Annotated in this window: 55 protein-coding genes and 1 tRNA gene (2 of these 56 cut by a window edge); 38 read left to right on the top strand and 18 right to left on the bottom strand. The window is 70.7% G+C overall.

Features of this window, described 5'->3' with window-relative positions:
- The 15 genes from CFW40_RS17650 to CFW40_RS17580 all read left to right on the top strand — a co-directional run.
- Nucleotides 1–466, top strand: partial view of a diiron oxygenase gene (locus CFW40_RS17650; RefSeq protein ID WP_088798810.1) — the final stretch only. The gene continues 572 nt to the left of window position 1, outside the view; 466 of the gene's 1,038 nt are visible here — the last part of the coding sequence; the start codon falls outside the window, past its left edge; the stop codon is at nt 464–466.
- A gap of 18 nt (nt 467–484) precedes the next feature.
- Complete coding sequence (locus tag CFW40_RS17645; protein WP_088798809.1) at nt 485–1,600, top strand: hypothetical protein; 1,116 nt, start codon at nt 485–487, stop codon at nt 1,598–1,600.
- Nucleotides 1,601–1,669: 69 nt separating this feature from the next.
- Nucleotides 1,670–2,347 carry a hypothetical protein gene (locus CFW40_RS17640; protein WP_088798808.1) on the top strand — a complete coding sequence of 226 codons (678 nt, stop codon included), beginning with the start codon at nt 1,670–1,672 and terminating at the stop codon, nt 2,345–2,347.
- Complete coding sequence (locus CFW40_RS17635) at nt 2,347–3,027, top strand: hypothetical protein (RefSeq protein WP_088798807.1); 681 nt, start codon at nt 2,347–2,349, stop codon at nt 3,025–3,027. Before CFW40_RS17640 ends, CFW40_RS17635 begins: the two co-directional genes overlap by 1 nt.
- Entirely contained in the window at nt 3,024–3,767 is a 744-nt protein-coding gene (locus CFW40_RS17630) for an alpha/beta hydrolase (protein ID WP_088798806.1), read from the top strand. Before CFW40_RS17635 ends, CFW40_RS17630 begins: the two co-directional genes overlap by 4 nt.
- Nucleotides 3,764–4,600, top strand: coding sequence for a methionyl-tRNA formyltransferase (locus CFW40_RS17625; RefSeq protein ID WP_088798805.1), 837 nt, complete (start codon nt 3,764–3,766; stop codon nt 4,598–4,600). The genes CFW40_RS17630 and CFW40_RS17625 overlap by 4 nt, the downstream gene beginning before the upstream one ends.
- Nucleotides 4,584–5,588: a nucleoside-diphosphate kinase gene (locus CFW40_RS17620; RefSeq protein WP_088798804.1), complete on the top strand. Its 1,005-nt coding sequence runs from the start codon at nt 4,584–4,586 to the stop codon at nt 5,586–5,588. Before CFW40_RS17625 ends, CFW40_RS17620 begins: the two co-directional genes overlap by 17 nt.
- Complete coding sequence (locus CFW40_RS17615) at nt 5,576–6,940, top strand: aminotransferase class III-fold pyridoxal phosphate-dependent enzyme (protein WP_176956471.1); 1,365 nt, start codon at nt 5,576–5,578, stop codon at nt 6,938–6,940. Before CFW40_RS17620 ends, CFW40_RS17615 begins: the two co-directional genes overlap by 13 nt.
- Nucleotides 6,937–7,119 carry a (2Fe-2S)-binding protein gene (locus tag CFW40_RS17610; RefSeq protein WP_088798802.1) on the top strand — a complete coding sequence of 61 codons (183 nt, stop codon included), beginning with the start codon at nt 6,937–6,939 and terminating at the stop codon, nt 7,117–7,119. The genes CFW40_RS17615 and CFW40_RS17610 overlap by 4 nt, the downstream gene beginning before the upstream one ends.
- 72 nt (nt 7,120–7,191) lie before the next feature.
- A complete protein-coding gene (locus CFW40_RS17605; RefSeq protein ID WP_176956472.1) occupies nt 7,192–8,151 on the top strand; it encodes an ornithine carbamoyltransferase in 960 nt (319 codons plus the stop codon).
- A 94-nt stretch (nt 8,152–8,245) separates the two neighbouring features.
- On the top strand, nt 8,246–8,851 hold the full coding sequence (locus CFW40_RS17600) for a LysE family translocator (RefSeq protein ID WP_088798801.1): 606 nt from the start codon (nt 8,246–8,248) through the stop codon (nt 8,849–8,851).
- 85 nt (nt 8,852–8,936) lie between these two features.
- The gene (locus CFW40_RS17595) at nt 8,937–9,854 is read left to right on the top strand and encodes a diiron oxygenase (protein WP_088798800.1); all 918 of its coding nucleotides are present in this window, start codon (nt 8,937–8,939) and stop codon (nt 9,852–9,854) included.
- 204 nt (nt 9,855–10,058) lie between these two features.
- Complete coding sequence (gene sbnA / locus CFW40_RS17590) at nt 10,059–11,039, top strand: 2,3-diaminopropionate biosynthesis protein SbnA (RefSeq protein WP_088798799.1); 981 nt, start codon at nt 10,059–10,061, stop codon at nt 11,037–11,039.
- Between the two features lie 5 nt (nt 11,040–11,044).
- Nucleotides 11,045–12,055 (top strand): 2,3-diaminopropionate biosynthesis protein SbnB, encoded by a 1,011-nt coding sequence (gene sbnB, locus CFW40_RS17585; protein ID WP_088798798.1) that lies wholly within the window; start codon nt 11,045–11,047, stop codon nt 12,053–12,055.
- Nucleotides 12,056–12,246: 191 nt separating this feature from the next.
- On the top strand, nt 12,247–13,530 hold the full coding sequence (locus CFW40_RS17580; protein WP_088798797.1) for an MFS transporter: 1,284 nt from the start codon (nt 12,247–12,249) through the stop codon (nt 13,528–13,530).
- Nucleotides 13,531–13,662: 132 nt separating this feature from the next.
- On the opposite strand, the gene CFW40_RS17575 is transcribed toward CFW40_RS17580, so the two are convergent.
- The gene (locus CFW40_RS17575; RefSeq protein ID WP_088798796.1) at nt 13,663–14,376 is read right to left on the bottom strand and encodes a DUF5324 family protein; all 714 of its coding nucleotides are present in this window, start codon (nt 14,374–14,376) and stop codon (nt 13,663–13,665) included.
- A 409-nt stretch (nt 14,377–14,785) separates the two neighbouring features.
- Here CFW40_RS17575 and CFW40_RS17570 point away from each other — a divergent pair, with 409 nt between their 5' ends.
- The gene (locus CFW40_RS17570; protein ID WP_088798795.1) at nt 14,786–15,313 is read left to right on the top strand and encodes a peptidylprolyl isomerase; all 528 of its coding nucleotides are present in this window, start codon (nt 14,786–14,788) and stop codon (nt 15,311–15,313) included.
- A 142-nt stretch (nt 15,314–15,455) separates the two neighbouring features.
- Complete coding sequence (locus tag CFW40_RS17565) at nt 15,456–16,373, top strand: rhomboid family intramembrane serine protease (protein WP_088798794.1); 918 nt, start codon at nt 15,456–15,458, stop codon at nt 16,371–16,373.
- A 235-nt stretch (nt 16,374–16,608) separates the two neighbouring features.
- Here the strand turns inward: CFW40_RS17565 and crgA are convergent, their stop codons facing one another.
- On the bottom strand, nt 16,609–16,866 hold the full coding sequence (gene crgA, locus CFW40_RS17560) for a cell division protein CrgA (RefSeq protein ID WP_088798793.1): 258 nt from the start codon (nt 16,864–16,866) through the stop codon (nt 16,609–16,611).
- 182 nt (nt 16,867–17,048) lie between these two features.
- On the opposite strand from crgA, the gene CFW40_RS17555 reads away from it, so the two are divergent.
- From CFW40_RS17555 to CFW40_RS17530, 6 genes are all read left to right on the top strand, one after another.
- Nucleotides 17,049–17,810, top strand: a complete 762-nt coding sequence (locus tag CFW40_RS17555) for a DUF881 domain-containing protein (RefSeq protein WP_088798792.1) — start codon at nt 17,049–17,051, stop codon at nt 17,808–17,810.
- A 39-nt stretch (nt 17,811–17,849) separates the two neighbouring features.
- Nucleotides 17,850–18,590 carry a class E sortase gene (locus CFW40_RS17550; RefSeq protein WP_088798791.1) on the top strand — a complete coding sequence of 247 codons (741 nt, stop codon included), beginning with the start codon at nt 17,850–17,852 and terminating at the stop codon, nt 18,588–18,590.
- Nucleotides 18,591–18,671: 81 nt separating this feature from the next.
- The gene (locus CFW40_RS37125) at nt 18,672–18,848 is read left to right on the top strand and encodes a hypothetical protein (protein ID WP_006604449.1); all 177 of its coding nucleotides are present in this window, start codon (nt 18,672–18,674) and stop codon (nt 18,846–18,848) included.
- Complete coding sequence (locus tag CFW40_RS17540) at nt 18,845–19,501, top strand: aminodeoxychorismate/anthranilate synthase component II (protein WP_088798790.1); 657 nt, start codon at nt 18,845–18,847, stop codon at nt 19,499–19,501. Before CFW40_RS37125 ends, CFW40_RS17540 begins: the two co-directional genes overlap by 4 nt.
- On the top strand, nt 19,498–21,030 hold the full coding sequence (locus CFW40_RS37120; protein ID WP_176956473.1) for a class E sortase: 1,533 nt from the start codon (nt 19,498–19,500) through the stop codon (nt 21,028–21,030). The genes CFW40_RS17540 and CFW40_RS37120 overlap by 4 nt, the downstream gene beginning before the upstream one ends.
- A gap of 25 nt (nt 21,031–21,055) precedes the next feature.
- On the top strand, nt 21,056–21,796 hold the full coding sequence (locus CFW40_RS17530; RefSeq protein ID WP_088798789.1) for a class E sortase: 741 nt from the start codon (nt 21,056–21,058) through the stop codon (nt 21,794–21,796).
- Nucleotides 21,797–21,944: 148 nt separating this feature from the next.
- Here CFW40_RS17530 and pknB read toward each other — a convergent pair whose 3' ends face one another.
- From pknB to CFW40_RS17495, 6 genes are all read right to left on the bottom strand, one after another.
- On the bottom strand, nt 21,945–23,939 hold the full coding sequence (pknB, locus tag CFW40_RS17525; RefSeq protein ID WP_088798788.1) for a Stk1 family PASTA domain-containing Ser/Thr kinase: 1,995 nt from the start codon (nt 23,937–23,939) through the stop codon (nt 21,945–21,947).
- Nucleotides 23,940–24,085: 146 nt separating this feature from the next.
- The gene (locus tag CFW40_RS17515; RefSeq protein ID WP_088798787.1) at nt 24,086–25,555 is read right to left on the bottom strand and encodes a penicillin-binding protein 2; all 1,470 of its coding nucleotides are present in this window, start codon (nt 25,553–25,555) and stop codon (nt 24,086–24,088) included.
- Nucleotides 25,552–26,937, bottom strand: coding sequence for an FtsW/RodA/SpoVE family cell cycle protein (locus tag CFW40_RS17510; RefSeq protein ID WP_088798786.1), 1,386 nt, complete (start codon nt 26,935–26,937; stop codon nt 25,552–25,554). Before CFW40_RS17510 ends, CFW40_RS17515 begins: the two co-directional genes overlap by 4 nt.
- A gap of 23 nt (nt 26,938–26,960) precedes the next feature.
- A complete protein-coding gene (locus CFW40_RS17505) occupies nt 26,961–28,541 on the bottom strand; it encodes a PP2C family serine/threonine-protein phosphatase (protein WP_088798785.1) in 1,581 nt (526 codons plus the stop codon).
- Between the two features lie 132 nt (nt 28,542–28,673).
- Entirely contained in the window at nt 28,674–29,198 is a 525-nt protein-coding gene (locus CFW40_RS17500; RefSeq protein WP_088798784.1) for an FHA domain-containing protein, read from the bottom strand.
- Between the two features lie 10 nt (nt 29,199–29,208).
- On the bottom strand, nt 29,209–30,039 hold the full coding sequence (locus tag CFW40_RS17495) for a DUF3662 and FHA domain-containing protein (RefSeq protein ID WP_088798783.1): 831 nt from the start codon (nt 30,037–30,039) through the stop codon (nt 29,209–29,211).
- A gap of 537 nt (nt 30,040–30,576) precedes the next feature.
- On the opposite strand from CFW40_RS17495, the gene CFW40_RS17490 reads away from it, so the two are divergent.
- Nucleotides 30,577–30,660 (top strand) — tRNA-Leu (locus tag CFW40_RS17490).
- Nucleotides 30,661–31,067: 407 nt separating this feature from the next.
- On the opposite strand, the gene CFW40_RS17485 is transcribed toward CFW40_RS17490, so the two are convergent.
- A complete protein-coding gene (locus CFW40_RS17485; protein ID WP_088798782.1) occupies nt 31,068–31,718 on the bottom strand; it encodes an FMN-dependent NADH-azoreductase in 651 nt (216 codons plus the stop codon).
- 125 nt (nt 31,719–31,843) lie between these two features.
- Between CFW40_RS17485 and CFW40_RS17480 the strand changes: the two genes are divergently transcribed.
- Nucleotides 31,844–32,206: a helix-turn-helix domain-containing protein gene (locus CFW40_RS17480; RefSeq protein WP_088798781.1), complete on the top strand. Its 363-nt coding sequence runs from the start codon at nt 31,844–31,846 to the stop codon at nt 32,204–32,206.
- Between the two features lie 177 nt (nt 32,207–32,383).
- Here CFW40_RS17480 and CFW40_RS17475 read toward each other — a convergent pair whose 3' ends face one another.
- Nucleotides 32,384–32,818 (bottom strand): MarR family winged helix-turn-helix transcriptional regulator, encoded by a 435-nt coding sequence (locus tag CFW40_RS17475; RefSeq protein WP_088798780.1) that lies wholly within the window; start codon nt 32,816–32,818, stop codon nt 32,384–32,386.
- Nucleotides 32,819–32,936: 118 nt separating this feature from the next.
- Between CFW40_RS17475 and CFW40_RS17470 the strand changes: the two genes are divergently transcribed.
- The 4 genes from CFW40_RS17470 to CFW40_RS17455 all read left to right on the top strand — a co-directional run bounded on the left by CFW40_RS17470 (nt 32,937) and on the right by CFW40_RS17455 (nt 38,235).
- Nucleotides 32,937–34,337 (top strand): hypothetical protein, encoded by a 1,401-nt coding sequence (locus CFW40_RS17470; protein WP_088798779.1) that lies wholly within the window; start codon nt 32,937–32,939, stop codon nt 34,335–34,337.
- A 443-nt stretch (nt 34,338–34,780) separates the two neighbouring features.
- On the top strand, nt 34,781–36,220 hold the full coding sequence (locus tag CFW40_RS17465; protein WP_088798778.1) for a DUF2252 domain-containing protein: 1,440 nt from the start codon (nt 34,781–34,783) through the stop codon (nt 36,218–36,220).
- A gap of 604 nt (nt 36,221–36,824) precedes the next feature.
- Entirely contained in the window at nt 36,825–37,880 is a 1,056-nt protein-coding gene (locus CFW40_RS17460) for a J domain-containing protein (RefSeq protein ID WP_088802182.1), read from the top strand.
- Nucleotides 37,881–37,890: 10 nt separating this feature from the next.
- The gene (locus CFW40_RS17455) at nt 37,891–38,235 is read left to right on the top strand and encodes a rhodanese-like domain-containing protein (protein WP_176956474.1); all 345 of its coding nucleotides are present in this window, start codon (nt 37,891–37,893) and stop codon (nt 38,233–38,235) included.
- A 263-nt stretch (nt 38,236–38,498) separates the two neighbouring features.
- Here CFW40_RS17455 and CFW40_RS17450 read toward each other — a convergent pair whose 3' ends face one another.
- The 6 genes from CFW40_RS17450 to paaA all read right to left on the bottom strand — a co-directional run bounded on the left by CFW40_RS17450 (nt 38,499) and on the right by paaA (nt 43,419).
- Nucleotides 38,499–39,632, bottom strand: a complete 1,134-nt coding sequence (locus tag CFW40_RS17450; RefSeq protein ID WP_088798776.1) for an acyl-CoA dehydrogenase family protein — start codon at nt 39,630–39,632, stop codon at nt 38,499–38,501.
- Nucleotides 39,633–39,883: 251 nt separating this feature from the next.
- The gene (gene paaE, locus CFW40_RS17445; RefSeq protein WP_088798775.1) at nt 39,884–40,927 is read right to left on the bottom strand and encodes a 1,2-phenylacetyl-CoA epoxidase subunit PaaE; all 1,044 of its coding nucleotides are present in this window, start codon (nt 40,925–40,927) and stop codon (nt 39,884–39,886) included.
- Entirely contained in the window at nt 40,927–41,424 is a 498-nt protein-coding gene (gene paaD / locus CFW40_RS17440; protein ID WP_088798774.1) for a 1,2-phenylacetyl-CoA epoxidase subunit PaaD, read from the bottom strand. Before paaD ends, paaE begins: the two co-directional genes overlap by 1 nt.
- Nucleotides 41,418–42,134 (bottom strand): 1,2-phenylacetyl-CoA epoxidase subunit PaaC, encoded by a 717-nt coding sequence (gene paaC / locus CFW40_RS17435; protein ID WP_088798773.1) that lies wholly within the window; start codon nt 42,132–42,134, stop codon nt 41,418–41,420. Before paaC ends, paaD begins: the two co-directional genes overlap by 7 nt.
- Nucleotides 42,134–42,472, bottom strand: a complete 339-nt coding sequence (gene paaB, locus CFW40_RS17430) for a 1,2-phenylacetyl-CoA epoxidase subunit PaaB (protein ID WP_256331424.1) — start codon at nt 42,470–42,472, stop codon at nt 42,134–42,136. The genes paaC and paaB overlap by 1 nt, the downstream gene beginning before the upstream one ends.
- Complete coding sequence (paaA, locus tag CFW40_RS17425; RefSeq protein ID WP_088798772.1) at nt 42,469–43,419, bottom strand: 1,2-phenylacetyl-CoA epoxidase subunit PaaA; 951 nt, start codon at nt 43,417–43,419, stop codon at nt 42,469–42,471. The genes paaB and paaA overlap by 4 nt, the downstream gene beginning before the upstream one ends.
- A 167-nt stretch (nt 43,420–43,586) precedes the next feature.
- Between paaA and CFW40_RS17420 the strand changes: the two genes are divergently transcribed.
- From CFW40_RS17420 to CFW40_RS17410, 3 genes are read left to right on the top strand one after another with little or no spacing between them, the layout of a single operon-like run.
- A complete protein-coding gene (locus CFW40_RS17420) occupies nt 43,587–44,258 on the top strand; it encodes a DUF5819 family protein (protein WP_088798771.1) in 672 nt (223 codons plus the stop codon).
- Nucleotides 44,255–45,664, top strand: coding sequence for an HTTM domain-containing protein (locus tag CFW40_RS17415; protein ID WP_371127289.1), 1,410 nt, complete (start codon nt 44,255–44,257; stop codon nt 45,662–45,664). The genes CFW40_RS17420 and CFW40_RS17415 overlap by 4 nt, the downstream gene beginning before the upstream one ends.
- Complete coding sequence (locus CFW40_RS17410) at nt 45,661–46,335, top strand: TrmH family RNA methyltransferase (protein ID WP_088798770.1); 675 nt, start codon at nt 45,661–45,663, stop codon at nt 46,333–46,335. Before CFW40_RS17415 ends, CFW40_RS17410 begins: the two co-directional genes overlap by 4 nt.
- A 134-nt stretch (nt 46,336–46,469) precedes the next feature.
- Here CFW40_RS17410 and paaN read toward each other — a convergent pair whose 3' ends face one another.
- Nucleotides 46,470–48,152 carry a phenylacetic acid degradation protein PaaN gene (gene paaN / locus CFW40_RS17405; protein WP_088798769.1) on the bottom strand — a complete coding sequence of 561 codons (1,683 nt, stop codon included), beginning with the start codon at nt 48,150–48,152 and terminating at the stop codon, nt 46,470–46,472.
- 147 nt (nt 48,153–48,299) lie between these two features.
- Between paaN and CFW40_RS17400 the strand changes: the two genes are divergently transcribed.
- Both CFW40_RS17400 and CFW40_RS17395 read left to right on the top strand, forming a co-directional pair.
- Nucleotides 48,300–49,811, top strand: coding sequence for a 3-hydroxyacyl-CoA dehydrogenase (locus tag CFW40_RS17400; protein WP_088798768.1), 1,512 nt, complete (start codon nt 48,300–48,302; stop codon nt 49,809–49,811).
- Between the two features lie 11 nt (nt 49,812–49,822).
- On the top strand, nt 49,823–50,413 hold the full coding sequence (locus CFW40_RS17395; protein WP_088798767.1) for a TetR/AcrR family transcriptional regulator: 591 nt from the start codon (nt 49,823–49,825) through the stop codon (nt 50,411–50,413).
- A 70-nt stretch (nt 50,414–50,483) separates the two neighbouring features.
- Here the strand turns inward: CFW40_RS17395 and CFW40_RS17390 are convergent, their stop codons facing one another.
- Nucleotides 50,484–51,056, bottom strand: coding sequence for an Lrp/AsnC family transcriptional regulator (locus tag CFW40_RS17390; protein WP_088798766.1), 573 nt, complete (start codon nt 51,054–51,056; stop codon nt 50,484–50,486).
- Nucleotides 51,057–51,280: 224 nt separating this feature from the next.
- On the opposite strand from CFW40_RS17390, the gene pdhA reads away from it, so the two are divergent.
- The 4 genes from pdhA to CFW40_RS17370 form a co-directional block, all read left to right on the top strand.
- On the top strand, nt 51,281–52,474 hold the full coding sequence (gene pdhA, locus CFW40_RS17385) for a pyruvate dehydrogenase (acetyl-transferring) E1 component subunit alpha (protein ID WP_088798765.1): 1,194 nt from the start codon (nt 51,281–51,283) through the stop codon (nt 52,472–52,474).
- A complete protein-coding gene (locus tag CFW40_RS17380) occupies nt 52,471–53,508 on the top strand; it encodes an alpha-ketoacid dehydrogenase subunit beta (protein WP_088798764.1) in 1,038 nt (345 codons plus the stop codon). The genes pdhA and CFW40_RS17380 overlap by 4 nt, the downstream gene beginning before the upstream one ends.
- Complete coding sequence (locus CFW40_RS17375; RefSeq protein WP_088798763.1) at nt 53,508–55,250, top strand: dihydrolipoamide acetyltransferase family protein; 1,743 nt, start codon at nt 53,508–53,510, stop codon at nt 55,248–55,250. Before CFW40_RS17380 ends, CFW40_RS17375 begins: the two co-directional genes overlap by 1 nt.
- Before the next feature lie 200 nt (nt 55,251–55,450).
- A protein-coding gene (locus tag CFW40_RS17370) for a DUF6457 domain-containing protein (RefSeq protein WP_088798762.1) crosses the window boundary here: on the top strand, nt 55,451–55,936 show its 5' portion. 492 nt of this gene lie beyond the right edge of the window; the window shows 486 of its 978 coding nt (coding positions 1–486); it begins with the start codon at nt 55,451–55,453; its stop codon lies beyond the right edge, outside the window.

The raw sequence follows: 55,936 nt of genomic DNA, 5'->3' as shown, positions 1-55,936 counted from the left end.
GGACGGCGCGCTGGCCGAGATCCTTTTCGTGGTGGTGTCGGAGACCCTGATCTCCGCGAGCCTGGCCGAGATCCCCGACACCTCCGAGGTGGTGACCGCGGTCTCCGGGACCGTACGCGACCACGCCGGTGACGAGGGGCGCCACCACGCGTACTTCGCCATGTTCCTGCGGCAAATGTGGGGCCAGCTCTCGCCGGCGGAGCGGCGTGCCGCGGCACGGCTGGTGCCCCGGCTCATCACGACGTTCCTCCACCCGGACCTGCCCGCGATCCGGGAGGAACTGATCCGCTACGGGCTGGGCGAGGACGACGCGCACCGCGTCGTGGCGGAGACCTACACGCCGGAGATCCTCAGCCAGCACCTTGCCGCCATGTCCCGGCAGACCGTGCGCTACTTCGAGTCCCTCGGCGCATTCGACGACGCGCGAGCGCTCGAGGAACTGCACGTCCACGGGATCAGGAAATGAAAGAGAGATGCACAGCCCATGAATGAGACGCCAGCCCTCCCGGTCGAGGTGCACTGCCACGGTTTCGGCGAGGTGGACTTCTCGGAGTTCTCCCAGTTGGATCTCGCGCTGCTCGACCGCAGATCGGCTGAGGAAGGCGTGGTGTGCATCCCCACGCTCTATCTCCACCGGTCCGCACTCGAGAAATTCGAGTGGTTCATGCAGCGGTACGCCGACCTGCGCCGCAACGGCAAGCTGCCGCACATCCCCGGCATCGCCCTGGAGGGGCCGCTGCTCGCCAGCCACGGCGGCACCCCCGAGGCGACCGTCTGGGCCCCCACCCGCCACGAGTGGGAGCGCCTGGCCAGGCTCGGCGACCTCGGGCTGGTCTACACCGTGATGTCGCCCGACGCGTTCACCACCGCCTCGGGCCTGTACGACAACCTCGACGACCGGCACCCGCGGCTCGACTGGATCGTCCCGCAGCTGCTGGCCCACGGGGTGCGGCCCGCGCTGGGGCACTTCACCCGGCACGACCCCGCCGCCGGCGCCGAGCTCGTCCGGGACATCGTCGACCTCGCCTGGCAGAGCGAGTGGACGGGCAGCGGTGCCCGGGTGATCACCGACCACCTGTTCAACGACATGCCGCTGAACATCAAGCACGCCTTCCGCACCTCGGCCGCGCGGGCCAAGCGGGAGAGCACCCTGGCCGCGTACGACCTGCCGAACTGGACGCTGGCCGACATGGACCAGATCGCCGGCCCGGTGCCCGCCGCGATCATGAATGAGGCGGCCGCCGGACGGATCGCGGCCTGCATCAACTTCGACGGCGAGCATGTCGACCTGGCCATCGCCGCCCGTGCCGCCGAGCTGATGGGCCACGCCAACACCATGCTGATGACCGACCGCTGCGACTCCGCGCGGATCGGCGGGCAGGCCCTGCACCAGACCGACGACAACGGGCTCTGGTACCAGGACGGCGGCATCGTCGCGGCCGGCTCGCAGCCCCTGGCCCGGCAGACCCGCAACGCCCAGGGGCAGGGAGTGACCGCCGATCCGCTGTGGCAGCTGGTCGGCGGTACGGCGCACCGCGCCTTCGGAACCCAGGCGGACGGACCGGGGCTGCGGCCCGCGGCCCTGTCCGCGCAGCAGTGAGCGCCCTGCCAGGCCGGGCGCCGGCGCTCCCTCGGCACAGCACCCTCACGGCGAACACAGGAGAAAGCGATGCTTGATGAACTGGACCGGCTGACCGTCGACTGGTCGGACCTGCACAAGGCGCGGGCCCAGACCCACGAGATCCTCACGGCCCTCGCCGAGGACAAGCAGACCATGACGCATCTGCTGGAGCGCGCCCGTGAGGAGGAGGACCTTTTCGACAAGTGCGAACACCACCGGCTGCTGGACAAACTGGTGGTCTACGACGCACTGGACCGCGGCTTCCGTATCCGGGTGCACGTCTCCACCGAGGACCACCGGGACCGCCCGCACGACCACCGTTTCACCTTCACCTCCCTCATCCTGCGCGGCCACTACCGCCACGTCCGCCACCAGCTGGTGGGCCGCCCCGAGGGGATCCCGGAGGACGCCCAGGACGACTTCGACGCCCAGGACTCCGACCTGCGGGTGATCCCCCGGTTCGTGACCAACGAGGTCGCCGGCAACTGCTACACGCTGCACCACTCCGAGATCCACACCACCTACACCACCCCCAACACCGTCTCCCTCTTCCTGCGCGGCCCCGCGGAGAAGGAGCGCTCGCTGATCACCGAGCGGGAGACCGGCCGGGTGTGGTGGCGCTTCGGCGAGGACAAGGAGAAGGCCGCCCGCAAGGGCAGCAAGCGCATCAGCAAGGCGTACTACGACGAACTCACCGCGCGGCTGCGGGGAATGGAGGTCCTGTGATGACCAGCGTGACGGCCGACCGCACCCAGGCCGCGGTCTCCCTGATGGAATCCCTGCCGACGGTGCGCTGGGACGACATCGAGTCCGCCGCCGAGGTCACCGAGCGGATCGCCCGCCGCCTCGGTGACGACCCCGAGCTGCTGGGCACCCTCGTCGAGCGGGTCCGGCGCACCCCGGAGCTGCGCGAGAAGTGTGAGTGCCACGCCCTGGACGACAAGATCGTCCTCTGGGACGACCAGGAGAAGGGCCTGCGCATCAGGCTGCGGCTGGCCAACACCGACCAGTACGAGCGGGTGCACAACCACCGCTACAGCTTCACCGCCTACATCCTGCGCGGCGCCTACCGGCACACGCTCTACGCCACCGACCAGCCGCTGGACGAGACGGCCGACGTCAACCGCTTCTGGCCGTACTTCGTGCGCGAGGAGCCCGAGGGCCGCTGCATCACGCTCGACCACGAGCAGCTGCACACCACCATCACCGAGCCCGAGACGATCTCGCTGATGATCCAGAGCCCCGCGCGCAAGGACCGGGCCTTCATGATCCGCCGCTCCGACGGTCAGGTGTGGTACCGGCTGGGCGCCGCCGAGGAGAGCGCACAGCGGCGCCGCGAGGTCCGCATGTCCGACGAGCGGTTCGAGCACTGGGCCGGGCGCCTGCGGGCGATGGGCGTCCTGTGACCGTCCAGGAAGGCGTGCTGCGCTACGGCGACTCGCCGTGGCAGCGGATCGACCTGTACACCCCCGTGCGGGAGCCGGTCCGCGGCGCGGCCGTGATCTTCCACGGCGGGTTCTGGCGGCACGACCGCATCGCCCGCGACCTGGAGCCGCTGGCCGTGGCGCTGGTGCGGCGCGGGTGCGCCACCGCGGCGGTGGAGTACCGCCCGGCCTGGGACGGCGGACAGTGGCCGGCGGCCGCCGAGGACGCCGTCCAGGCGCTGGAGCGGCTGGACGCCGTCGGTGCGCCCTGGCAGGACGCCACGCTGGTGGGGCACTCCGCCGGGGCGCACCTGGCGCTGGCCGCCGTCGCCGGGCGGGGCGCCGGCCGGCGCGCGGTCCTGCTGGCACCCGTCGTGGACCTGGCGCACACCCTCGCGACCGGGACCGGCGGGCCGGCCGTCGGCCACTTCCTCGCCGGACACCTGGCGGCCGGCGGCACCGCCGACGAGGCGACCCCCCGGCCCTCGCGGGCCGACCTGGCGTCGCTGACCGTCGTCGAGGCGGCCTGTGACCAGGCGGTACCCAGTGAACTGACGGAGTATCAGCTCAAGGGGTGGCGGGACGGCGGACTCGCCGTGGACCATCACACCGTTCCCGGCGCCCGCCATATGCACCTGGTCAACCCGGACCGGGACGGCTGCGCCGCGGTACTGGCGCTGCTGGCCGGTGACCCGGCGGCCGCCGAGGGGAGCGCGTCATGACCGGGGCGGCGCGCCGGGCGCGGGTGCTCGGCCCGTCCGGGCCCGGACGCCCGCTGCGGATCGGCGTGCTGGCCTCGGCGACCGGCGGGAACCTGCGCACGCTGCTGTCCCTGCAGCACACCGCGCCGGACCGCTTCCAGGTCTGCCTGGTCGCCTCCCACGGCACGCGGGTCGCGGCGCTGGACGTGGCGCGCGAGGCCGGTGTGGAGGCGTGGACCGGCGACTTCGACGCACACTGCGGCTCGGCGTCGCAGGCGGCCGCCGAGGGCCCGGACGCCGTACGCCGCTACCGCGAACGGGCCCGCTCCTGGCACGACGGGCTCAACTCCCGTATGGCGAGCTGGGAGGCGGACAACGGCCCGCTGGACCTGGTGGTCCTGGCGTACCACCGCTGGATCGAGGGGGCGCTGCTGGACCGCTACGCCCACCGGATGATCAACCAGCATCCGGGCGACCTGAGCGTGCTGGCGGACGACGGCAGCCGGGCGCTGACCGGCAAGGACCCGGTCCGGCTCGCCATGAGCCGGGGGCACCGCGCGACCCGGACGTCCTGCTTCCTCGTCGACGGGACCCACGACGGGGGCGCCGTGCTGTGCACGGGGCCGCCGGTGCCGGTCGGCGACCGCCGCCCCACCGCCGAGGACGCCTGGCAGCAGGAACTGCTCCAGAAACAACGGAGCGACCGCCCCTGCCTGGAGTGGACGGTGCGCGCCTTCGCCGCCGGGCGCCTGGCCGTGGACGGCGCCCGGCACGCCGACGGCAGCCGGGTGGTGCTGGTCGACGGGGAGGTCACCCCGCTCGGAGGAAAGAGACTCGATGACACTGACGACTGACGCGGTATGCCGCTCGGCGGTCGCGGCCGACGCGCTCGGCGCGCTGACGGCCGACCCCGACAAGCGCGAGCTGTACCGCTACGACACCTACGCCCGCGAGGGACTGGACTCCTTCGCCGCGATGGGGGCGCTGGAACGCTCCCGGGGCGTGACGTTCGTCGCGCTCAAGCCCGACGCGGTCGCCGGGCGGCGCTGCCGGCAGCTCCTGGACGTGCTGTACGAGGAGGGCTGGTTCCCGCTGGCGGCGACCACGGTGCGCTTTGATCCGCTGCTGACCCGGGAGCTGTGGCGCTACCAGTTCAACGCCGCCTCGCAGCAGCGCATCGCGGTCGTCGACCACCTGCTCGGCTCGGGCCCCGCCCTCCTGGTGCTGCTCGGCGACGCCCGGCGCCCCGCGTGGATGCCCGCCAGCGTCCGGCTGACGGCCGCCAAGGGCAGCGCGGACCCCGAGGCCGCGCGCGGCCGCGATCTGCGGACCCGCATCGGGCGGGTGAACGGCCTGTTCAACTTCATGCACACCGCGGACGACCCGGCCGACGTCGTCCGCGAGCTGCAGCTGTTCTCCTACCAGACCGGCTGGCAGTGGTGCCGCGAGGCGCTGACCTGTGATGTCCCCGGGCAGCCGCCCGAGCCCGGCAGCGGCCCCGCGCACGAGCTGCTGCCCCAGCTGGAGGCCGCCATCCCCCAGCACGACCTGGACCTGGCCCGGTCCCTGCGCCGCCTGGAGCGCGGCACCGACGCCTGGGCCGAACTGGCCACCACCGCCGCCGCACCCGAGCACATCGGCGCCTGGCTGGCGGAACTGGCCCGCACCCCGCTCCCGTACGGCAGCGCGCGCTGGGACGTGCTGTCGGTGGTCACCGGCTGGATCGACTGCAACGAACCGGGCGTGGCACCCCTGCTGCCCACGTCGTCGGCAGCCGCCTGGGAGCCCGCCGCACCCGGCGAGAACCCGACCGCGAAGGAGGCCGAACGGTGCCTGTCCTGAACACCGGCGCGCAGCGCACGCAGATACCGCCCTTCGCGGGCGCGGGCAACCTGATCTACCGCTCCGCGCAGGTCCCCCGCTTCGTTGGCGGCCAGGGCTGTTTCCTCACAGCGGCCGACGGACGGCGGTATCTGGACGCCGAGGCCGCCAACGGAACCCTCTCCTGGGGATACGACAACGAGCTGCTGCGCGAGGCGCTGAACCGCTGCATGGAGCTGCCGGCCCTCCCGTCGTTCTGCGAGTCGGAGCTGCGCCTGAGCGTCCTGGAGCGCATCGAGCGGCTGTGCTCCGAGGCCGTCGGGGCGCCGGGCCGGGTCGAGCTGGACCTGGGCGGCGCCCAGGGCATGGAGACCGCGCTGCGCATCGCCTTCAGCAACAACGGGCCCGGCACGGTCGTGGTCTTCGAGGGCGCCTTCCACGGCCGCTCCGGGGTGACCAGCATGCTCAGCAGCAGCCCGCGCTACCGCGAACTGCTCGCCGCCTGGGGCCTGGAGGTCGTACGGCTGCCCAGCCCCGACTGCCTGCGCTGCCCGCACGCCGGGCCCGCCGGCGGCTGCTCCGGCGGCTGCACGCAGGCCGTGGCCCGCTGGGGCTCGGAGCTCAGCGGGGTCGGCGGCCGCCACCACGGCCGCAAGGTCTCCGCCTTCGTCTTCGAATCCGTGCAGAACGTGGGCGGCATGGTGACGCCCGACCCCGCGCTGCTGCGCGCGGCCGTCGACCACGCCCGTGCCCAGGGCGCCGTGATCATCGCCGACGAGATCTTCACGGGCATGCACCGGGTCGGCCCCCGCTGGGGATTCCAGCGCGCGGGCGTCAGGCCGGACGTCATCGTGACGAGCAAGGCGCTCACCAACGGCGCGGCCGCGCTGAGCGCCGTGTGGGCCCGCGAACCGCTGGCCGACCCCGAGCACTACCCGCCGGGCAGCCACTCCTCCACCTTCGTCGGGATCCCGCACGCGCTCGCCGTGACGGAGACCGTGCTGGACCGCTGGGAGGCGTGGAAGGACGTGGACAAGGACGTCCTCGCCCTGGAGGACGGTCTGCGCACCCGGCTGCGGCAGCTCGCGGACCGGTACCCCCACCTCATCAGCCGGACCGATGCCATGGGAGCCACCGCGCGGATCGTGCTGAGCGGCCACCACGCCGCCCGCATCCGGGAGTTGGGTGCTCACGTCCACCCCGACTACGGCCTGCTCGTGGCCTCGACCGGGATGGCACCGGACGTCCTCAACATCCACCCGCCGCTGGTGACCGGCGAGGCCGAGCTCGACCTGCTCGCCGGGATCCTGGATCTGGCCTTCGGCGCGCTGGACCGGGAGACCGCTCACGGCCCGGGGAACGGCACGCCATGACCGACGAATCCGACCCCCTGATCTGTATGTGCGCCCATGTCAGGGAGAGCGAGATCCTCGCCGCGGCCGGCCGCGGCTGCCGCGACCTGGCGGCCGTGCGCGAGGAGACCTCGGCCAACACCGGCTGCGGGGACTGCGCCGAGGACGTCGAGGAACTTCTGGCGTACGCCGCGCCCTGACCCGCGCCCCGCACCGCTTCACCGGGGCCCACCCGGTCCCGCCGGACACCACCCTCCGAAGGAAGAGCACCGATGACTGAACTCATGACGGGACTGCCGCCCGTGACCCCGGAACAGGGCGTGTTCTCCCTGGGCGAGCTGTCCCGGGACGAGGTGCACCAACTGGTCCGCCGCGGTGCCGACTTCTACCGGGACATCGGCGCGCACCGCAGCCCGCTGAGCGGCCGGGTGGCCGGCATCCTCTTCACCAAGACCTCGACCCGCACCCGTACGGCGTTCACCACCGCCGCCCTCCGCCTGGGCGCCTCCCCGGTCACCTTCGGCCCCCACGACCTGCAGACCAACACCGGCGAGTCGATCACCGACACCGGCCGCATCCTGGGCAGCATGCTGGACCTGCTGGTCGCCAGGACGGCCGGCCCGCTGGACGAGCTGCGCGAGATCTCCCGGCACGGCGGCATCCCGGTGGTCAACGCGATGGCGGCGGAGGAGCACCCGACGCAGGGGATCTGCGATCTGGCGACGATCAGCATGTGCCGGGGCGGGGTGGACGGCGCGCGCATCGTCTACCTCGGCGAGGGCAACAACACCGCCACCGCCCTCGCGCAGGGCATCGCCCATTTCTCCGGCTGCCAGGTCACCTTCGCCACCCCCGAGGGGTACGGTCTGCCGGCCGCGGCCCTGGAGTCCGCCGCCAAGAGGGCGGCCCAGCACGGCACCACGCTCACCCAGGTGCACTCGACCGACGAACTCCCCGACGAGGCCGACTTCGTCTACACCACCCGCTGGCAGACCACGGGAACCGCCAAGCCGGACGCCGACTGGCGGGAGAAATTCCTGCCGTTCTACGTCGACGAGGCCCTGATGGACCGCTGGCCGCAGGCCCGGTTCCTGCACGACCTGCCCGCTCACCGCGGCGAGGAGGTGGCCGGCAGCGTGCTCGACGGCGACCGGTCCGTGGCCTGGGGGCAGGCCCGGATGAAGCTCACCAGCGCCATGTCCACGCTGGAATGGCTGGCGGACCGGCTCTGACCGGCGCCCGCCACCCGGCCGGCGCCTGTCACCCGGCGCCGGCCGCCCCGAGTACCACAGCACGTGAGCACAGAGAACAGGAAGAACCTCCCGGATGACCAACTTCATCGGATACATCGCCGTGGCCGGACTGATCGTCGTGTCCCCCGGCGCGGACACTCTGGTGGTCATCAGAAACGCCCTGCACGGCGGCGCCAGGGCCGCCGTGCAGACCGCCGCGGGGGTGTGCACCGGACTGGTCGCCTGGGCGGTGGCATCGGTGGCGGGGCTCTCGGCCGTGCTGGCCGCCTCGCCCGCCCTCTTCACCGCCATCAAGATCGCCGGAGCCGCCTACCTGGTCTTCCTGGGCATCCGCGCCATCGCCTCGGCCCGCAGACCGCTCGGCGACGTGGACACCCCCACCCGGCTGAACTGGCGTCAAGGGGCGGTCACCAGCCTGGGCAACCCCAAGGTCGGCGTCTTCTACACCTCGTTCCTGCCGCAGTTCATCCCGGCCGGAAACGGCTCCCTGCCCGTCTCCCTCACCCTGGCCGGCATCCACATCGCCCTCAGCTTCCTGTGTCTGTGCGGCTATGCGCTGCTGGTGCTGCGGCTCGGAAACATCTTCAAGCGGGACGGCTGGCGCCGCGCGCTGGAGACCGTGGGCGGCGGGGCACTGTGCGCCATCGGCACCTGGCTGGTGGTCTCGGCCATGGCCTAGTACCGCAGCAGCCCCTGGCCGCTGCCCCGGCCGGCGCGGCACCCACCCCTGACAGGAACGACCTGCAGGAACGAGAGGAACGTCCATGAAGTCCCCGCTGAACCAGTGGTACGAGAAGGCAGGGGTCCGAAGAGACCCGCGGCGCGTCATAGGCCAGGACCTGGAATCGGGAAAGACGCTCTTCCCGGAGGCGATGATCCCGTACCTGGACCATCCGCTGGTGCGGGCCCTGGGGCCCGACGAGCGCTTCCGCATCGTCGCCCGGCACCTCTACCAGTACCTCCACTTCACCATGCACTTCGAGACGAGCGTGGTGAACCGCGCCACCGAGCGCATCGCCAACGGCACCTCGGGCCTGGGGGTGACGACCGGGATGCGGCTGGACGCGTACAAGATCTACTGCGACGAGGCGTACCACGCCCTGTACAGCCTCGACATCATCGACCAGGTGCGCGGCGCCACCGATATCGACGTGCCCGCTTACGACTTCATGCCCTTCCTGAGCCAGCTGGACGGCATCGGCGCACAGGTCATGCCGGGCGAGCCCCTGCTGAGCCAGCTGCTGCAGGTCGTCGTCTTCGAAACGCTGGTCACCTCCATCCTCAAGGACGTCCCCAAGGACCCCCTGGTCGTGACCACCGTGCGGGACGTGGTGCGCGATCACGCCGAGGACGAGGGCAGGCACCACGCCTACTTCTCCGGGTTCTTCAAGGAGCTGTGGACCGACCTGGATCCGGCCCTGCGCGAGCGCTCCGCCCGCTGTCTGCCGGAACTGGTCCTGCGCAGTCTGGCTCCCGACCTGGCGCCGGTGCGCAACTCGCTGCGCCTGGCGGGCCTGGACAAGGACGGTGTGGAGCAGGTCGTCGCCGATGCGTACGCGCCCGTGCAGGTCCGCGAGCAGATCCGCCACTCGGCCCGGCACACCGTCCGGCTCTTCGAGTCGGTGGGCGTGCTGGAGATGCCGGGCGCCGAGGAGGCCTTCGCGGCGGCGGGCCTGGTCTGACCGGGTCAGGATCCCCCCACGAGGTCCGGAAGTGTGTGGTACCACCAAATCCATGTCGCACCACGGGAATTGCCGTGTCAGCGCCGCCCGCCCCGCCCCACCCGGGCCGGGTATCCGCCGCCGGGACACCGGTGAACCGACTGCCCCTGATCGCGTCCGGCCCGCGGTGTGCGAGCAGCCCACTTCGTGGAGCAGGAGTAATCCGTGATACTCGATCACGCTTATGAAGTCATCACCGATGACATCTTTCTACGCCTCGGTGATCTGGTGCCGGGCAGCGAAGTCTTCCTGAAACTGGAAGGGTTGAACCCTGCCGGGTCCATCAAACTGAAGGCGGCCGTCAGCATGGTCGAGGACGCCGAGGGCGCGGGAGAGGTGCTGCCGGGCGGCCGGCTCATCGAGTCCTCGTCCGGGAGCCTCGGGATCGCGCTGGCGCTGGTGGCCACCGCCAAGGGGTACTCCTTCACCTGCGTCACCGACCCGAACACCTCGCCCCACAGCACCGCTCTGATGCGCGCCCTGGGCGCGGAGGTGGTCCAGGTGAGCCACCGCGATGCCAACGGCGGATTCCTCGGGACGAGGATCGCCTACATCCGTGAACGGCTGGCCGCGGAGCCGGACCTGGTCTGGCTGAACCAGTACGCCAATCCCGCCAACCCCCGCGCCCACGAGACACACACCGCCACCGCGATCCTCAGCGAAATCGCCCGCGTGGACCATCTCTTCGTCGGCGCCGGTACCTCGGGGACCCTGATGGGATGCCTGGCGCACTTCCGCAAGCACTCTCCGGCCACGCAGATCATCGCCGTCGACTCCGAGGGCTCCGTGACCTTCGGCCATCCGGCGGGGCCCCGCCACATTCCCGGGCTGGGCACCAGCAGAAGGCCGGAGATCTGCCACCCTCAGGCGCCCGACAAGATCATTCTGGTGCCCGAGGCCGAGGCCGTACGCACCTGCCGTGCCTTCGCCCGGCGGGGGATCTTCGTCGGCGGCTCCACCGGTTCCGTGCTGGCCGCGGTGGCGCGCATGGCCCCGGACATCCCCGAGAACTCCCGGGTGGTGGCGCTCTCGCCGGACCTCGGGGACCGCTATGCACAGACCGTTTACAACGATGACTGGGTGGCCCGTACCTTCGGGCCCGAAGCACTATCGGCCGGCGAACTCGTCGGCCAGGCAGGGAGATGAGCCGAGTGTTCTCGTTCCACGTGGTGCCCGGTGCGGAGGCCCGCCGCATCATTGCCCGCTCCCGGACGGACATCATCCGTCAGGTGCGGGAGACCTACCTGACGCACCATGAAGGCCGGACGGTCAACCCGAACAGTTACTTCCTGCGGTTCCCGGAGAAGCCGAGCTCCCGGATCATCGCCCTGCCCGCTTACGTGGGCGGCGAGCAGCAAGTGGCAGGCATCAAGTGGATCTCCAGCTTCCCGGAGAACGTCTCCCGCAATGTGCCCCGGGCGTCCGCCGCGCTGCTGTTGAACGACTACGAGACCGGTTACCCCTTCGCCTGCCTCGAGGCGTCGCAGATCAGCGCCGCGCGGACGGCGGCCTCGGCCGTCATCGGCGCCGAGGCGCTGCAGGGCACCGCCGAGGCCGGGAAGATCGCCGTGGTGGGCGCCGGCATCATCGCCCGCAACATCGTCGAGTTCTTCCACGCCGCCGGCTGGAAGACCGGCTGGTTCGCCCTCCACGACGCGGTTGTGGAGTACGCCGCCAAGCTCGCCGGCTTCATCGGGGAACTCGGCGGGACGGCGTCCGTGGAGGAGGAGCTGGCCGCGGCGGTCGACGGCGCGGACCTCGTGGTCTTCGCGACCACCGCCGGGGAGCCCTACGTCCTCGAGGAGTCGGCCTTCGCGCCGGGTCAGAACGTGCTCAACATCTCGCTGCGCGACATCGGTCCGGACATCATCGCGGGCTCCCACAACATCCTGGACGACATCGACCACTGCCTCACCGCGAACACCTCTCCCCACCTGGCACAGCAGAAGTTCGGGCATCACGACTTCATCGACGGCACGCTCGCCGGTGTGCTGACCGGTGAGGTGCACCTCGGCCACGACAAGCCCAGGATCTTCTCGCCCTTCGGCCTCGGGGTGCTCGATCTCGCGGTCGGCATGCATGTGTACACGTCCGCGAAGGAAGCCTCTTCAGCAGTGGAGATCCCCGACTTCTTCGGTGAGACCGAACGGTGGTCCCGCTAGCCGCCGGCAGCCCGTCGGCGGCCCGTCGGCAGACGGCAGTCCGTCAGCAACTGCCGGCGGTCCGGTGGTCCGTCAGCAGTCCGTCCCGTTCAGCAGATCACGGACGTTCCCCCTCAGGAGGCAGAAGGAATGAGAGCGAACGAGGCCGGCGAACCGCGCCGCACGCCCCCCGCCACCACAGCGGGTATCCGATGACGGCGCAGCACGAGGACGCCGGGACGGACGCGGCAGCCCCGTCCGCGTCCACCGGCGCGCCCGCCGCCCGCCGCAGGGGCCTGTCCGTCTTCTGGCGCTACTGGACCGCGTCCACGGTCAGCCAGGCGGGTGACGCGGTCACCACCGTCGCCCTGCCGCTGCTGGCCGTGGGGGCGCTGCAGGCCTCGGCGTTCGAGGTGAGCCTGCTGCCGGCCGCCCAGTACGCCGCCTGGATCGCGATCGGCCTGCCGGCCGGCGTCATCGTGCAGCGCCTCCCGCTGCGCGGCACCCAGGTGGTGATGGACCTCCTCCGGGCGGCCGCCATCGCCTCGGTGCCGGTGGCCTACGCGCTGGGCGTCCTGCACCTGGCGCAGCTCGTCGTCGTCGCGCTGGTCATCGGCCTGGCGACGGTGGTCTTCGACGTCGGCAACTCGACGTTCCTCCCCACGATCGTCAGCAAGGACGAGCTGACCGCGCGCAACAGCCTCTCCTCCGCCTCCACTTCGGCGACCCAGCTCGGCGGTCCCTCGCTCGGCGGCGTGCTCGTGCAGTTCTGCGGTGCGGCCCTGAGCCTCGTCGTCGACGCCGTCAGCTACCTGGTCTCGGCCCTGCTCCTGTGGAGCCTGCCCAGGGCCGCCCCTCCCAAGGCGCCGGCGGAGCGTGAGTCGACCGTGGCGCTGATCAAGGAGGGCTGGCGTTTCGTGGCCCACCACACGGTGATCCGTCCCTGTGCGGCGGCCGCGACCCTGACCAATTTCATCCTCGGCGGCCTCATGGCGCTGACGCCCGTCTTCCTCGTGCGGACGCTGCACGCCCCCGCGAGCCTCGTCGGACTCCTGATCGCCGCCGAGGGCCTGGGCAGCCTGGTCGGGGCGACGCTCACCACCCGCCTCGTGAACCGGCTGGGCAGCGCCCGCACCCTGGTGTTCGGCACGTTCGCCGGCGCGGCGTGCGCCCTCCTGATGCCGCTGGCGCAGGCGGGCTGGGGCCTGCTCCTCTTCGCCCTGGGCAGCATGGGCTTCGGGGCCGCGGCGGTGGTCATGAGCATCCTCACCCGTACCCACCGGCAGACGGTGACCCCCCTCGAACTGCTGCCCCGTGTCATGGCCACCGTGCGCTTCATCTCCTGGGGAGCCATCCCCGTCGGCGCGCTGGTGGCCGGCGGCGCGGCCACCGCACTGGGCAACCGGGGCGCCGTCTGGGTGATGTGCGCGCTGGCCTTCCTGGCGCCGCTGGCCTTGTGGAGCAGCCCCATCCGGCGGATGCGCGACCTGGCCTGACGGCCCCGGCCGGAGCCGGACACCCGGTGCACGGCGTACGCCAACGGGCCGTGTCCCGCCGCCTGTACGGGGCGGGACACGGCCCGTTGAGGTGCCCGGTGAGGTGCCCGTGGCCGGTGGTCGGCCGGTGCGTCAGGCCGTGGTGCCGCCGCCGTGTTCGTCGGCCTCGGCCTGCTTGGCCTGGATCTCCGGGTCGAGCGAGGCGCCCTCGCTGCCGTCGACCGAGCTCAGCCGTTCGCGGTCGCTGACCTCGGTGGGGGCCGGCGGCTCGACCAGCCAGTCCGGGTTGGCCTGCTTGTCCCACCACTTCCAGGCGGCGACCGCGCCGCCGGCCAGGATGCCCAGCACGGTGAGGCGCTTGGCGAGCTTGCCGCACTTGGCCCGCCGGCTGTGTTTCTTCTGGAGCTTGGCGATCTCGGCCGCCGTCACCTGGCCGCGGAGGGCGGCGAGCGCGGCGGTGCCGCGGGCGAGGGCTTCGTCGCGTACCGGTTCGGCCGCGGCGCGCGCGTGGGTCACGGCGTTCTCCAGCCGGGGCGCCGTGTAATCGGCCGCCTGGCGGGCCGCCTTGCGGGTCCGGCAGGCCGCCCGGGTCGCCGCCGCGTCCACCTTGGGCGGCAGGCTGCCACGGGCGTGCTCGATACGCGGGTGCAGATGGGTGTCGTACTGCGTACGTGCCTGGTGGGCGGCCTCGGCCACCTTGGGAGCCGCTCGCGTCCGGGCCTCGTGAGCGAAGTGCACGGCGGCGTCCTTGGCCGTACCGGCATAAGGAGCTACCACCTCCGCGGCGTGCCGCACGCTGTCCTTGGCCGTACCGGTCGCGGCGCGCACGCTGTCCTTGCGGGTCACGGGATCCTCCTCCTCGGTGGCGTATCCGGGGCTTGGGGGCTGTTCCCCCGTGTCTGCTGTATCGCCTGTCCACCCGTTTGAAGATCATGCCCGCTCATGCGTCGTACGGCATGTGCGAGCGGGCATCCGGGTCATTGCAGACTTTCCGGAGCCTTGTGGACGACAATGCCACGATTTCCCGCTCCGGGCGGTGGAAATCCGTACGAAGAGCATCAGCGGCGGCGGCCACGCGGCGCGCACGCCGCGGCGCGAGGGGCGTGCAGGGGCGTGGCGGTGCCATGGCGGGGCCCGTGGCGGGGCGGGGGCGAAACGCGGCGCGGAGCTCGGCGAGCGGCCGCGGTCGGGCCCTGGGAGGGCCGGTCCGTGCGAGGATCGGGAACCGTCAGCGAAGACTTATGGAAGGTAGATCGTGGCTGAGCAGCTCTACGCCACCCTGAAGACCAACCAGGGCGACATCGAGATTCGGCTCCTGCCGAACCATGCCCCCAAAACGGTCAAGAACTTCGTCGAGCTCGCCAAGGGCGAGCGGGAGTGGACCCACCCGGCGACCGGCAAGAAGTCCACGGACCGGCTGTACGACGGCACCGTCTTCCACCGGGTGATCAGCGGTTTCATGATCCAGGGCGGCGACCCGCTGGGCAACGGCACCGGTGGCCCCGGTTACGAGTTCGGGGACGAGTTCCACCCCGACCTGGCCTTCAACAAGCCGTACCTGCTGGCCATGGCCAACGCCGGTCCGGGCACCAACGGCTCGCAGTTCTTCATCACCGTCGGCGCGACGGCGTGGCTGACCGGCAAGCACACCATCTTCGGTGAGGTCAGCAACGAGGCGAGCAAGAAGGTCGTCGACGCCATCGCCGGCACCCAGACCAACCCGAGCACCGACCGTCCCGTCAAGGACGTCGTCATCGAGTCGGTGGTCGTCGAGACCCGCTGAGCCGCGTTGCGCCCCGGCCGGGTCCGGGGAACCATTGCGCCCCGCCCGGTCGTACATCAGGCGGGGCGCGAGGCTCGTCCGGAACGGGGCCGGGCGGGGTGACGCGTGAACGCGCCCGGACGGAGAAGAGGACGAGGGACGGATGACCCAGGTGCCAGGCAGCCCGCACACGCCGCAGGACGCGCAGGGCGACGACGGCCTGCCCGGCTGCTCCCGCCACCCCGACCGCCCGACCGGCGTCCGCTGCACCCGCTGTGAGCAGCCGATATGCCCGGAGTGCATGGTCAGCGCCTCGGTCGGCTTCCAGTGCCCGTCCTGTGTCCGCACCGGCAGCGGCACCGGCCACCCGCCGGGGGCGACGGCTCCGCGCACCCTCGCGGGCAGCACCCTCGCGGCCGATCCGCGGCTGATCACCAAGATCCTGCTGGGCCTGAACGCCGCGGTCTTCCTCGCCGTCCTGCTGAACGGCGGCGAAACGGGCTGGCTGCTCAGCCGCCTCGACCTGGTGGGGCTCGCCGCCGACCCGGGGCAGTTCCGGCTGGTCGGGGTCGCGGAAGGCCAGTGGTACCGCCTGCTGACCGCGATGTTCCTGCACGCGCAGATCGCCCACTTCGCGTTCAACATGCTCTCGCTGTGGTGGCTGGGACCTCCGCTGGAGGCAGCGCTCGGCCGACTGCGGTTCACCGCGCTCTATCTGCTCGCCGGCCTGGGCGGCAGCGCCCTGTCGTATCTCCTCGCCGCGCAGAACCAGCCCTCGCTGGGTGCGTCCGGCGCGATCTTCGGGCTGCTCGGGGCGACCGCGGTGCTGCTGCGGCGGCTGAACTACGACATGAAGCCGGTGCTGATCCTGCTCGGCCTCAACCTGGCCTTCACGTTCCTGTGGCCGAACATCTCCTGGCAGGCCCATGTCGGCGGCCTGGTGGTGGGCGCCGCGGTGGCGTTCGGGATCGTGCACGCGCCGCGGCACCGCCGGACCCTGGTGCACCTCGCGACCTGCCTGGCCGCCCTGCTCGCGATCATCGCGGTGGTGTGGGTACGGACCCTTCAGCTGCTGGGCTGACGGGCCCGTCCCGGCACGTTGTCCACAGTGCGTGGCCGATCTTGTGCATGCTGTGCGAAATCCTTGTCCCGGTCCGCCTGACCTGCGTTTCCCCAGTAAGGATGCGGGGAGACGCAGGCCGGGGGAGGGTGCCGCCGATCACACCGGCGTCAACCCTCGGAAGGTTATCCACAGATCTTCTGAAGTTTTCCCCGGCTGTGGATAACCGTGTGGATGGCCTTGGGCAGGGCTTGCGCTACTTCCACTGCGTGGATACGCCGAAGCCCACCGCGATGAAGCCGAAGCCGCACACGATGTTCCAGTTGCCCATGGCGCCGATCGGCAGATCGCCCTCGGACACGTAGAACATCACGATCCACACCAGCCCGATGAGGAACATCGCCAGCATCAGTGGCGCCACCCAACCGCGCCCTGAGTTCATCTTCAGGTTGGTGGTCTTCGCCGGCGGCGGCGTGAAGTCGTCCTTCTTCTTGCGGATCCGTGACTTCGGCACGAGGAACTCTCCTGTCGATGCGCTGCTCCCCCGCTCTCTGCTTGGCGCCGGCGGGCGGTGCCCCCATCCGCGGGGAGGGTACGAGGGGTGCGCCGGGGCACGGACGCGGTGGGGAGCGGATTCCTTTTCCCGGGCGTCCGTTAGCGTAGTGCTTCCGCGGCGCCGTAAGGAGTAAGGGTACGTTGAGCAATTCCGCTGACTCCCCCCACCGCCCCCGCCTGCGGCCCGTGCGGTTCCTCACCCTCATCGTGTTCGCACTCGCCGGGCTGCTGTTCTGGCTGAGCTTCGACACCGCACGGGGCACCAACCTGCGCTCGGACGACTCGATGCTGCGGATGTCCGACCTGATCCAGGAGCGCAGCCACAAGAACGGCGCCCAGGACGACCGCAACGCCACCCTGCGCGAGGAGGTCGACGCCCTCGCCCGGCGCGACAACGGCAACTCCCGGGCCGAGGAGGCCAAGGTCAAGGCGCTGGAGAAGAACGCCGGCACCAAGCCGCTCAAGGGCCAGGGCGTGACGGTCACCCTGACCGACGCCCCGCCGAACGCCACCGCCAAGATCCCCGGGGTGCCCCAGCCGCAGCCCAACGACCTGGTCATCCACCAGCAGGACCTGCAGGCCGTGGTGAACGCCCTGTGGCAGGGCGGCGCCAAGGGCATCAGGGTCATGGACCAGCGGCTGATCTCCACCAGCGCGGTGCGCTGCGTCGGCAACACCCTGATCCTCCAGGGCCGCGTTTACTCCCCGCCGTACAAGGTCACCGCCATCGGCGACCGCGAAGCCCTCACCAACGCGCTGACCGCCTCCCCCGCCATCCAGAACTACCTCCAGTACGTGAACGCCTACGGCCTGGGCTGGAAAGTCGACCAGCACGACGCGGTGACTCTTCCCGGCTACTCCGGCACAGTGGATCTGCACTACGCACAGCCTGTGAAGCCGTAGCCCGCACGCCGCGGGGCGGCGGGAGGGGCGGGGGGCCGGATGACGCTGCGGGGCCGGACGGCGGTGCGGTGGATCGCGTGGACGCTCAGCGAAATCTGCGTCACCGCCGGCGCGCTGATCGTGCTGTTCGTGATCTACGTTCTCTTCTGGACCGGCGTACGGGCCGACAGCGCCATGGCCGGCGAGATCGGCAAGCTCCGGCACCAGTGGTCCACGGCCCCGGTCACCGGATCCGGCAGCACACCGGCTCCCGACGCGAAGCCGGCCCCTGGCGGCACCCCCGCCCCCGGCACGCGGCCCCGCCGCTACGCACCGGGCGCTTCCTTCGCCGTGATGTACCTCCCGCGCCTGGGCGCCGACTGGGCCAAGCCCGTCCTCGAAGGCACCGCGCCCGACGTCCTCCAGCGCGGCCTGGGACATTACGACCGCACCGCGCACCTCGGGGAGACCGGCAACTTCTCCGTCGCCGGCCACCGCCGCACGTACGGCGACCCTTTCAAGGACTTCCCCCGGCTGCGCCCCGGTGACGCCGTGGTGCTCACCGACGGCGCGACCTGGTACACCTACCGCATCGACCGCCGGCCCTATACGACGCTGCCCGGCGACATCGGGGTGATCGACCCCGTACCGCCGAAGTCCGGATTCCACGGCCCCGGCCGCTATCTCACGCTCACGACCTGCGAGCCGGAATGGGGCCACAGCCACCGGCTGATCGCCTGGGGACACCTCGATTCCACCCAACCCGTGGCACAGGGAAGGCCATCGGCTTTGACCGGCTGACCCACCTGTGCCCGCCCTCGCCCCTTACTCTGGTGTCGCAATCGTCATCGTCATCGGCATCGGCAAGGGGACAGCGACAGCATGTACGGCTGGATCTGGCGGCATCTGCCGGGCAACACCTGGGTGAAGGCACTGATTTCCCTGGTGCTCGCGCTGGCGGTCGTTTTCGTACTCTTCCAGTACGTCTTTCCGTGGGCGGAGCCGCTGCTCCCCTTCAATGACGTCACTGTCGACCAAGGGATGGCAGCCGTCCGATGACCGCACGGATTCTCGTCGTCGACAACTACGACAGCTTCGTCTTCAACCTCGTCCAGTACCTCTACCAACTGGGTGCCGAATGCGAGGTGCTGCGCAACGACGAGGTCGAGCCGCGGCATGCGCGGGACGGCTTCGACGGCGTGCTGCTGTCCCCCGGCCCCGGTACCCCCGAGCAGGCCGGCGTCTGCGTCGACATGGTCCGGCACTGCGCGGACACCGGCGTCCCGGTCTTCGGTGTGTGCCTGGGCATGCAGTCGATGGCGGTCGCGTACGGCGGTGTGGTGGACCGGGCGCCCGAGCTGCTGCACGGCAAGACCTCGCCCGTCCTCCACGAGGGCGCCGGGGTCTTCGCCGGCCTGCCCTCCCCGTTCACCGCCACCCGCTACCACTCCCTCGCCGTCGAGCCCGACACCATCCCCGAGGAACTGCTCGTCACCTCCTGGACGGAGGCCGAGGAGGTCCCCGGCGGGCGGATCGTGATGGGTCTGCGGCACCGTGAACTACCGGTCGAGGGCGTGCAGTTCCACCCCGAGTCGGTGCTGACGGAGTGGGGGCACCGGATGCTGGCCAACTGGCTCGTCGAATGCGGCGACGAGGGGGCGGTGGAGCGCTCCACGGGGCTGGCCCCGGTGGTCGGCAAGGCCGGCGCGTGACCGACCCACGCCCCGAGCGTGAAGGGAGGTCCTACGAGCCGGACGGTGCGCAGCGGCCGTACGGGCCGCAGCAGTCATACGGGCCGCAGGAACCGCAGGGATCACCGGATCCGTACGGGTACCCCGATGCGTTCGAGGCGGCGGTGGAGCAGCTCGACGACCCGCTGAACGATCCCCTGCCGGGCCAGGTGGCACCACCGGCTCCCGCGCCCGCTCCGTACGGACAGCCGGGCCGGGGGCGACGGCGGGGCAAGGCGGCTCAGGAGGGCGGGGGCCAGGGCTCACCGTGGTTCCGCCCGCACCTGGAGCCGGAGAGGCCGTCCCGGGCGGACGGGCAGGGCCACGGCGCCGAGACAGCCCCCTACGGCCAGGAAGCCGGCCCCGGCTACGCCGCCCGCCCCGCGGCGACCGACTCGATATCCCGGCCGTATGCCCCACCGGAGACTCCGGTACCGCCCGCTCCCGCGCCCGCGCCCGCCGCGCGGCCCGGCCCAGCCGTCAGCTCCACGCCGGCCGCGCGCCCCGCGACGGCCGCCGCCCCACCATGGCAGGGCGACAACGAGACCATGGCGCTGCGTCAGGCGGAGAAGCCCGGCGCGGGGTCCGTTTCACGTGAAACGGACACCGCGGTTTCACGTGAAACCGAGACCTCGGCATCCACCGTGGCGTCGACTCCGGCATCCGGCGGCCGGGCGGCCCGGCGGAAGGCCGCTCAGGAGGCCGCCAAGCGCGGAGGGCGGCGCGGGCGCCACAGCGGCGCGGCCGCCGCCACATCAGCCGCCGCGACCGCCTCTGAGGCGGCGCCCGCCGCCATGTCCCGGCTGGAGGCCCGGCAGGCCGCGCGCGCCGCCAAGGACAGCCCCAGCCTGATCGCCAGCCGCGCGCTGGGCGAAGTGTTCATCACCCTCGGCGTGCTGATGCTGCTGTTCGTCACCTATCAGCTCTGGTGGACGAATGTGAGGGCCGAAGAGGAGGCGGGCGGCGCCGCCACCAACCTGCAGCACGAGTGGGACAAGGGCGGCGGCGAGAAGAAGAATCTCGCGGACGGTGAGCGCTTCGGGATCATGTACATCCCGAAGCTGGATGTGAAGGCCCCGATAGCCGAGGGCATCGACAAGCACCGCGTGTTGGACCACGGCATGGTCGGTCACTACGACAAGAGCAGCGGGATCAAGACGGCGATGCCCTGGGACAAGAAGGGCAACTTCGCGGTGGCGGCGCATCGCAACACGCACGGCGAGCCGTTCCGCTACGTCAACAAGCTCACCAAGGGCGACAAGATCATCGTCGAGACGAAGAGCTCGTACTACACCTACGAGATGGAGAGCATCCTCCCGCAGACCTCTCCGAGCAACACCAGTGTGATCGGCCCCGTGCCGCCCGGGTCGGGATTCACCGGACCCGGCCGCTACATCACCCTGACGACCTGTACCCCGGAATTCACCAGTACCTATCGGATGATCGTCTGGGGCAAGATGGTCGACGAGCGGCCGCGGAGCAAGGGCAAACCGGATGCGCTCGCCGGCTGAGTGAACACAAGAGGGGTGCTGCGCGGTGACTGCAACCGGAACCGACGAGGATTGCCAGCGGTCCGCGCCACCACCCGAGCCGCGCCGGGTGCTCCGGGCCATCGCCGCCGTCGTCAGCGTCATCGGTGAGCTGCTGATCACGGCCGGGGTCATCCTGGGCCTCTTCGTCGCCTACTCGCTGTGGTGGACCAATGTCCTCGCCGACCGCGCCGCGCACCAGCAGGGCGACCAGGTCCGCAAGCACTGGGCGAGCAACGGCCCCAAGGGCCCGGGGAAGCTGGACACCAAGGACGGCATCGGCTTTCTGCACGTACCGGCGATGGACAACGGCGAGGTCCTGGTCAAGAAGGGCACCGACTCCGAAATCCTGAACGAGGGCGTGGCCGGTTACTACACCAAGCCGGTCAAGTCGGAGCTGCCGGAGGACAAGAAGGGCAACTTCACCCTCGCCGCGCACCGTGACGGCCACGGCGCGAAGTTCCACAACATCGACAAGCTCAAGGACGGCGACCCGATCGTCTTCGAGACGAAGGACACCTGGTACGTCTACAAGGTGTTCGCGACACTGCCCGAGACCTCGAAGTACAACGTGGACGTCCTCGACGACATCCCGAAGGAATCCGGCAAGCACAAGGCGGGCCGCTTCATCACCCTCACGACCTGCACCCCGGTCTACACCTCGAATTACCGCTTCATCGTCTGGGGCGAGCTGGAACGCACCGAGAAGGTCGACGCGGACCGCACACCCCCCAAGGAACTCCGCTAGCCGGGCCAGGGCAGGTCCGGCCCGGCCCCACGCGCCCGAGAACCCGCCCGACGCCCGCGCGGCACCCTGTGTGCGGTGCGGACAACGAAGAAGCCCCGGCACCCTTCCCAGGGTGCCGGGGCTCCGTGCTTCCTCGTCGCAGGGACCGCTAGTGGTTGCCTCCGAACGCTCCGCCGAAGATGCCGCCACCGCCGTCATCACCGCCGTTGCCGCCACCGCCGATGGTGGTCAGCGTCACGGTGGTGGTCTTGGGATCGGACGGCGTGTTGGCCGGCGGGTCCTGGCTGATGACGCGGGCGTTGTCGTCCTGCTGACTGCCGCCGGCGAGCGCGACGTTGGTGAAGCCGGCCTGCTGAAGCGCCTTCTTCGCATCCTTCAGCTTCTGGCCGACCACACCCGGAACCGGTGTCTGAGCACCCGCCTTGCCGACCGTGAGGGTCACGGTGGAGTTCACCTTGGCGTTGGTGTTGCCCGCCGGGCTCTGGTCGAGCACCTTGCCGACCTGGTTGGGGTCGGGGGTTTCCTGCTCGCTCTTGGCGACGTCGAAGCCCAGGTCCTGCAGCTGCTTCTGGGCCGCGGCGAAGTCCTGCCCCTTGACATCAGGGACCTGCTTCTTCGGGCTCTCCGTGGCGATGGACAGCGTGATCTTCGCGTTCTTGGTCCGCTGCGAGTTCGCCTTCGGGTCCTGATCCGCGACGATGCCGGGCTCACGGTCGGAGATCACGGGCTTGCTCTCGACCTTGGTGAAGCCCTTTTCCTCGAGCTCCTTGCGTGCCTGGTCCTCGGTCAGACCCGTGACGCTGGGCACCGAGATCTTCTCCTGGCCCGTGCACAGCGTGACGGTGACGGTTTCGTTCTTGTCGATCTCTTTGCCGGGCTTCGGACTCTGCTCGGTGACCTGGCCCTTCTTGACGTTGTCACAGGCCTTGCTGCCCCCCTCGGCGACCTTGAAGCTGCCGTTCCTGCCGAACGACTTGGCTTCCTGGAGGGTCTTGCCGACGAGGTTGGGCACCGGCGTCTTGCCGCCCGGGCTCTTGCCGGTGAACATCGCCTTGCCGATGAAGATCGCACCGACCAGGACGAGGACGGCCGCCAGCACCAGCAGGATCGTCGAGGTGTTGCTCTTCTTCTGGCCGCCACCACGGCGCCGGTCGCCGCGGTCGTCGTAGCCGTAGCCCCCGTCGTCCGGGTTCATCGGCGGCAGCATGGAGGTCTGGCCGGCCGGGTCCTGCGGCCGCAGCATGGTGGTCGGCTGGTCCTGGTCGTAGCCGCCCGCGCCCATGCCGGAGCTCGCCGCCACCGGCTGTCCGTCCAGCGCCGCCTCGATGTCGGCCCGCATCTCGTCGGCCGACTGGTAGCGGTAGTCGGGGTCCTTGACCAGCGCCTTCAGGACGATGGCGTCCATCTCCGGCGTGATCTCGGGGTCGAAGTTGCTGGGCTTCTGGGGCTCCTCGCGGACATGCTGGTAGGCCACCGCGACCGGTGAGTCACCGACGAACGGCGGCCGGACGGTCAGCAGCTCGTAGAGCAGACAGCCGGTGGAGTACAGGTCGGAGCGGGCGTCGACCTGCTCGCCCTTGGCCTGCTCGGGGGAGAGGTACTGCGCCGTGCCGATGACCGCCGCGGTCTGCGTCATCGTCATACCGGCATCGCCCATGGCCCGGGCGATGCCGAAGTCCATGACCTTGACCTGGCCGGTGCGCGTCAGCATGACGTTGGCCGGCTTGATGTCGCGGTGGACGATGCCGGCCCGGTGGGAGTACTCCAGCGCCTGGAGGACACCGGTGGTCATCTCCAGCGACCGCTCGGGCAGCAGCTTTCTTCCGGAGTGCAGAAGCTCACGCAGCGTGGAGCCGTCGACGTACTCCATGACGATGTACGGGATCGAGACACCGTCGACGTAGTCCTCGCCGGTGTCGTAGACCGCGACGATCGACGGGTGGTTCAGCGAGGCGGCCGACTGGGCCTCACGGCGGAACCGGGCCTGGAAGGACGGGTCACGGGCGAGGTCCACCCGCAGCGTCTTCACAGCTACGGTGCGGCCCAGGCGGGTGTCATGCGCGAGGTACACCTCGGCCATGCCACCGCGGCCGAGCACCGAGCCCAGCTCGTACCGGCCGCCGAGGCGACGCGGCTCTTCCATAAGCTTCTCCAGCCCTCTCCGTCAGTCCCGACCGCACCGGTGTGTGGTCCGGCGGTGTGCTGTCCGGGCATACCGTACCCGGCACGCCGTACCGGACCGGGCCGGTGCCGCAACCTGATACGTGACCGGTATTGGCATGACCCGCGTCACTTCTCGCCTTCGAGTACCGCCTGCATGACGCGCTTCGCGATCGGAGCGGCAAGCTTTCCGCCGGCGATGTCGCCGCGAAGAGTGTCGGATCCCTCAATGACGACCGCGACCGCGACGGGGGTGCCCTTGTCGGTCTTCGCGTAGGAAATGAACCAGGCGTACGGATTGTCCTTGTTGTTCTCGCCGTGCTGGGCGGTACCGGTCTTTCCGCCGACGATGACGCCCGGGATCTGGGCGTTGGTTCCCGTGCCCTGCTTGACCACGGTCTCCATGATGCTCTGCACCTTCTGGGCGTTCTCCGCGCTCAGCGGCCGGCTCATCTCCTGCGGCGTGTGCTTCTGGACCACATTGAGGTTCGGCGCGACCAGCTGGTCGACCATGTACGGCTTCATCAGCTTGCCGCCGTTGGCGACCGCCGAGGCGACCATGGCCATCTGCAGCGGGGTGGCGCGGTTGGAGGCCTGGCCGATGCCCGCCATGGCGTTCTGCGGCCGGTTGTCCGTGGGGTAGATGCTCTCCGAGGCGCGGACCGGAGTGTTGATCCCCGGGTCGTTGAAGCCGAACTTCTCCGCCTCGGCCTTCATCTTCTTGTTGCCGAGGTCCGCGCTGATCTTGCCGAACACCGTGTTGCAGGACCAGCGCAGCGCCTCCCGCAGGGTGGCGTTCTCGCAGGGGATGTTGCCCTCGTTCTTCAGCGGGAGGCCCGAGGTGTCGGGGAGCGTGTAGGGCAGCGGCGACCTGGTCTTGGTGTCGACGTCCGTGTAGAGGCCGTCCTGCAGCGCGGCCGAGGCCGTGACGACCTTGAAGGTGGAGCCGGGCGGGTAGGTCTGGCGCAGCGCCCGGTTGAGCATCGGCTCGTCGGGGTCGCTCTTCTTCTGCAGCGCGTTGTACGCCTCGGCGTCCTTGTTGCTCATCCCCGCGAAGGTGGACGGGTCGTACGACGGGGTACTGGCCAGCGCCAGGATCGCGCCGGTCTCCGGGTTGATCGCGGCGACCGCGCCCTTCTGCTTGCCCAGGCCGTCGTAGGCGGCCTTCTGGGCCTTGGCGTCGAGGGTGGTCACCACGTTGCCGCCCTTCTGCTTGCTGCCGGTGAACATGTCGACCGTGCGGCTGAAGAAGAGCCTGTCGTCGGTGCCGCTGAGGATGCCGTCGTTCAGCTTCTCGAGCTGGTTGGCGTCGAAGGCCTGCGAGGCGTAGCCGGTGACCGGCGCCCACATCTTGCCGTTCTTGTACGTGCGCTTGTACTTGAAGTCGCCGCTGTCGGTGGTCGTGGAGCCGGTGATCGCCTTGCCGTCGACGATGATGTTGCCGCGCGGCGTGCTGTAGCGCTCGATGGCGACCCGGCGGTTGTGCGGGTCGTTCTTGAGCGCGTCACCCTCGACGAACTGCACCCAGTTGACGCGGACGAGCAGAGCGAGGACGAGCAGGCCGCAGAAGATCGCGACCCGGCGCAGGGGCTTGTTCACGGGTGGACCACCTGGGTCATCTCGGCGTCGGTGGACGGGGCGGGAGCCGGCGCCGGACGGCGCGCGGTGTCGCTGATCCGGAGCAGGATCGCGACCAGTGCCCAGTTGGCGATCACGGACGAGCCACCCTGGGCGAGGAACGGCATCGTCATACCCGTCAGGGGGATCAGGCCGGTCACACCGCCGGCGACGACGAAGACCTGCAGCGCGAAGGCGCCGGACAGGCCGATCGACAGCAGCTTGCCGAACGGGTCGCGGGCCGCCAGCGCCGTGCGGATACCGCGCTCGATCAGCAGGCCGTACAGCAGCAGGATGGCCATCAGCCCGGCCAGGCCGACCTCCTCGCCGACCGTGGCGAGAATGTAGTCACTCTTCGGCGCGATTCCCAGGATGAGGCGGGAGTAGCCCTGTCCCAGACCGGAGCCGAGGATGCCGCCGGAGCCGAAGGAGTACATGGCCTGGGCGGTTTCGGTGACACCGCCGTTGGCCAGCTCCAGCGGGTTGAGCCAGTTGTGGACACGGGTCTGGACGTGCGACTCGAACGTCGCCACCGCGACCGCGCCGCCGGCGCTGAGCAGCAGACCGAACACGATCCAGCTGGTGCGCTCGGTGGCCACGTACAGCATCACGACGAACAGGCCGAAGAACAGCAGCGAGGTACCCAGGTCGGTCTCGAAGACCAGGATCATCAGGCTGAGCGCCCAGATGACGAGAATGGGGCCGAGGTCACGGCCGCGGGGGAGGTAGAGCCCCATGAAGCGGCGGCTGGCCAGCGCCAGCGCATCGCGCTTCACCATCAGGTAGCCGGCGAAGAAGATCGCAATGATGATCTTCGCGAACTCACCGGGCTGCAGCGAGCCGAGCCCCGGAATCGTGATCCAGATCTTCGCGCCGTTCACACCGGGGAAGAACACCGGCGCGACCAGCAGGACCAGCGCCACCACCATCGAGATGTAGGTGTAGCGCTGCAGGACACGGTGGTCCTTGAGGAAGATCAGGATGGCGAGGAAGAAGGCGACACCGAGCGTCGACCACATCAGCTGGTTGGGCGCCATCGCCTTGCCCAGCGAGGGCTCCTGGTCCAGCCGCCAGATGAAGATCAGTCCCAGCCCGTTGAGCAGGGTGGCGATGGGCAGCATCAGCGGGTCCGCGTACGGCGCCCACTTGCGGACGACGAGATGCGCGACGCCCGCCAGCAGGCCCAGGCCCAGGCTGTAGCCCAGCACGCCGGCCGGCACCGAACCGTCCTTCGCCAGACCGACGTTGACGTACGCGAACACCGGAATCAGCACCGCGAAGACGAGCATCGCCAGCTCGGTGTTGCGGCGGCTCGGGGCTCCGATGGTGCCGATGGTGGTGGTGTTGGTGGTGCTGCTGCTCATGAGATCTACGGCCCCCTAGGCCCTCACTGCTGGGTGCTGCAATTTTTTTCCAGCTGCTTCTGCTCCTCGGAGGGGGCGGCCTGGCTGGTGCTGGGTCCGGGCTTCGGAGTGACGGTCGCCGACAGCGTGCCGGCCGTGCCGGCGGTGCTGTCGTTGCCCGCCTTGCCGGTGGAACCGGGCTTGGCGCTCGGCGAACCGGACTGGGACGGGCTACCGGGCTTCGACGGTGTGCCGGCCTGGCCCTTCTTGCTCGGCTTCCGTGCCGCCTCGCGTTCGGCCGCCTCCCGCTGCTCCTTGATACGGCAGGCATTGGCCTGGTTGTTCAGTTCGGTGACTTTTTCGCCGGCCTGCGTGCGGCTGTCGACCGCGATCGTCTCCTTGACCTGGTTGCGCTGGTACAGCGGCAGGTACTTGAGTTCGATCTCGGGATGGTCCTCGTCCACGTCGTTGAGCTTTATCCACGCGAGGTCCTGGCTGATGCCCCGGTAGAGCGCGACGTGGTCGTCCTTGGCGCCCACGAAGTACTGGGTCTGCGTCCAGTTGTAGCCCGCGTAGCACCCGCCGCCCACGACGGCCAGCGCCAGCGCGATGAACAGCGACCGCTTCAGCCACCGGCCGCGCCGGCGCGGCTTGACGAAGTCCTCGTCCATGAACGCGCCGAACGAGCCCTGCGGCGGACCGCCGACCTCGTGCTCACCGCTGCCGGGCGGCCCGAAGGCACCGCCGGGCGCGGACGGCTGCCCGCCCGGCCGGCCGAGCTCGGCGGCCCGCGCCGCGGGGGTCTGCAGCGTGCTCGGGTCGCTGAGCTGGTGCTGGTTCTCCGCGACGGCGCCGACGATGACCGGGGTGTCGTTGAGCTGGCCGGCCATCGCGTCGTTGCCGTCCACGTCCAGGACGTCGGCGACGATGCAGGTGATGTTGTCGGGTCCGCCGCCGCGCAGCGCGAGCTGAATCAGCTCCTGCACGGTCTCGTGCGGCCCGTGGTAGCTGGCGAGGGTCTCCTCCAGCGTCTGGTGGCTGACGACCCCGGACAGTCCGTCCGAGCAGATCAGATACCGGTCGCCGGCCCGCACCTCGCGGATCGACAGATCGGGCTCGACATGATCGCCGCTGCCCAGCGCCCGCATCAGCAGCGACCGCTGCGGATGGGTGGTGGCTTCCTCTTCGGTGATCCGGCCCTCGTCGACCAGCCGCTGCACCCAGGTGTGGTCCTGGGTGATCTGGGTCAGCACGCCGTCGCGCAGCAGGTATGCCCGCGAGTCACCGACGTGGACGAGGCCGAGCCGCTGACCGGTCCACAGCAGGGCGGTCAGGGTCGTGCCCATGCCCTCCAGCTGGGGGTCCTCCTCGACCATCACCCGCAGCTGGTCATTGGCGCGGGTGACGGCCGTGCCCAGCGAGGTGAGGAGATCGGAGCCGGGGACGTCGTCGTCGAGCTGGACGAGCGTGGAGATCACCTCGGAGGAGGCGACCTCACCGGCGGCCTGGCCGCCCATGCCGTCGGCGATGGCGAGCAGCCGTGGCCCGGCATAGCCGGAATCCTCGTTGCCCTCGCGGATCATGCCCTTGTGCGATCCGGCGGCGAAGCGCAGTGACAAGCTCATGTGCACCTCACCCGTCGGCTCGGGGTACAGCCGGTCTCGTCGAGCCACACTGCCCACCCTCCGGTCGGGAGCACGCCCGGGTCCGCCGAGTGGACCGTCGCGGCTCGCTCGCTCCGCTCGCTCATTGTCGTACTACTTCCGCAGCTCGATGACGGTCTTGCCGATGCGGATCGGGGCTCCCAGCGGAATCGGTGTCGGGGTCGTCAGTCGGGTCCGGTCCAGGTACGTGCCGTTGGTGGAACCGAGATCCTCGACGATCCACTGGCCGTCACGGTCCGGGTAGATCCTGGCATGCCTGCTGGACGCGTAGTCGTCGTCCAGCACGATCGTGGAGTCGTGCGCACGGCCCAGGGAGATGGTCTGGCCTTGGAGGGCGACGGTGGTGCCGGTCAGCGAGCCCTCGGAGACCACCAGCTTGGTGGGTGCTCCGCGGCGCTGACGGTTGCTGCCGCGACCGCCTTCCTGGCGGCGCTGCTGCTGCGGTGGCGCAGCCTGCCGCTGCGTACGCGCTTCCTGCCCGCCGCGCCGGGCGGCACCGCGCTGTGTGACGCGCGTGCCGAACAGATCGCTGCGGATGACCTGAACGGCCACGATGACGAACAGCCACAGTACGGCGAGGAAACCCAACCGCATGACCGTGAGGGTCAGCTCTGACATTGCCCCCGCTTCACCCTTCGGCTTGCCGGTAAACGATGGTGGTACTGCCCACGACAATCCGCGAGCCGTCGCGGAGATTAGCGTGAGTGGTGTGCTGCCCGTCTACCACGATGCCGTTCGTGGAGCCCAGATCCTGGATCGTGGGGGGCGTTCCGACCCGGATCTCACAGTGACGCCGGGAGACACCCGGGTCGTCGATCCGTACGTCAGCGTCGGTGCTGCGGCCCAGCACGAGCGTCGGGCGCGAGATCTGGTGGCGGGTGCCGTTGATCTCGATCCAGCGCCGGGTCTGCGCGTGGGGCTGCGGTCCTGCACCGGGCGGTGCCGTACGAGGTACGGGCTGTGCGCCGCCGGGAGGCGGGGACGAAGGCATGGGGGGCGGGCTCACGTGGCCGCCGCCGGGACGGCCGCCGCGGGGAGCCGCGGAGCGCTGTGCGGCCGCCGGGCCGGGCTGCTCCTGGGACGAGCTGGAGGCGAGCGTACGGCTGCGGACGCGGTACAGGCCGGTGTCGAGATCGTCGGCCTTCTCCAGATGGACCTTGATCGAGCCCATGAAGGTGTAGCGCTGCTGCTTGGCGTAGTCGCGGACCATGCTCGAGAGCTCGTCGCCGAGCTGCCCGCTGTAGGGGCTCAGCCGCTCGTAGTCCGGGGTGCTCAGCTCGACGATGAAGTCGTTGGGGACGACCGTGCGGTCGCGGTTCCAGATGGTGGCGTTGTTGTCGCACTCGCGCTGCAGCGCGCCGGCGATCTCAACGGGCTGCACCTCGGACTTGAACACCTTGGCGAAGGTGCCGTTGACGAGACCTTCGAGACGCTGCTCGAAACGCTTCAGTACTCCCACGGGGCACCTCCTTCCTCAGTCTTCGTCGGGGTCGTCCTGATCGAGTCGTCCTGATACTGCTTACTGATCGTATCCACGCGTAGGGAAATCGGCTGGTTCCCCTTTCCCGCCTTGAGGACGAGTGTCGCCCCTCACAGGGTTGCCCGGTGCTTGCTTGCTCCTGCCCACTGCTCGTGCACTGCGATCGTAGATGTGCCCCGCAGACAGTGTCCCGCAACCGCCGGGCACTCCCGCCGGGCGGGTGCCGGAGTCGGACATGACGCATGCGCCGGCCCTGTCCCGGCCGGCGTGGAGGCGGGCCGGGTGGCCCGCGTTCCTGTTGCGGCTACCGCGAGTGTGAACCCTTGGGGCAGTGCCCGGCGAATGTCCGAGGCACGGCGGGGTGCGGCCCGGGGGTGCCGCAAGGCGGGGACCGGGGAAAAGGCGTGTGAAGGCACCCCCGACAGCGTGCTAGTGTTCTGGATGTCGGAAGGCGGTCGCACAAGACCCGGACGGAACAGCCCGGATCCTGTGAGAACATCGAACGGCAGCACCCATGCGCGGGTGGCGGAATAGGCAGACGCGCTGGATTCAGGTTCCAGTGCCCGAAAGGGCGTGGGGGTTCAACTCCCCCCTCGCGCACAGATGAGACCCCCGGTCTCCGGAGAAATCCGGAGACCGGGGGTCTTTCGTTGTGTTCGTCACGTTGTTGCGTATGTCACGGGGTGGGGGCTGGGTGGGGTCCCGGGCCGAGACGGGACGGGCCGGGTGGGGGCTGGAATGGGGGGGCTGAGCTGGGGCCTGGCGGCCGGGGTGGCTCGGGTGGCTTGAGGCGGCTCGGGGCGGCTTGAGGAGTGCGTCACATGTGGGGCTGGTGAGGCCCCTGTGGGTTGGCCCTGTGGCTCTTTGTGGCGCGGGTGTCACCTTTCGTGGCGGGATGCCCTGACTGTGCCGTGGGGCGTCACCCGGCGCCGGCCCGCTCTCCGTCCCCTTCGCTTCCCCTTCCTCTCCTGGCCCTCAGGTCCTCCGGTCCGTGCTCTTGGAAGGTCTCAGGCGGCGAAGCGGGCGACGAGGGCCTTGGCCTTGGCTGCCGCGTCCTCGTGGGCCTTGTCGCGGGAGGTCTCGTACAGCGGGATGAGCTCGGTCATCGCCGGGTTGTTGGGGGCCATGGTCAGCTCGGGGACGATGAAGTCGACGTCGAGTCCCAGCCCGCCGCTGAGTACGGCTTCCAGGTAGTTCTGGACGTACTCGAAGGGCTCGCGGGGCGTGCCCGGCGCGTACGAACCGCCGCGGCTGGCGACGACGGTGACCGGGGTGCCCTTGGCGGACGGCTGCTCGCCCGCGGTGCGGCCCATGATGATCACCTGGTCGAGCCACGCCTTGAGCGTGGAAGGAATCGTGAAGTTGTACATCGGAGCGCCGATGACGATCGCGTCGGCCTGCTCCAGCTCCTCGGCCAGCCGCACGCGCAGCGCGAAGGCCGCCTGCTGCTCGGGCGTGTGGCCGGCCGGGTCGGAGTAGCCGGCGGAGGCGCCGATGCCGTCGAGGTGCGGCAGCGGGTCGGCGGCCAGGTCGCGGTGGATCACCGTGCCGTCGGGGTGCTGCTCCTCCCATGCCTTGCGGAAGGCCGCGGTGACCGAGCGGGAAGCGGAGCCGCCCTCGGGGAACAGGGAGGAGTCGATGAGCAGAAGCGTGGCCATGGGGATCGGTCCTTCGCTGCGTGGCCGGGCGGCGCCCGACTCTGATTGAATTCCGTGCGTAACTATTAATAGCACAGCAGCTTACTTTTCTGCAGTAGCCAACGGGAGAGCGGTACCCTGGCCGTATGGCGGATCACGGCGAGGCGGTGTGCAGGCAGGTCGACGACGGTGTGACGCGCGTCTTCGAGCTGTTGGGGAAGCGCTGGACGGGGCTGATCGTCGCCACCCTGATGCCGGCGCCGGTGCACTTCGCCGATCTGCGGCGGGCCATCCCCGGCATCAGTGAGCGCATGCTCTCCGACCGCCTCGTGGAGCTGGCGGCGGCCGGCCTGCTCCTGCGCGAGGTGGATCCGGGCCCGCCGCTGCGCGTCTCCTACCGGCTGACCGAGGCCGGTCTCGCCATGGAGCCCGCGCTCAAGGAGCTGGGGCGCTGGGCGGAGACCTATCTCGCCGACGGCGGGCAGTGTCCGGAGCGGTTCCGGAAGTGAGCGGCCCGCGGTTCCGGGCCCGGGGGGGGGTCTGGGTGTAGAAGGTTCTGGGCGCAGGTGTTGACGGCCTGACGGCGAGTCTGCGGGTGAGTGCTTGTGGGTAGGGCTGGAGTGGGGCGCGGGTGGTCGCGTCCGTAGTTGCCCCAACCCCTCGTCTCGTCCCGGCCGTCGCTCCCCCTATCCCAGCCGTTCCTGTGCGGCGTTGTAGCGCAGCAGGTAGGCGGCGAAACGGTCGAGGTCGTCCTCGTCCCAGTCGGCGAGCCGTTCCCGGAAGGCCTTGCGGCGGCTGGCGGTGACGTTGGCGAGGACCTGGGCGCCCTTTTCGGTGGGGTGCAGCACCTGGACCCGGTGGTCCTCCGGGTCGACGCGGCGCTCGACGAAGTCCAGCTTCTCCAGTGCGGCGATCTGGCGGCTGACCGTGGACTTGTCCAGGAGGTAGTGCGCGGCGAGGTCCGTGGCGCGGCATCCGTGCTGGTCATCGAGGTGTGCCAGCAGGGTGTAGGAGACCAGTGACAGCTCGGGGTGCATCCGGGCGGCGGTCGCGCGGGCCCGGCGGGCGAACGCGGTCATCTCCTGCTGGATGGTTTCGACGGAGTCGTCGCGGTGGGTCACGAGTTGCCTTTCGCAGAGGTAGTTGTATAGTACAACGCATATGAGAGTTGTATTTGCCAACTACTGCCTTGCGCCAGTGGTGGCGACAGCTGATCCGACGAGCTGAGAAGGGCTGCCCATGAGCACGGTCCGGCCTCCCGACCATCGAAGCGAGCAGCACGGCAGCCACCGTTCCGCGCGCTCCTCCCACTCCGCCGGGCTGCGTCAGGTCCTGACGCACCTGATCACCCCGCTGCTGATGTGCGTCGGGATGGGGCTGGCGTACCTGGGCGCCTTCGCGAACCCCGCACCGCATCACCTTCCCGTCGCGGTCGTCGGATCGGGCCGGAGCGCACAGCTGCTCGCCCAGTCGATCAATGACAAGGTGGACGGCGACCTGGAGGTGCGGACCGTTGCTGACCGGGCTGCGGCGGTCGACGGGCTCAAGCGCCAGGAGATCTTCGGTGCGTATGTGATCCATGCGACGGGTGCGCCGAAGGCTTCGGTGACGGGTGCGACGAAGCCTTCGGTGAAGAGGGGAGTGGAGAAGGCTTCCTCGAAGGGGGCGCAGGAAGGGGCCGGGGCCGGTGACGGCGGGACGGCGGCGGCTTCGGCGAAGGCGGCGCCCGAGCTGTTGGTGGCGACCGCCGGATCCGACACCAGCGCTTCCGTCGTACAGAAGGTCTTCACCCCGGTCGCGGCGCAGCAAGGCGCTCCCCTGAAGGTCACGGATGTGGCGCCGACGGCCGAGGACGATCCGACCGGGCAGGGCATCTTCTTCCTGCTGGTCGCGATCAGCATCGGCTCGTACGCCTCGGTCGCGGTGATCGGTGGTGCCGGGGCCGTGCTGCCGGTCCGGTTGCGGACCGCGCTGGCGATCGGCACGTCCTTCGTCGTCAGCCTCATCGGGACGGCGTTCGCCGGCCCGGTCTTCCACCTGGCCGAGCACGGACTCAGGGGCCTGTGGGGCATGGCCTGGCTCTACTCCGCCGGCATTCTGCTGATCGGCACCGGCCTGCACACCTTCCTCAAGCGCTGGACCACGCTCGGCGTGATGGCCCTCTTCGTCATGCTCAACTTCACGTCCTCCGGCGGGATCTTCCGTCCAGAGATGCAGAACGGATTCTTCGCGGCGCTGCACTCCTTCTGGAATGGCGCGGGCTTCGTGGAGGGCACCCGCAGCCACGTCTACTTCAACAATTACGGCCTGTCAGGACACGTCTGGACGCTGGGGTGGTGGCTGGTCGTCGGCCTGCTGATGGTCGGGCTGGCGGCGGTGGCCGAGAAGCGGCGGCGCACTGCCGAGGCGGAGGTGGCGGCCAATGCCGCGGCGGTGGCGGCGGCCGCGGTGGCGGCAACGGTGCCGGAGCCGGAGCCGGAGCCGACGTGGAAGCGGGGGAGCCGGACGGTGCGGTCGGTAGAGGGAGCAGGGGCGGAAGCGGGCGCTGGGGGCGCGGATGCCGATGTGCCTGGGGCTGCTGGGGCTGGGGAGGCGAACGTGGATGTGGAGATGGAGATGGAGGAGGCGGTGGGGGTTTAGCGGTTGATTCGGGGTGGACGGGACGGGGACGGAGGGGAAGGGCGAGGCGGTGGATACCGCTCGAAGCACCCCAAGCGCCGGGAGTGCTTGGGGGCTTGGGGCGCTTGGGGTGCCTGGGGGTCGGACATTGTGAGTTCTGAGGCTCCGGCGTACCAGGAGTTCGGCGTTCGGTGTTCGGAGTTCGGAGTTCGGCGTTCCGAGGGTTCGACGTCCTCAGCCCCCGAGGTTCGGAGATTCCGGGGTCAGGGATTCTGTGGCTCAGGGATCCGCGGTTCGGGGCCCCGTGGTTCGGCGATCCGGAGAGTTATCCACAGGCTCTGCAGGGTGCGACCGGATCTCGGTAACGTCATTGCTCGTCGGCAGGCCGGGTTCGCTCGGCGGGCTGATGGACGCAGCGGACAAGGACACAAGAACGCAGGTCGTGAAGGGGGAGGTGGCCCGCTATGCCGCGTGTGCCGTACGTACCGGGGTTTGCGAAGGCGGACGAGCGGGGGGCCTCGCCCAAGGCCGCCGGGCGTGCCCTGCGGGAGCGCGTTCCGCGTGCCGAGCAGGCCGCGCTGTCGTTCACGGCCGGGCGGCCGGATGCGGTCGCGGCGGTGGAGCAGTCCAACGCCGGTCGGCTGCCCGACCTGACACCGATACGGGTCGGCCGGATGGCCGCGAGCCCCTTCGCCTTCCTCCGCGGCTCTGCGGGCCTGATGGCGTACGACCTGACGGGCAGCCCCGTGACCGGCATCGGCGCGCAGATCTGCGGGGACGCCCACGCCGCCAACTTCGGACTCTACGGCGACGCCCGCGGTCAGCTCGTCATCGATCTCAACGACTTCGACGAGACCTTGTACGGGCCGTGGGAGTGGGACGTGAAGCGGCTTGCGACGTCGATGGTGCTGGCCGGCCGGGAAGCGGGCGCCGGCGAGGACGACTGCCGCAAGGCGGCGCAGGACGCGGCGGGCGCGTACCGGCGCACGATGCGGTTGCTGGCGAAGCTGCCGGTGACCGAGGCGTGGAACGCCATCGCCGACGAGGCGCTGGTCTCGCACGCCGACGCAAAAGATCTCGTGGGGACACTGGAGCGGGTAGCGGACAAGGCGCGCAAGAACACCAGCGCGCGGTTCGCGGCCAAGGCGACGGAGGAGACGCCGGACGGTGGCCGCCGGTTCGTGGACGCTCAGCCGGTGTTGCGGCAGGTGCCGGATGCGGAAGCCGCCGCCGTGGCCGCATCTCTCAGCACCTATCTGGAGACGCTTCCCGAGGACCTGCTGCCCCTGATAGCACGGCACGCGGTACACGACGTGGCTTTCCGAGTGGTCGGCACGGGCAGTGTGGGGCTGCGGTCGTATGTGGTGCTGCTGTTGGACCACCGGGGCGAGCCGCTTGTCCTGCAGGTGAAGGAGGCCCGCGCTTCGGTGCTGGCGCCGTTCGTGGCGAAGGTCGGCTTCCCGGTGCCGCAGGTGGTGCATGAGGGACGCCGGGTGGTGCTCGGGCAGCGCCGGATGCAGGTGGTCAGCGACATATTGCTGGGCTGGACGACGGTTGAGGGCGCGCCGCCGCCGGGCGGTGGCGCGCCCGCGGGTAACGGCCGGTGGGAAGGAACGCCCTTTCAGGTCCGCCAGTTCAGAAACCGCAAGGGCAGCGTGGACCCGGCGCAGCTGTCCGGCGATCAGATGGACGACTACGCCCGTATGACGGGTGCTCTCCTGGCCCGAGCCCATGCGCACAGCGCGGATCCACGCCTTCTGGCCGGCTACTGCGGCAAGAACGAGGAGCTGGACGAGGCGATCGCAAGCTTCGCGGTCACGTACGCGGACCGCACGGAAGCAGACCACGCAGAGCTGGCCACAGCGGTGAAGAACGGTCGGATTGCGGCGGAGATGGGGGTGTAGGGGGGAGGCGTTCGGGCTTTCGGCCCGGTGGGGAGGTCGGCGCAGGGGCGTTTGGGGCGCGGCCGGGTTCGGGGGCCGGAGCGGTGGGGGCAGGAGCCCTGTCAGGGGAAAGGGGGCGCAGGCTGCTGAAGCGCGGGCTGCTGAGGGATCCGGTGGCTGGTTGCGGGGGCGCTGGGGATGCCGGGGCTTCCAGGCCCACCGGGGCTGCTGGGGCTGCCGGGGCCTGCTGGGGCTCCCCGGCCTGCCGGGGCTCTTGGGTTTGCTCGGGCCTGCCGGTGGGCGGGCCTGCCGGAGCTGCTGGGCTTGCTGGGCTTGCCCGGGCGTCCGGGAGCAACTGCGGTCTGTCGGGGCCTCCCGCCGGGGTTGGAGGCCGCTGAAGCCGTCGAGGGTAGCTGCAGCCGCCGGGGCTGTCGAGGACAGATGGGGCTTGTCAGGGCTTTCACGGGCTGCCGGGGCTGTTGGCGGAAGGGGCAGCTGAGGAGCCGGTCGGCTGAGGTGTGGGCGGGTGAGGGGGTGGGTGGGGCTGGGGGGGGAGGGGCCCCAGATAGGAGGCGAGCGAATGACCGTGGAGGGCCGGGCCCGGCGTGGGCCGTACGCTGACCGGGTGACGAACTCGCACGCGGAGAACACGCAGGACGGTCAGCACCGACCGGACGTACCGGGGACCCCGGACGCCACGGCCGCGCCGCAGGCACCGGATGCCCGCGGCGGCGGTCAGAGAGCCCAGGTCGGGCAGGACGGCGGCTCGGGAGACCGGTCCGGGGCCCCCGAGGCGGTGGACCCCGAGTCGGTGGGCGCCGGCCAAGGAGCTCAGGGCGATGCGCCAGGCGCTCAGGCCGGGGCGGGGGCCGAGCCTGGTGGCGCGCCGGATGAGCAGGCGGCGCAGGACGAGGCGACGCGGCGGCTGGCGAAGGCGGTCCTGGCCGCGGAGCAGGCGCTGATCGAGTTCGAGATCGCGGTGGAGACCTTCCGGGTGGAGGTGGAGAACTTCTCCCGCCTGCACCACCAGCGGCTCGGCCCCATGTACGCGCGGCTGGACGAGCTCGATGCGCAGATCGCCGAGGCGGTGGCGGCGCGTACGGGGGCTCCCGAGGATGTCCGTAAGGCGCAGGAGGCGCGTGCGTCGGTGCTGCCGATGCCGGAAGTCGAGGAGCTGTTCCACGGCTGGATGGGCTCGGACGGGCTGTTTTCCGAGGCGCAGGCGATGCTCACCGAGCAGCCGGTGCAGCCGCCGCAGAAGGTGCGGCCCAGCGAGGAGGCCCGCAAGGTCTACCGCGACCTGGTGCGCAAGGCCCATCCGGACCTGGCGCGGGACGATGCCGAGCGGGCGCGGCGCGACGAGTTCATCGCGCGGGTCAACGCAGCGTACGGCCGGGGTAACGAGGCCCTGCTGCGCGAGCTGGCGCAGGAATGGGAGGCCGGCCCCGCGCCGGCCGAGGAACGGCTCAGCGAGAGTGAGGAGCTGTACGCCCGGCTGGAGTGGCTGGCCGAGCGCAAGGAGCTGCTGGCCGCCGCGGCCTCCGAGCTGGAGGAGAGCGCGATCGGGGCGATGATCAAGATGGCGCCGGAGGACCCGGACGCGCTCCTGGACGAGATCGCCGAGAAGCTGCTCGCCGATGTTGCGGAACGCGAGACGTACCTCGCGCAGCTGGTCGGGTAGCGTCGGGACCATGCAATTTGGTTCTGTGCCCACGGTCGATGTCGACGCTCTCACGTCGGAGCACTTTCTCCTGGACGTGCGTGAGAACGACGAGTGGGAGGCGGGGCACGCCGAGGGTGCGCTGCACATCCCGATGAGCGACTTCGTCGCCCGCTACGGAGAGTTCACCGAGGCGGCCCCCGCGGACGGCAAGGTGTACGTGCTGTGCCGGGTCGGTGGGCGCTCGGCGCAGGTGACGCAGTACCTGGTTCAGCAGGGCGTCGACGCGGTGAATGTCGCGGGCGGCATGCAGGCCTGGGAGGCCGCCGGCCGCCCCGTGTCGGATGGCAAGGGCGGCGCCGGGGTGATCATCTAGCCGGGAGCCGGGAGCCGGGAGCCGGGAGCCGGGAGCCGGGAGCCGGGAGCCGGGAGCCGGGAGCCGGGAGCCGGGAGCCGGGAGCCGGGAGCCGGGAGCCGGGAGGCCGGCTGGGCTGCTCGGTGTCGGAGGGTTCATCGGGCGGTGGCTCGCGGTCGGCGTGCGGTGGCCGCCGAGTGGCACCCGAGACTCGGCGCTGCGCCGGCATCGGTGGCACGAGCCCCCCGCGGACGCTCGCTGTGCTCCGCCCTTCCTCTCCCGCGTCAGCTCAGCGGATGTGCTGCGAGCAGGTCGCCCAGGGCCTCCTCGTGGGCGGCGGCGGGGCCGAGGGAGAGCTCCAGCTGTTTGGCCCAGGCGTGGTAGCGGTGGAGCGCGTAGTCGGTGTCGGCGCCGAAGCCACCGTGAAGGTGCTGGGCGGTCTGGACTACGCGGCGTACACCCTCCGAGGCCCAGATCTTGGCGACCGCGACATCCCCGGCGGGCGGGAGCGGGCCGGCCGCGTCGGTGGTGATCCGCCAGGCGGCCTGCCAGAGGGTGGCCTCCATGGCGCGCAGGTCGATGAAACGGTCGGCGGCCTGGACGGCGACGGCCTGGAAGGTGGCCACCGGGAATCCGAACTGCTCGCGCTTGCTCGTGTAGTCGCCGGTCATGGCGAGGACGCGCTCGCCCAGGCCCAGGGCGAGTGCACAGGTGCCGGTGGTCAGAACGTTGCGCAGCAACTCCCAGGCGTCCGGGTCAGTGATCGTTTCCTGGCCGCTGAGACGTACGGAATCCAGCCGGACCTCGGCAAGGCGCTCTCCGGTGGTGGATATCTGGTCGTCGAGTGTGACGCCCGGGTGGATGCGGGGGACGAGCGCGAGTACGGCGTGGCCTTCGGGGGTGTGGGCGGGGAGCAGGATTCGGTCCGCGGTCCCGGCCCAGGGAACGGCGGTCTGGACCCCGTCGAAAACCCAGTCGGCACCCTCCTGGCGGGCGTCGACGGCGAGTTCGGCCGGTTCGTGCCCGGTGCGCCCGCTGCCGGCGACGGTCACGACGAGCTCCCCGGCAGCAATGCGGGGCAGGACGTGCGCACCCAGCTCGTCGGCCGCGTAACGCTGGAGGATGAGCGCGGCGGCGCCGGCCTCCAGCAGCGGCACTCGCGCCAGCACCTTGGCCGATTCGCGGAGTACGAGGCAGAGCGCGATCGGGTCGAGGCCCGCGCCGCCGTGCTCGGGCGCGATCGGCAGGCTCAGCAGGTCGGCGTCGGCGAGCTTGCGCCACAGGGCGCGGTCGAAGTCGTCGGCGACCGCACCTGGGGTGAGCGCCGGGCTGGGCACGCCGTCCGGTGCGACGCCCGCGAAGACGGCCCTGGCCGCTTCGGCGGCGGCCTGCTGCTCCTCGGTGAAGGTGAAGTCCATTGCACTGTCCTCCCACGCGCCGCCTCGAACTGACGAAGCGTCAAGGTAGAACATGTTCCAGGAATTGGGAATGGCGGAACCGTTGGAAGGGGCGAGAGGGACGGGTCCGGGAGAGCGGCGGAAGGGGCGGCAGAGGCGGGCGGGTGAGGCGGCGGAGGCGTCGGGGCGTCCGCGAGCGCTATGCGGTGGTGTCCGCACGGACCGGATTCATCAGGTTCATCAGGTTCATCGGGGTCATGGGGTCATGGGGGTCATCGGTCGAAGTCCAGCTCGACCTTCTCCGTGACCGGGTGGGACTGGCAGGCGAGGACGTACCCCGCGTCGACCTCGTCGGATTCCAGGGCGAAGTTGCGGTCCATGCGGATCTCGCCCGAGACGAGGAAGGCGCGGCAGGTGCCGCAGACGCCGCCCTTGCAGGCGTACGGGGCGTCCGCGCGGTTGCGCAGGACCGCCTCGAGCAGCGACTCGCTGTCGTGGACCGGCCAGGTGCCGGAGCGGCCGTCGAGGGTGGCGGTCACGGTGCTGTGCGCGGGGGTGGCGGCGGCGGGGGCGGTCGGGGCGCCGTTGTCGACGTGGAAGATCTCTTCGTGGATGCGGGTGCGGGGCACGTGGAGGGCGCGGAGGGCGCGTTCGGCGCCCTGGACCAGGCCGTAGGGGCCGCAGAGGTACCAGCCGTCCACGGAGTCGATCTTCAGGAGCGCCGGCAGGAGGGAGCGGAGCCGGGCCTCGTCCAGGCGGCCGGAGGGCAGGCCGGCTTGTTGCTCCTCGCGCGAGAGGGTGTGGATGAGCTGGAAGCGCTGGGGATAGCGGTCCTTGAGGTCGGCCACCTCCTCCAGGAACATCGTCGACGCCGCCGTGCGGTCGCTGCGGATGAGGCAGAAGTGGGCGTCCGGCTGCCGTTCGAGCAGGGTGGAGGCGATGGACAGCACGGGGGTGATGCCACTGCCGCCGACGATGGCGACGAAATGCCCGGGACGTGGTGCGAGGGTGAACCGGCCGGCCGGGGCCATTACCTCCACCGTGTCGCCGACGGCGAGTTCCTTGAGCGCGTACGTCGAGAAGATGCCGTCCTCGACGAGGCGGATGCCCACTCGCAGGACGGGCTGGTCGGTGGCCGGGGTGCAGATGGAGTACGTACGGCGGATCTCCTGGCCGTCGACCGTTCTGCGCAGGGCGATGTGCTGTCCGGGGGTGTGCCGGAAGGCCGTGCGCAGCTCGGGCGGGACCGCGAAGGTGACGGCCACCGCGTCGTCCGTGAGCCGCTCGATCTCCCGGACCTGGAGCGGGTGGAACATCACAACTCCTTGAAGTGGTCGAAGGGTTCGCGGCAGGACTCACAGCGTCGCAGTGCCTTGCATGCCGTGGAGGAGAACCGGCTCAGCAGGGTGGTGTCGGTCGATCCGCAGTGCGGGCAGCGAAGGGTGAGGTCGACGGCGACCGGGCCGCCGGCCGGTCCCGTGGGGCGCGGGGGTGCGATACCGAATTCCGCGAGCTTGCGGCGGCCCTCGGCGGTGATCGCGTCCGTGGTCCACGGCGGGCTGAGGACCGTGCGGACCTCGACCTCGGGTATCCCGTGGTCGTGCAGCACACGCTCGATGTCGGCCGACATCGTCTCGATGGCGGGGCAGCCGGTGTAGGTGGGGGTGAGACGCACCTCGACCCGGCCGGGGCCGGTCAGCTGTACCCCGCGCAGCACTCCCAGTTCGGCGAGGGTGAGCACCGGCAGCTCCGGGTCGGGAACGGAGCCGGCCAGGGCAAGCAGTTCCTCTTCGAGGGCGGTGGTGGTCACCATGCCGCCCCCGGGTGGCTGCGGTGGAGGTGCTGCATCTCGGCGAGCAGCCGTCCGAACGATTCGGTGTGCAGGCCCTGGCGGCCCGCGCCGGCGGTCCAGGCGCCGTGCCGGGGGCCTTCGGGGACGGTGAGGGTGGCTTGTTCCAGGGTGGCGGTGATGCGTGCGGTCCAGCTGTCGTGCAGGGCCGGCCAGGGCACTGTTTCCAGTCCTGCCACCGGCTCGAACAGTTCGCCGGTGAAGCGCCAGAGGGCGTCCAGGGCACGTTGCATCCGGGTGCGGCTCTCGGCGGTGCCGTCGCCCAGGCGCAGCGTCCACTGATGGGCGTGGTCGCGGTGGTAGGCGACCTCCTTGACGGCCTTCGCGGCCAGCGGCGCCAACTCGCTCTCTGCCGAAGCGAGATGGTCGAACAGCAGCTCCTGGTAGGTGGAGAAGTAGAGCTGGCGGGCGATGGTGTGGGCGAAGTCGCCGTTGGGCTGCTCGACGAGCTGGAGGTTGCGGAACTGCCGCTCCTCGCGCAGATAGGCCAGCTCGTCCTCATCGCCCACGAGGGAGAGCAGCACACGGGCCTGGCCGAGCAGGTCCAGCGCGATATTGGCCAGGGCGACCTCCTCCTCCAGGACCGGGGCGTGCCCCGCCCACTCGCCCAGGCGGTGGGAGAGGATCAGGGCGTCGTCCCCGAGGGGCAGGGCCGGGGTGGCGGTTGCGTTCATCAAAGGTGATGCACCCCGTCCGGGATCTCGTAGAAGGTCGGGTGGCGGTAGGGCTTGTCACCGGCCGGCTCGAAGAAGCTGTCCTTCTCGTCCGGCGAGGACGCGGTGACCTGCGCGGAGGGCACCACCCAGAGGGAGACGCCTTCCGAGCGGCGGGTGTAGAGGTCGCGGGCGTTGCGCAGCGCCATCTCCGCGTCCGGTGCGTGCAGGCTGCCGGCGTGGGTGTGGGAGAGTCCGCGGCGGCTGCGGACGAAGACCTCCCACAGGGGCCAGTCGGCGGACCGGGCGGCCGTCCCCGCGGTGGTCGCGGGGGCGTCGGCAGGGCGTGGTGTCGTCATCGGGTGACCTCCCCGTGCTTGGCCGCGTGTGCGGCGGCTGCCTCGCGCACCCAGGCGCCGTCCTCGTGAGCCTGCCGCCGGCGGCTTATCCGCTGCTCGTTGCAGGGGCCGTTGCCCTTGAGGACCTCGCGGAACTCGGCCCAGTCGATCGGGCCGAAGTCCCAGTGGCCGCGGTCGTCGTTCCACGTCAGTTCCGGGTCGGGGAGCGTGAGTCCGAGGGCTTCGGCCTGGGGGACGCAGATGTCCACGAAGCGCTGGCGCAGCTCGTCGTTGGAGTGCCGCTTGATCTTCCAGGCCATGGACTGCGCGGAGTGCGAGGACTCGTCGTCCGGGGGGCCGAACATCATCAGCGAGGGCCACCACCAGCGGTTCACCGCATCCTGCGCCATGGCGTGCTGTGCCTCGGTGCCGCGGCTGAGGGTCAGCAGGAGTTCGTAGCCCTGCCGCTGGTGGAAGGACTCCTCCTTGCAGATACGGACCATCGCGCGGGCGTAGGGGCCGTAGGAACAGCGGCAGAGCGGGACCTGGTTGGTGATCGCAGCGCCGTCCACCAGCCAGCCGACGGCTCCGACATCGGCCCAGGTCAGGGTCGGGTAGTTGAAGATCGAGGAGTACTTCTGGCGGCCGGAGTGCAGCTTGTCGAGCAGTTCGTCGCGGCTGGTGCCCAGAGTTTCGGCGGCGCTGTAGAGATACAGGCCGTGACCGGCCTCGTCCTGCACCTTGGCCATCAGGATCGCCTTGCGGCGCAGGGACGGCGCGCGGGTGATCCAGTTGCCCTCCGGCTGCATGCCGATGATCTCGGAGTGGGCGTGCTGCGCGATCTGGCGCACGAGTGTCGAGCGGTAGGCGTCCGGCATCCAGTCCCGTGGCTCGATGCGTTCGTCCGCGGCCACGGTGGCGTCGAATACGGCCTCGCGTGCCGTTTCCTCCGGCGCGATCGTCGTCATGTGGTGCCCCCTCGCTCCCGACCGACCGATCGTTCGGTTCAATGGTGAGCGGGCGGACCGCGGGTGTCAAGCCTGTGGATAACCCGGCCGAGGGTGTGCCCGGTGCGGCTGCGTAGGTACGGTTCCGGAGCGGAGTTGACCGCATGGATTCTGGGAACGGGGCGGGAATGCAGTCATACGGGGACGAAACGCGGCCATTGTCCGCGCTCTCGCTGCCCTCGCGGATCGTCATAGGGGTGGCGGCCTGCGCCCTCGCGGTCATCGTCGCGATTCATCTCGCCATGATGTTCCTGCACGTGGCGCCGTCGAACACGCTCAGCAAACAGCAGGGCGCCCTGATCAGCGACTACGTCTACCCCGAGTACGAACAGAACTGGAAGCTGTTCGCCCCCAATCCGCTGCAGCAGAACATCGCGGTACAGGTCCGTGCGCAACTGCGCACCGAGGACGGTTCCCCGCGGACCACCGGCTGGACCGATCTGACCGCCCGCGACGGCCAGGGCATCCTCCACAACCCGCTGCCCAGCCACACCCAGCAGAACCAACTCCGCCGTGGCTGGGAGCTCTTCGTCAACACCCACAACGCCCAGAGCCGCCCCGTCGGCCTGCGCGGTGAGCTCTCCGAGCGCTATATCCGGCGGCTCGTGATGCTCCGAATGGACGGCGAGTGGACCGAGGGCGGCGGCCGCGTCGAACAGGTCCAGGTCCGTTCGCAGACGACGGCGGTCCGCCCGCCGCCATGGAGCTCCGAGAAGATCAGCGAGAAGCCCGTGTACCGCGTGCTGCCCTGGTGGCAGGTCACCGCAGACGACCTGCCCAAGGGGGCGAACAGCCAGTGACGTCACCGACGCCCCACCAGCCTCAGCAGACGCCGAGCGACCAGCAGGCCCCGCAGACCACGGAGACGGCCGACGTGCCGCGGCAGGCCCAGGCACCGCAGACGTCCCCGGAGCCCGACGCCTACCGGGAGACCCGCATCGAGCGCGCCATCGGACGCGGCTTCGGGCTGGTCACCAGCCGTGCGCTGGCCCCGTACCAGACCGCCGTGATCCGGATCGGCTTCTCGGCGACGTGGCTGCTGTTCCTGCTGCGCGAGTGGCCGCACCGCGGGGTTCTCTACGGGCCCGACAGCCCCTGGAACCTGGACATGGCCCGCCGCCTTCTGGATGGCAACCACGCCTTCTCGGTCCTCCCCTGGTCCGACAGCCCCGGCTGGTTCGAGTGCGTCTACCTCATGGCCGTCGTGGCCGGCGCGCTGCTGATGCTGGGCTGGCGCACCCGCACCATGTCGGTGCTGTTCATGGTGGGCGTGATCTCGCTGCAGAACCGCAGCATCTTCATAGGCGACGGCGGCGACAACGTCATCCACCTGATGTCGATGTACCTCGTGCTGACCCGGTGCGGACAGGTCTGGTCGCTGGACGCACGCCGGGCGAAGCGGGCAGCGGCCGCCGCGCACGCCGCCGGTCGCGAGGAAGCCGCGCGCGCACCTGCCTCCCGCGATCTGCCCGGCGTCATCCTGTGGGCCGTGCTCGGCCTCGGTCTGGCCGCCGCCCAGCTCCAGGGCAGCTACGGCCTCAGCTGGTCCGAGGGCGGCCCGTTCCCGCACATCGGCTGGAGCCTGGCGCTGTGGGGCCTGTGGCTGGTACACGGTCTGTGGTGGGCGGTGCAGCGCTACGCACCCGGCGAGCCGCGCACCGTACTGGACACCCTCGCCAAGCTCGCCCACAACGGCGCGCTGCTGGTGATCGTGGTCGAGGTCTGCCTGATCTACGCCACGGCCGGCTGGTACAAGATCCAGGGCTCACGCTGGCAGGACGGCACCGCGGTCTACTACCCGATGCACCTGGACTACTTCTCCCCCTGGCCGGCGCTGTCCGAGCTGCTGGGCAGCAACGGCGTAATGGTCATGCTGATCACCTACGGGACGGTGATGGTGCAGGTCGCCTTCCCGTTCACGGTCTTCAACCGCCGGCTGAAGAATGTGCTGCTGGTCGCGATGATCTGCGAGCACCTTTCGATCGCGTTCCTGCTCGGGCTGCCGTTCTTCTCGCTCGCGATGATCACCGCGGACGCGGTCTTTCTGCCGACGAACTTCCTGACCTGGGTCTCCGCACGCCTCTCCGGCCTGCGCGAACGGCTCTTTTCGCGCGGCGCCGCGGCCCGCCCGGCCGACGGGCCCGGGGGCGGAGAGCCGGAGGCCCGTACGGGGCGCGGCGACGGTGGCCATACGCTCGTAGGGTGAGCAGCGAGAAAACCGCCCCCGCCGAGGCCCTTCAGTACGACGAGGGGTACGGGACCCAGATCGGCGTCGGACCGCATCCGGAGCCCTGGCCCCAGGACGACCGCCTGGACCCCGAGCTGCTTGCGCACGGTGACCGCCGCAATGTCGTCGACCACTACCGCTACTGGAGGCGCGAGGCGATCGTCGCCGACCTCGACACCCGCCGCCATGACTTCCATGTGGCGGTCGAGAACTGGGGCCACGACTTCAACATCGGCTCGGTCGTACGGACCGCGAATGCGTTCCTGGCCAAGGAGATCCATATCGTCGGGCAGCGCCGCTGGAACCGCCGCGGCGCGATGGTGACCGACCGCTACCAGCACGTCCGCCACCACCCGGACACCGCGGACCTCACCGCCTGGGCGGCGGCCGAGGAACTGCCGATCATCGGGATCGACAATCTCCCCGGTTCCGTGCCGCTGGAGACGACCGCGCTGCCGCGGCGCTGTGTGCTGCTGTTCGGCCAGGAGGGGCCGGGGCTGACCGAGGAGGCGCGGCGGCATGCCTCGCTGGTCTGCTCGATCGCGCAGTTCGGCTCGACCCGCTCGATCAACGCGGGGGCCGCGGCCGCCATCGCGATGCATGCCTGGATCGGCCGCCATGCGCGGATCGAGGGGCCGGAGGGCGGCTGACGGGCCCCGGGCACCGCCGGTGTCCGGCACGGGGCCCAGGAGAACGCTCCGGGCCTCAGGTCCCGAGTCGGGCTCAGGCCCGCACCTGGCGCCGGGCCCCGCACCCGGGGCGCGGGACCCGGCACCCGCACCCGTCATGCCGGCCGTCGCACCTCCACCGTCCGGAAGCGGTTGGCCACGAAGGCGCCGTCACACAGCGCCGCATTGGCCGCCGGGTTGCCTCCCGAGCCGTGGAAGTCCGAGAACGCCGCGGTCTGGTTCACATAGACCCCGCCGGTCAGATTCAGCGACAGCTGGGCGCACTCCTCCAGACAGGCCTCCTCCACCAGTTGTTCGACCTCGGTGGAGGTGGTGTAGGCGCCGACCGTCATGGCGCCCTTCTCGCGGACCGTGCGCCGCAGCAGATCCACCGCCTCGGCCGCGGAACCGACGGCCACCGCGAAGGACACCGGGCCGAAGCACTCCGAAAAATAGGCCGCCTCGGAGTTCGGCTTGGCGCCGTCGAGCTTGACGATCACCGGGGTGCGTACCGTGGCGCCGGGGAACTCGGGGTTGGGCACCTCACGGGAGGCCAGGGCCACTTCGCCGAGCCCGGCCGCCGCATCGATCCGCTCCTTGACCTGCGGATTGACGATGGCCCCCAGCAGGGCGTTGGCCCGTGCGTCGTCACCCAGCAGGCCGTCCACCGCGCCCGCGAGGTCGCTGACCACCTCGTCGTACGACTTCGGGCCGGCGTCCGTGGTGATGCCGTCGCGGGGGATCAGCAGATTCTGCGGAGTGGTGCACATCTGGCCGCTGTAGAGCGACAGCGAGAAGGCGAGGTTGCTGAGCATGCCCTTGTAGTCATCGGTGGATTCGATGACGACGGTGTTGACGCCGGCCTTCTCCGTGAAGACCTGCGCCTGCCGGGCGTGCGTCTCCAGCCAGTCGCCGAAGGCGGTCGAGCCGGTGTAGTCGATGATGCGGACCTCGGGGCGGACGGCCAGCGTCTTGGCCAGGCCCTCGTCCGGCCTGTCCACGGCCAGGCACACCAGGTCGGCGGGGAAGCCGGCCTCGGTGAGCACCTCGCGGGCCACCTTGACGGTCAGCGCCAGCGGCAGCACGGCGCGCGGATGCGGCTTGACCAGCACCGGGTTGCCGGTCGCCAGAGAGGCGAACAGGCCCGGATAGCCGTTCCACGTCGGGAAGGTGTTGCAGCCGATCACCAGGGCGACGCCGCGCGGCACGGCCGTGAAGCTCTTGGTCAGCTCGAGCGGGTCGCGCTTGCCCTGCGGCTTGGACCACGGCGCCTGCTCCGGGATGCGGACCTGCTCGGCGTACGCGTAGGCCACCGCCTCCAGGCCGCGGTCCTGGGCATGCGGGCCGCCCGCCTGGAACGCCATCATGAAGGCCTGGCCGCTGGTGTGCATCACGGCCTGCGCGAACTCGTGGGTCCGGGCGCTGATCCGGGCCAGGATCTCCAGACACACCGCCGCGCGCGTCTCGGGGCCGGCATCCCGCCAGGCGGGGAGCGCGGCGCGCATGGCCGGCAGCAGCACGTCCACGTCCGGGTGCGGATAGCTGATGTCCAACTTCAGGCCGTACGGCGAGACTTCCTCGCCGGTCCAGTCGTCCGTGCCCGGCTGGTCGAGCTCGAACCGGCGGCCGCGCAGGGCCTCGAAGGCGGCCAGCCCGTCGGGTGCGGCGCTCTCGCCGTACGCCTTCGGGTGCTCGGGGTGCGGGGACCAGTACGCGCGGGTGCGGATCGCCTCCAGCGTCTGGTCGAGGGTCGGGCGGTGCTTCTCGATCAACTGCGCTGCGGTCATTTCGGCGGCCATCGATGACCAACTCCTCGTCGAGCTGGGCGGAGAGCGGATAGGGACTGGGAGCGGACAGGGCAACGGAGTTAGAGTAACCGAACGATCGGTCGGGGCAAGAGGGTCCGGCCGGCCTGTGGAAAAGTCGGTCGGGGAGGATCAGCTGGCATGACGGCTCTCGCAACCAGCAGCACCGTGGCAGTGGTGGGCACCGGCACCATGGGGCAGGGCATCGCGCAGGTGGCGCTGGTCGCCGGCCATCGCGTACGCCTCTATGACACCGCCCCCGGGCGGGCCGGACAAGCCGCCGAGGCGATCGGGGCGCGGCTGGACCGGCTGGTCGAAAAGGGCCGGATCACGGCGGACGAGCGGGATGCCGCCCGCGGGCGCCTCTCCCCCGCCACCGCCCTCCCGGAGCTGGCCGACGCCGCACTGGTCATCGAGGCGATCCTGGAGCAATTGCCCGCCAAGCAGGAGCTTTTCACCGCGCTGGAGGACGTCGTGGCGGCCGACTGCCTGCTGGCCACCAACACCTCCTCGCTGTCCGTGACCGCGGTCGCGGGCCGGCTGCGCCACCCCGGCCGCTGTGTGGGCATGCACTTCTTCAACCCCGCGCCGCTGCTCCCCCTGGTCGAGGTGGTCAGCGGCTTCGCCACCGAGGAGGCCGCCGCCACCACCGCCTACGACACCGCCGCGGCCTGGGGCAAGAGGCCGGTGCGCTGTACGGACACCCCCGGTTTCGTCGTCAACCGCATCGCCCGCCCCTTCTACGCCGAAGCGCTGCGTGCCTACGAGGAGCGGGTCGCCGACCCGGCCACCATCGATGCGGTGCTCCGGGACGGCGCAGGCTTCAAGATGGGGCCCTTCGAACTGACCGACCTCATCGGACAGGACGTGAACGAGGCGGTCACCCACTCCGTGTGGCAGGCCTTCTTCCAGGACCCGAAGTTCACGCCTTCCCTGGCGCAGCGTCGGCTGGTCGAGTCCGGACTGCACGGCCGCAAGGCGGGGCGGGGCTGGTTCGACTACTCCGAGGGTGCCGCCCGGCCCGAACCGCGGACCGCCGCGCCCTGCCCGGCGCCCGCGTCCGTCGGCCTGCACGCGAAGCTGCCCGGCCCCGCGGTGGTGCTGCGCGAGCTCATCGAGGAGGCGGGCATCAAGGTCACCCGCGACCGGACGCCGGGGGAGTCGGAAGGCTTCCTCCGGCTGCCCGGCGGGGCCTGTCTGGCGCTGACCAACGGCTATCCGGCGACGTCCAATGCCCATGGGAAGTACATCCGCTTCGACCTCTCCCTGGACTACCGCGCCGCCACCCGGATCGCCCTGGCGGCCTCGGCGGCCGTCTCCGAGGCGGACCTCGCCGAAGCGGTCGGGTTGTTCCAGGCGCTGGGCAAGCAGGTCAGCGTCATCGAGGACGTACCGGGGATGATCGTCGCCCGGACCATCGCGATGATCATCGACTTTGCCGTGGACGCCGCGGCCCGTGGGGTCGCGAGTCCGGCGGACATCGACACGGCCATGCGGCTGGGCGTGAACTACCCCGGCGGTCCCCTGGAGTGGGCCGAGCGCCTCGGTGCCCAGTGGGTGTGGGATCTGCTGGACTCGATGCACCACCAGAACGCCGGCGGACGCTACGTACCGTCTTGGGCGCTACGGCGCCGTGCGGACCTCGAGGGATAGGTGCTCTAATCATGACCATGGCCAAGCGCGACACCTATACGCCCGATTCGCTGCTCGCGGTCGCCGTCGAGGTGTTCATCGAGCGCGGCTACGACGGCACGTCCATGGAGCACCTTTCCCAGGCGGCCGGCATCTCGAAGTCCTCGATCTACCACCATGTCCGCAGCAAGGAAGAGCTGCTGCGCCGTGCCATAAGCCGCGCCCTGGACGGGCTGTTCGGTGTGCTGGAGGAGCCGGGAGCCCTTGAGGGGCGGGCGATCGAGCGGCTGGAGCATGTCACCCGGCGCGTGGCCGAAGTGCTGATGGACGAACTTCCGTATGTGACGCTGCTGTTGCGGGTGCGCGGAAACACGGACACCGAGCGGTGGGCCATGGAGCGCCGCCGGGAGTTCGACCACGAGGTCTCCGACCTGCTCAAGCAGGCCGCAGCCGACGGTGACCTCCGGGACGACGTGGACATCCGGCTGGCCACCCGTCTGCTCTTCGGCATGATCAACTCGATTGTGGAGTGGTACCGGCCGGGGCGGGGCGGTGCGGTGAGCCGTGACGAGGTCGCCGAGGCCGTGGTGCGTACGGCGTTCGCGGGGCTGCGCAAGCCCTGACGCCGGGCTCGCAGGGCCTGACCTGCGTAGGTCCTGACCTGCGCAGGTGTCTGCCGGCCGCCCCCGGGAATCAGTCCTCCTCGGGCCCGAGGTCGGTCTCCTCGAAGACCAGCAGGGTGCGGGTGCTGAGCACTTCCGGTATCGACTGGATGCGGGTGAGGACCAGCTCCCGCAGCTCGCGGTTGTCCTTGGTGTGGACCAGGAGCAGCACATCGAAATCGCCGCTGACCAGCGCGATGTGGGTGGCCCCCGGCAGCGCGGTGAGCTGCTTGCGCACGGTCCGCCAGGAGTTCTGCACGATCTTCAGCGTGATATATGCCGAAGCGCCCTGACCTGCGCGTTCCTGGTCGATCAGGGCACTGAAGCCGCGGATCACACCGTCGTCGATCAGCCGGTTGATCCGTGCGTAGGCGTTGGCGCGCGAGACGTGCACCCGCTCGGCCACGGAGCGTATCGAGGCCCTGCCATCGGTCTGCAGCATGCGCAGGATGGAGCGGTCGATGGTGTCCAGCGGGCGTGCGGCGGGGGCCGGTGCCGGCGCTGGTGCCTGGACCGGTGGCGTCGGCGGTGCGGGGGCCGGCGGGGTGACGGCGGGTGGGGCGGGCGGCTGCCCGTCGGAATTGGCCATCTGTTCGCCCGGCATATGGTCCCGCCTCCCCTTTGTGGACGCCCTGTCTTCATCTCAAGCTGTGGAGAACCGTTTGTCCACAGGCTGAGTGCGCCTGTAGCCAAAATGCATCAACGACCGAACAATCGGTAGGGCAGGGCGTACCCGCCCTGGCCGATTCCATCCTGCCCACCCGCCGTTCGCCCACCACCCACATGAGGCGCATCGCGCCACCCCTTCGATCCGAGGAGGTGCTCGGCATGACGGTCCTAGAGCAGCCCGGCAGCAGCAGGAAGAAGAGCAGCCTGGCCGGCCCCCCGCCCGCCTGGCGTCCGCGCGTCGATCCCGCGCCCCTCCTGCCCGACGAGGAGCCGTACCGCCTCCTGGGCACGGATGCCGCGGCCCGGCTCGACTCCGGACTGCTGACCCGGCTCTACGCCCAGCTGGTGCGCGGCCGCCGGTACAACGCCCAGGCCACGGCCCTGACCCGGCAGGGACGCCTGGCGGTCTACCCGTCCTCCACGGGCCAGGAGGCCTGCGAGGTCGCCGCGGCGCTGGCGCTCGAAGACCGGGACTGGCTCTTTCCCAGCTATCGCGACACGCTCGCCGCCGTGGCCCGCGGCCTCGACCCCGTACAGGCGCTGACCCTGCTGCGCGGTGACTGGCACAACGGGTACGACCCGCACGAACACCGCATCGCCCCCCTGTGCACCCCGCTCGCCACCCAGCTCCCGCATGCCGTGGGCCTGGCGCACGCCGCCCGCCTCAAGGGCGACGACGTGGTGGCGCTGGCCATGGTGGGTGACGGCGGCACGAGCGAGGGCGACTTCCACGAGGCGCTGAATTTCGCGGCGGTCTGGCAGGCGCCGGTGGTCTTCCTCGTCCAGAACAACGGCTTCGCGATCTCCGTGCCGCTCGCGAAGCAGACCGCCGCGCCGTCCCTCGCCCACAAGGCGGTCGGATACGGCATGCCGGGCCGCCTGGTCGACGGCAACGACGCGCCCGCCATGCACGAGGTGCTCACCGAAGCCGTGCAGCGGGCCCGCAGGGGCGGCGGTCCCACTTTGGTCGAGGCCGTCACCTACCGCATCGAGGCACACACCAACGCCGACGACGCCACCCGCTACCGCAGCGACGCCGAGGTCGAGACCTGGCGGTCGCACGACCCGATAGCCCTTCTGGAGCATGAGCTGGCGGCCCGCGATCTGCTCACCGACGAATTCGTCGCCGCCACCCGGGAGGGCGCCGAGCAGCTGGCGGCCGGCCTCCGGGAGCGGATGAACGCCGATCCGGAGCTGGACCCGATGGACCTGTTCACCCATGTATTCGCCGAGCAGACCGGCCAACTGCGCGCCCAGGCTGCGCTGTTGCGCGCCGAGCTGGACGCCGAGGCCGACGGACACACCGAGGACACCGCGGGCGCCGACGGCTCCGCCGAGGAGGCCAGGCCATGACGACCACCGCCGCACCGGCAACCGCGCGCAAGCCCGCCACCATGGCGCAGGCGCTGACCCGCGCGCTGCGCGACGCCATGGCCGACGACCCGTCCGTCCATGTCATGGGCGAGGACGTCGGCACCCTCGGCGGCGTTTTCCGGGTCACCGACGGCCTGGCCAAGGAGTTCGGCGAGGACCGCTGCACCGACACCGCGCTCGCCGAGGCCGGCATCCTGGGCACCGCCGTCGGCATGGCGATGTACGGGCTGCGACCGGTCGTCGAGATGCAGTTCGACGCCTTCGCCTACCCCGCGTTCGAGCAGCTGATCAGCCATGTCGCCCGGATGCGCAACCGCACCCGCGGTGCGCTGACGATGCCGTTGACCGTCCGCATCCCGTACGGCGGCGGCATCGGCGGGGTCGAGCACCACAGCGACTCCTCCGAGGCGTATTACCTCGCCACCCCCGGGCTCCAGGTCGTCACCCCGGCGACCGTCGAGGACGCCTACGGGCTGCTGCGCGCCGCCATCGCCTCCGACGACCCGGTCGTCTTTCTGGAGCCCAAGCGCCTGTACTGGTCCAAGGCCGACTGGTCGCCCGATGCGCCCACCGAGGTCGCGCCGCTGGGCCGCGCCGCGGTCCGCCGCCGCGGCAGCAGTGCCACGCTGATCACCTACGGCCCCTCGCTGCCGGTCTGCATGGAGGCCGCCGAAGCCGCCGGTGCGGAGGGCTGGGACCTGGAAGTCGTGGATCTGCGCTCGCTGATGCCGTTCGACGACGACACGGTCTGCGCCTCGGTACGGCGGACCGGACGGGCCGTGGTCGTCCATGAGTCCAACGGGTTCGGCGGTCCCGGAGGGGAGATCGCCGCACGGATCACCGAGCGCTGCTTCCACCACCTGGAGGCGCCGGTCCTGCGCGTCGCCGGGTTCGACGTCCCCTATCCGCCCCCCATGCTGGAGCGGCACCATCTGCCCGGCGTGGACCGGATCCTGGACACCGTCGCCCGCCTCCAGTGGGAGTCGGACTGGACCGAGGGACGTGGTGAGTGATGGCCGTGGTCCGCGAATTCACGTTGCCCGACCTGGGGGAAGGCCTCACCGAGGCGACGATCGTGCACTGGATGGTCGAGGTCGGCGAGGTGGTGGCCATCGACCAGCCGGTGGTGGAGGTCGAGACCGCAAAGGCGATGGTGGAGGTGCCGTGCCCGTATGGGGGCGTGGTGACCGCCCGCTTCGGTGCGGAGGGGGAGGAAGTCCCGGTGGGGGCGCCGCTGGTGACGGTCGCGGTGGGGGCCGTGCCCGATGATCTGGCGGGGGCAGGCCCTGGGGAGGGGCCGGGAGCCGTTGCGGGTGCGGCGGGTGGTGCACCCGATGCGGGGGGTTCGGCGCCGCCTTCCGCCGGTGTCGCCGCTCCGGCCGGGGAGGGCGCGGCGGATGCCGGGTCCGGAAATGTGCTCGTCGGGTACGGCACGAGCGCGGCGGCGGCGCGGCGGCGCCGGATCCGGCCGGGGGGCGGGGCAAGCCCCATGGCGGGAGCGTCGCGGGCACCCGGAGGAGCGGCGGACGGCTCGGCCGGAGCGGGAGCGGGAGCGGGAGTCGAAGCGGCCGATCGTGCGCCCGGTGTCTCAGGGGCGGCCGACGCCGGGGCGGTGGCCGCGGGGGCGGTCGGCGTCACCGGGGAGAACGGTCCGGAAGGGCCGGCTGAGGCGGCTGGAGCGGCTGGAGCGGCTGGAGCGGCCGGGGCGGCCGGGGCGGCTGGGCTGGCCGGGACCGGCGCCGGTGCCGTGGATGCCGACAGCCGTACGGTGGCCGTCATTTCTCCGCTGGTGCGTCGGATGGCGCGGGAAAACGGGCTGGATCTGCGGGAGCTGACGGGATCCGGGCGCGATGGACTGATTCTCCGTACGGACGTCGAGTGCGCGATCCGGGCCCGACAGGAGCGGGAGCCCTCGGCGAGGGCCGGGGTAGTCGCCTCGGTGGGTGCCAGGGCGGCGAACGGTGCCGCAGGAATCGTCGGCGCCGGTGCGACCGGCGTGGTGGGGGCCGCGTCCGCCGCCGGAGCCGTGACGGTCCCCGGATCCATGGGAGCCGGCGCCGCTGCGGGCGAGGAACGGATCCCGCTGAAGGGGATGCTCGGTGCGGCCGCCGAGAAGTTCAGCCGCAGCCGCCGGGAGATCCCGGAGGCGACCTGCTGGGTGGACGCCGATGCCACCGAACTCCTCGCCGCCCGCAGGGCGATGAATGTGGCGGGCGCCCCCAAGGTGTCGCTGCTCGCGCTGCTGGCCCGGATCACCACGGCGGCGCTCGCACGGTTCCCCGAGCTCAACGCCACCGTCGACACCAAGGCCCAGGAGATCGTCCGGCTGCCCGCCGTCCATCTGGGCTTCGCGGCGCAGACCGACCGCGGTCTGGTCGTGCCGGTCGTACGGGACGCGCAGGCCCGTACGGTCGAGGAGCTGTCCGCCGAGATCACCCGGCTCACCGAAACCGCCAGGAGCGGCGGACTCTCCCTGGCCGAGCTGACACACGGCACCTTCACCCTCAACAACTACGGGGTCTTTGGCGTCGACGGCTCCACGCCGATCATCAACCACCCCGAGGCGGCGATGCTCGGCGTCGGCCGGATAGCCGCCAAACCCTGGGTGCACGAAGGCGAGCTGGCCGTCCGCCAGGTCGTCCAGCTCTCCCTCACCTTCGATCACCGGGTGTGCGACGGCGGCACCGCCGGAGGCTTCCTGCGACATGTGGCCGACTGTGTGGAACAGCCCGCGCTGTTGCTGCGGGGGCTGTGAGCGCGGTGTGGCCGGTGAGGGCGGTGTGGCCACCTGGCTGTGGTCGGTCAGCCCGGTGGGCCGGTCAGCCCGGTGTGGTGAGCGACCCCGGTGTGGTGGGTGACCTGGGGCGGCTGCTGTCGCCTCCGCTGTGGCGGAGCTGACAGCTGCCGCAGCGCCGGCACCGGTGTGATCCGCTCACCCCCGGCGATACTCAAGGGGTGAACGCCCCCACCGCCTACGACACCATCGTGCTGGCCGGCGGCGCGGCCCGACGGCTCGGCGGGGCGGACAAGCCCGCCCTGTCCGTCGGCGCTCGCCCCCTCCTGGACCGGGTGCTCGCCGCCTGCCCCGATGCCGCGATCACCGTCGTGGTCGGCCCGCACCGCCCGACCACCCGCGCGGTCGTCCGCGCCCTGGAGGACCCGCCGGGCGGCGGTCCGCTCGCCGCGCTGGCCGCCGGTCTGCGGCACACCACCGCCCCGACGGTGCTCGTCCTCTCCGCCGATCTCCCGTTCCTGACCACCGCGACCGTGCAGGGCCTGTTGGCAGCGGCGACGGGAACGCCCGGTGACGCCGGAGCGGGCGGCAGCGTCGTAGAGCCGGGCAGCAATGCCGTAGGGCCGGAGGACAGCGGTGCCCCTCCCGGTGGTGACGGCGCGATGCTCCAGGACGCCTCGGGACGGGACCAGCCGCTGGTGGCCGCG

Source organism: Streptomyces sp. 2114.4, from assembly GCF_900187385.1.
GTDB classification, from domain to species: Bacteria; Actinomycetota; Actinomycetes; order Streptomycetales; family Streptomycetaceae; genus Streptomyces; species Streptomyces mooreae.
Note: the sequence above shows the minus strand (reverse complement) of the source record. Positions and strands in the feature narration are given on the sequence as shown.

Excerpts from the sequence above, each read along its gene's own strand:
- paaN (WP_088798769.1), bottom strand. The coding sequence starts at position 48,152 with ATGGCCGCCGAAATGACCGCAGCGCAGTTGATCGAGAAGCACCGCCCG.
- CFW40_RS17510 (WP_088798786.1), bottom strand. The coding sequence starts at position 26,937 with ATGAGCAGCAGCACCACCAACACCACCACCATCGGCACCATCGGAGCC.
- CFW40_RS37125 (WP_006604449.1), top strand. The coding sequence starts at position 18,672 with ATGTACGGCTGGATCTGGCGGCATCTGCCGGGCAACACCTGGGTGAAG.
- CFW40_RS17550 (WP_088798791.1), top strand. The coding sequence starts at position 17,850 with ATGACGCTGCGGGGCCGGACGGCGGTGCGGTGGATCGCGTGGACGCTC.
- CFW40_RS17565 (WP_088798794.1), top strand. The coding sequence starts at position 15,456 with ATGACCCAGGTGCCAGGCAGCCCGCACACGCCGCAGGACGCGCAGGGC.
- CFW40_RS17455 (WP_176956474.1), top strand. The coding sequence starts at position 37,891 with ATGCAATTTGGTTCTGTGCCCACGGTCGATGTCGACGCTCTCACGTCG.
- CFW40_RS17625 (WP_088798805.1), top strand. The coding sequence starts at position 3,764 with ATGACCGGGGCGGCGCGCCGGGCGCGGGTGCTCGGCCCGTCCGGGCCC.
- paaC (WP_088798773.1), bottom strand. The coding sequence starts at position 42,134 with ATGAACGCAACCGCCACCCCGGCCCTGCCCCTCGGGGACGACGCCCTG.
- CFW40_RS17420 (WP_088798771.1), top strand. The coding sequence starts at position 43,587 with ATGCAGTCATACGGGGACGAAACGCGGCCATTGTCCGCGCTCTCGCTG.
- CFW40_RS17610 (WP_088798802.1), top strand. The coding sequence starts at position 6,937 with ATGACCGACGAATCCGACCCCCTGATCTGTATGTGCGCCCATGTCAGG.
- CFW40_RS17540 (WP_088798790.1), top strand. The coding sequence starts at position 18,845 with ATGACCGCACGGATTCTCGTCGTCGACAACTACGACAGCTTCGTCTTC.
- paaA (WP_088798772.1), bottom strand. The coding sequence starts at position 43,419 with ATGACGACGATCGCGCCGGAGGAAACGGCACGCGAGGCCGTATTCGAC.
- paaE (WP_088798775.1), bottom strand. The coding sequence starts at position 40,927 with ATGTTCCACCCGCTCCAGGTCCGGGAGATCGAGCGGCTCACGGACGAC.
- CFW40_RS17390 (WP_088798766.1), bottom strand. The coding sequence starts at position 51,056 with ATGCCGGGCGAACAGATGGCCAATTCCGACGGGCAGCCGCCCGCCCCA.
- CFW40_RS17640 (WP_088798808.1), top strand. The coding sequence starts at position 1,670 with ATGCTTGATGAACTGGACCGGCTGACCGTCGACTGGTCGGACCTGCAC.
- CFW40_RS17500 (WP_088798784.1), bottom strand. The coding sequence starts at position 29,198 with ATGTCAGAGCTGACCCTCACGGTCATGCGGTTGGGTTTCCTCGCCGTA.
- CFW40_RS17620 (WP_088798804.1), top strand. The coding sequence starts at position 4,584 with ATGACACTGACGACTGACGCGGTATGCCGCTCGGCGGTCGCGGCCGAC.
- CFW40_RS17605 (WP_176956472.1), top strand. The coding sequence starts at position 7,192 with ATGACTGAACTCATGACGGGACTGCCGCCCGTGACCCCGGAACAGGGC.
- paaD (WP_088798774.1), bottom strand. The coding sequence starts at position 41,424 with ATGGTGACCACCACCGCCCTCGAAGAGGAACTGCTTGCCCTGGCCGGC.
- paaB (WP_256331424.1), bottom strand. The coding sequence starts at position 42,472 with ATGACGACACCACGCCCTGCCGACGCCCCCGCGACCACCGCGGGGACG.
- CFW40_RS17635 (WP_088798807.1), top strand. The coding sequence starts at position 2,347 with ATGACCAGCGTGACGGCCGACCGCACCCAGGCCGCGGTCTCCCTGATG.
- pdhA (WP_088798765.1), top strand. The coding sequence starts at position 51,281 with ATGACGGTCCTAGAGCAGCCCGGCAGCAGCAGGAAGAAGAGCAGCCTG.
- CFW40_RS17600 (WP_088798801.1), top strand. The coding sequence starts at position 8,246 with ATGACCAACTTCATCGGATACATCGCCGTGGCCGGACTGATCGTCGTG.
- CFW40_RS17375 (WP_088798763.1), top strand. The coding sequence starts at position 53,508 with ATGGCCGTGGTCCGCGAATTCACGTTGCCCGACCTGGGGGAAGGCCTC.
- CFW40_RS17380 (WP_088798764.1), top strand. The coding sequence starts at position 52,471 with ATGACGACCACCGCCGCACCGGCAACCGCGCGCAAGCCCGCCACCATG.
- CFW40_RS17465 (WP_088798778.1), top strand. The coding sequence starts at position 34,781 with ATGCCGCGTGTGCCGTACGTACCGGGGTTTGCGAAGGCGGACGAGCGG.
- CFW40_RS17580 (WP_088798797.1), top strand. The coding sequence starts at position 12,247 with ATGACGGCGCAGCACGAGGACGCCGGGACGGACGCGGCAGCCCCGTCC.
- CFW40_RS17400 (WP_088798768.1), top strand. The coding sequence starts at position 48,300 with ATGACGGCTCTCGCAACCAGCAGCACCGTGGCAGTGGTGGGCACCGGC.
- CFW40_RS17645 (WP_088798809.1), top strand. The coding sequence starts at position 485 with ATGAATGAGACGCCAGCCCTCCCGGTCGAGGTGCACTGCCACGGTTTC.
- CFW40_RS17450 (WP_088798776.1), bottom strand. The coding sequence starts at position 39,632 with ATGGACTTCACCTTCACCGAGGAGCAGCAGGCCGCCGCCGAAGCGGCC.
- CFW40_RS17480 (WP_088798781.1), top strand. The coding sequence starts at position 31,844 with ATGGCGGATCACGGCGAGGCGGTGTGCAGGCAGGTCGACGACGGTGTG.
- CFW40_RS17505 (WP_088798785.1), bottom strand. The coding sequence starts at position 28,541 with ATGAGCTTGTCACTGCGCTTCGCCGCCGGATCGCACAAGGGCATGATC.
- pknB (WP_088798788.1), bottom strand. The coding sequence starts at position 23,939 with ATGGAAGAGCCGCGTCGCCTCGGCGGCCGGTACGAGCTGGGCTCGGTG.
- CFW40_RS17595 (WP_088798800.1), top strand. The coding sequence starts at position 8,937 with ATGAAGTCCCCGCTGAACCAGTGGTACGAGAAGGCAGGGGTCCGAAGA.
- CFW40_RS17395 (WP_088798767.1), top strand. The coding sequence starts at position 49,823 with ATGACCATGGCCAAGCGCGACACCTATACGCCCGATTCGCTGCTCGCG.
- CFW40_RS17470 (WP_088798779.1), top strand. The coding sequence starts at position 32,937 with ATGAGCACGGTCCGGCCTCCCGACCATCGAAGCGAGCAGCACGGCAGC.
- CFW40_RS17485 (WP_088798782.1), bottom strand. The coding sequence starts at position 31,718 with ATGGCCACGCTTCTGCTCATCGACTCCTCCCTGTTCCCCGAGGGCGGC.